Genomic DNA, 41,813 nt, shown 5'->3' with positions numbered 1-41,813 from the left:
CCCACAATAGCATTTGCTTTTAATTTAATGGCGTTTGCTTTCAAATCTTGAAAAGCATCTTCTTTTGCTTTATTAATAAAATCGTTATAAAGTACTTTATTTTTTTCTGTTTTAAAAGAAAACGACGTTTTAACATTAACCGATACACCTGTAACTATACCTAAATAATCTTGTATTTTATGTCCTTCAATTGTATTTGTTGTGGTTAATATCATGGTTTTTGATTTTGTATTATCTAAAGGTTAAATATGATTTATAAATATTACGAGAATTATAATACACGTTTTCACCCACCCCTTAATCCCCTCCAAGGAGGGGAAACCGAGCCGTATTTAAATATGTTAAAAAGACCTGCAAACTGTTTACTGTAAATTGCCGACGAACCCGCGGTTAAGGATTGAGGTATTTATTGAAGCTCTCCCGATTTTTAATCGGGAAGCGACTACCGAAAAGCCCGACCCTAAGGGTAACGCCCAAAAAATAATTATAATATTATTATTGAGGCTTTCCTAGTAAATTAAAGTCTAAGTGCTTTTTAACTAAATCGGTATTTTTAACTTTCACTACAACTTCGTCACCAAGTTGATATACCATTCCATTACTTCTACCAACCATAGCATATAAATCTTGATCAAACGCATAATGGTCATCATTCATGTCACGAACACTTACCATACCTTCACATTTATTTGAAATTATTTCAACATAAATTCCCCAATCGGTAACTCCTGATATTACACCAACAAATTCTTCATCTTTATGATCCTCCATAAAACGAATTTGCATGTATTTAATAGAATCTCGCTCTGCCCGAGTAGCTAAACCTTCCATATTACTAGAATGGTTACATTTATCTTCGTAAACGTCTTCATTAGCAGATTTTCCACCATCTAAATACAATTGTAATAAGCGATGCGCCATCACATCTGGATAGCGACGAATTGGTGATGTAAAATGACTGTAATAAGCAAAGGCTAAACCATAATGTCCTATATTACGTGTGGTATACTCTGCTTTACTCATACTTCGTATAGTTAAAGTATCTACCAAATTTTGCTCTTTTTTCCCAGCAACGTCTTGTAATAAATTATTTAAAGAAGCGGTTGTGCTTTTTCTATCTTTAAAATTAAGTTTATAACCAAAGCGACCAACTACATTTTGTAATGCTGCTAGTTTACTTTCGTCTGGTTCATCATGTACACGATAAACAAACGTCTTTTTTGGTGATTGTTTTCCGATAAATTCAGATACTTTTCTATTGGCTAGCAACATGAATTCTTCTATCAATTTATTAGCATCTTTACTTGTTTTAAAGAATACACCAACAGGATTTGAATGTTCATCTAAATCGAATTTCACTTCAACTTTATCAAAAGAAATAGCACCATCGCGCATACGTTGCCCTCTCATAATTTTAGCTAAATCATCCATTTTTAATATGGCATCTGCTAATTTTTGATCCGTTTGATATGCTTTTCCTGTTAATGATACTTCTGCAGGAATAGTATTGGTTTTTGACTCAATTACAGCTTGAGCTTCTTCATAAGCATAACGCGCATCACTATAAGTTACTGTACGACCAAACCATTGGTTTTTAATCTCTGCTTTATCATTCATTTGAAACACAGCTGAAAAGGTTAATTTCTCTTCATGTGGACGTAATGAACAGGCGTTGTTTGATAATACCTCAGGAAGCATAGGAACAACCCTATCTACTAAATAAACTGAGGTAGCACGCTCGTAAGCCTCGTTATCTAAAACAGTACCTTCTTGTAAATAATGTGATACATCGGCAATATGAATTCCTATTTCGAGTAAACCATTATCTAAAATTTCAAAAGAAAGTGCATCATCAAAATCTTTAGCATCTTTTGGATCTATAGTAAAAGTTAAATCCTTACGCATATCGCGTCTTTTTGCTATTTCTTCTTTTGTGATCGTCGTATCAATTCCGTTTGCAAAATCTTCAACTTCATGCGGAAATTCCATTGGTAAACCATATTCCGCTAAAATCGCGTGAATTTCTGTATTGTGCTCACCTGGTCTCCCAAGTACTTGAATCACTTTTCCATGAGGTGAATCTGCCTTTTCTGGCCAATCTTCAAGTTTTACTAATACTTTATCGCCATCCTTAGCTTTATTAATTTTGTTAATAGGCACAAAAATATCTGTCTGCATTTTATTACTATCTGGAACTACGAAAGCAAAATTCTTTTTGTTATGAATTTGAATAACACCAACATATTCTGATTTTGCACGTTTTATTACATTAGTAATTTCGCCTTCTAACTTACCTCGGTTTCTGCGTTTGTAAGCATAAAATTCTACTTCATCACCATGTAACGCTTTGTTTATATTATTGGATGCTATAAATACATCATCAGCAAAATCTTCACAAATGATGTAACCATTTCCTTTGGCGGCTAAATCTAATCTACCGGTGTGATATTCGGTATTTACAATGGCTTTAAACTTACCACGTTCAACTTCTTCAATCTCTTGTTTTCCTTGTAGATCTTTTAATTTTTTTATGATTTGATTTCGGCTGCTAGCATCATTAACACCGAGTTTAGCAGCTATTTGTTTGTAGTTAAAACTTTGATTTCTTTCTTTTTTTAATATACTTAAGATTGTATTTGTTAAGTTGGAAATCCCTTTATTGGATTTCGATTTTTTCTTTCTTGTCATGTAATTATTGTAATCATATTGAATTTCTAAAGTTAAGTGAAATTCGGTTATTTTTAAGGTAATTGTAAGGAGAAGATGTTTATTACCAGGTGCAAAGCTACAACTTAAATTTTAAATCATGTTTTTATAATGTTAAATCAAAGTTATCCACATTATATATTACATAATTAATTTTTCTTTTAAATTTAAAAAAATAAATGGTGGTTATTATAGCTTGTGAATAGCGGTATAACTTTATTGAACTTTACTTTGATATATATCTTATGGAATGTTGTTGATATGAAGTGAACAGTTTATAAATAGTTAACTCGTTTAATTTGAGCCTTTTTAGAAATACTATTAACAACTGTTAGCAACTTATATTAGCAACAATTTTTAATAAGTATTACATTTTATATAACTCACAACCATACATCCTTGTGCTTATAACTTAACTAAAAATTTACGCTAACTTATTTGCATGTTAACCGTAGGTTTTTGATTGAAAAATTAAATAGATATTCAATGTTTTTCTTATAAAAACTAATGCACACTTATTAACAAGTTACTAATATTTATATCAAGAGTAATAAACATTTTTGCTGTTGGTAAATAAAGTTATTTGGTATTAGAGTAAAAACTCCCAATAGTTTTGATTATGAATAACTTGTGTGGTTTTAGGTAAATATTTATTGGTAAATGATTTTGTGAAAGTCACTTTTTTATTAGGATTGTATTTAATTTCATAAGCATTAATATCTTGGTTCTTAATTTCTAAGTAATCAATTTCTGCTTGTTGGGTGTTTCTCCAAAAATAAGTATCGGAAAAATTGTTATTAAAAGCTAATTTCTTTTTTCGCTCACTAATAATAAAATTTTCCCATAGCGCGCCAACATCATCTCGAAACTCAATAGGTTTAAAATTTTTGATAATGCGGTTGCGTAGACCTAAATCCCAAAAATATACCTTTCTGCCTTTTTTTAGTTCGTTGTCTAGATTTCTACTAAATGCATTAAGACTGAATATGATAAAATTCTTTTCTAAAATATCAATGTATTTTTCAACAGTTAATCTATTGATACCTAAATCATTTCCTAAAGATGAATAGTTGATTTCACTACCAATCCTAAAAGCAAGCATTTGAACCAAGCGCTGAAGGGTTGCTGATTTTTTTATACCTTCAAGATTAAGGATGTCTTTATATAAAAAGGCTTCGACTAAATCGTTTAGAATTTTTTCCTCTTTTCCAGGATTAGAAACTACTTCTGGATAATAACCATAAATTAAACGATGGGGCATTAATCTTGATTCTTCAATAAAATTAGTATGTGTAACCATTTCGGAAAACGTTAAAGGATAAAGTTGTAATTTTTCTTTTCTTCCAACCATGGATTCTTTGGTTTTGTCTACCAATTCAAAAGCACTACTACCGGAAGCAATAACTTGAATTTCTGGAAAATTATCAACCATACGTTTAATAAGTAAGCCAATGTTGTGGATCATTTGCGCTTCATCTATAATTAATATGTTATGTTTACCAATAATGGTTTTTAATCTGTCTGAAGTCATGTTTTCAAGTAAGACTTGGATATCTGGTTCATCTCCATTTAGCCATAAATAAGATTTATCTTTAATAGTCTTTTTAATCAATACCGTTTTCCCTACTTGTCTAGCACCAAAAATAAGAATAGCTTTCCCTTTAAAAAGTAGATTTGTTAGTTCTTGGTGTAGTTGTCTTTTAATCATGATTTTGAAATATTATCTATATAAATATATAATAAAATAATATTATAATATCAAAAAAGTATAATAATATGATATTACAATATTAAAAAAGTATAATAATATATTATTTTAAATAATTTTCTTTAGTACATGACAAAAATATAAAAGTGTCACATTGAGCGCAGTCGAAATGCTTTTGAATACGATATTTCCAATGTCTTCGACTGCGCTCAGATTGACATCCGATATATTATCAATTTTTGTCATGTACTCAGCTAATTTTTATAGAAAAATTTAAAAAAAAATAAAACTGTTTATCAGCTAGTTATAATCCAGTCTTTGTTCCCTGCCTGTCGGTAGGCAGGTTGGTTCTATCAACGAAGTGGTCTTGATTCTTTACTGGACAATAATGATATATTTACTACCTTTATGCTTTTATAATTATACAATAATATTATGACAATTTCTATAGGAAACGATCACGCCGGAACCGACTATAAATTTGCTATAAAAGCATTATTAGAATCAAAAGGAATTACCGTTAATAATTACGGTACAGATGCTAATGATAGTGTTGATTATTCTGATTTTGGGCATCCTGTTGCAGAAGATGTTGAAACTAATAAAGCGGACTTTGGAATTCTAATCTGCGGAAGCGCAAATGGTGTTGCTATGACAGCTAATAAGCACCAAAAAATACGTGCTGGTTTATGTTGGAATAAAGAAATAGTTGAGTTAATAAGAAAACATAATAATGCAAATATATTATGTATTCCTGCACGATATACTGCTATTCCTCAAGCTGTAGAAATGGTTGAAACTTTTTTAAACACAGCATTTGAAGGCGGTCGTCACCAAAAAAGAATAGATAAAATTCCGTTATCTTGCTAATACCATCAATATATATATTAACACATATAAATCGTTTCTTTTTATCTATAATTTTGTTTAGTACATGACAAAAATATAAAAGTGTCACATTGAGCGCAGTCGAAATGCTTTTGAATACGATATTTCCAATGTCTTCGACTGCGCTCAGATTGACATCCGATATATTATCAATTTTTGTCATGTACTCAGATAATTTTTTTAAAAATAGAAACCATAACTAAGGCTATGATTTAGATTTTTGCCTTATTTTAACTAAAAATAATTCAATTTCTTTATGCATTACTATATATTTAAATTGGTATAAATGGGACACCATCATTCTCATAACCACACGCATTCACACAACGACTTAAAAGGTCGTAATCTTTTTATATCTATTTTACTTAATATTCTTATTACTGTATCACAAGTAATAGGAGGGATACTTTCTGGTAGTTTAGCACTTTTAAGTGATGCGCTTCATAATTTTAGCGATGTTATTTCTTTGGTAGTAAGTTATGCTGCAAACAAATTAGCAAAAAAACAAGCATCTTTTCACCGTACCTTTGGTTATAAACGTGCTGAAATATTAGCTGCATTCATTAATGCATCAACCTTAATAATAGTTGCTGTTTTATTAATTATTGAAGCTATTAAAAGATTTCAAAACCCACAAGAAATAGAATCTAATTTAGTTATTTGGTTATCGCTTTTAGGTATTATTGCTAACGGATTAAGTGTTCTTTTATTAAAAAAAGATTCTGAAGCTAATATGAATATGAAAAGCGCCTACCTGCATTTATTAACCGATATGATGGCAAGTGTAGCGGTTTTAATTGGCGGCTTATTAATGAAATATTATCAACTCTATTGGGTGGATAGTGTGCTTACTTTTGCTATTGCATTATATTTAATTTGGATGGGTTTTGATTTATTGAAAGATTCTACAAAAGTACTCATGTTATTCACTCCAGATACCGTTCCTATAAAAAAAATAGTGGATGAAATAAATGCATTTAAAAGTATAAAAAACGTGCATCATGTTCATGTTTGGCAATTAAATGAAGAAGAAATTCATTTAGAAGCACATATTGATTTTAGTGAAGATATTACCTTATCAGAATTTGATATCATTTTACACGAGATAGAAGATTTAGTATTTCACAAATACGATATCAATCATGTAAATATTCAACCAGAATATGGAAAAGACGATGCTAAAGATGTTATTGTACAAGATTAAATTAATAATTTTTTCATTTCCGTGAAGAAGGAAATCTCATTTTTAAAATTTGCCACGAAAGACCTGTCAGGTTTTCAAAACCTGACAGGTCTGAAAACAAAAACAAGATATAAACATTCGTGAATTAGTGGCTGATATTTATTTAATAAATTATGTTAGAAATTAAAGTCAAATCTTTTGAAGCACTCACAAAACATGAGTTGTATTATTTGTTACAATTACGCAGTGAGGTATTTGTGGTAGAACAAGATTGTGTATATCAAGATATTGATGGAAAAGATGAAAAAGCGCTTCATGTTTTAGGTTTTAAAGACGAAAAATTAGTTGCTTATACACGTATTTTTAAATCAGGAGATTATTTTGAAGAAACTAGTATTGGAAGGGTAGTAGTGGCTAAAAATGAAAGGCAATTTAAGTATGGCTACGATATTATGGAAGCATCAATTAAAGCTATAAAAAATCATTTTAACACTTCGGAAATAAAAATTTCAGCGCAATGTTATCTAAAAAAATTCTATACAAATCTAGGGTTTAAAGCAGTAGGCGAGGCCTATCTTGAAGATGATATTCCACATATAGCTATGGTAAAAGAATAATTTAAAATTTTTAGAAGCAAATAGGTTTCAACTGCGCTCAACCTGACATTTACATTAACGTTTTAAAGCAAAATAGCCTCGTAAAACTTCTCGCGAGTTTAAAATAATTTCATACCAATAACTCCCACTACTCAGTAATTCACCATTAAAAGTACCATCCCAACCTGAAGCACTATTTGGTAAAAATTTTAAAAGTTTGCCGTGTCTGTTATAAATACTAATATTGTTTATAAGGTTTAGTCTATCATAAACCTGCCATACATCGTTTACGCCATCATTATTAGGCGTAAAATATTTTGGTATAAAATAATCCTCATTATTAATAATTACAGTAAAACTACTTTCGTTGCTATTACAAGTGGATTTATTAAAAATATAAATGGTTTGCGAAGTGGTTATAACATCCCCAGGGTTTAAAGCTGTTCCCATTCCGTTAGATTCTGTAAAGTAATTACCACTGCTTAGTATTGGTAATGTATAAGCTGTTCCAATCACGTTTTCTAATGAATCAACAGGAACTACAAGATTACAATCATTAATTGTATCTACATAATTTGGAAAAAAAGCAGGCTCCCATAATGAACGATTTCCGTTAAGGTCATCTACAACAACACAATTTAAATCTGGATTTGAATCAAAATCAACTAAAACCATATTGTTGTTGTTTCCGTTTTTTAAATTTAAACTGCATAACTTATTACGCTCACATTCTAAACCTGTTAGACTAGAATTTTGAGAAAGATTAAGCGCTGTTAATTCATTATTAAAACATATTAAAACAGCTAAACGACTATTATCGGTAAGGTTTAAATCTGTTATCTGATTTTGTTCACACGATAAATAAGATAAGTTAGTATTACTACTAACATCTAAACTAGTCAATAAATTATTTCCGCATTGAAATCTATTTAAACCAACACTATTTGAAACATCAATGGTGGTAATTAGATTTTGTTCACAAACTAAAACATTTAAGATTGAATTATTAGTAGTATCTAGGTTTGTTAAAAGATTGTTTTCGCAACGCAAAGAAATTAAACCGGGATTTTGAGATACATTTAAGTTTGATAATTGATTACTAAAACACCATAATCTTACTAAGTTTGAAAGATTGGTAACATCTAAATTTATTAATTGATTTGCGCTACAATACAGTTCTATTAAATTTGTGTTTTGAGAGATGTTTAAAAGGGTTATTTGGTTATCAGAACAGTCTAAATTAGTTAAGCTTATAAAATCTTCAATACCAGTTAAATCTGTAATATTTCTACTTGCAATATCTAAATCTGTAATATTGCTAATGTTTGAAGTCGGTACATTATCATCTAAGGGCGCCGTATCAAAACCGAAATCTATTAAAGCTTGTTCAAAATTATCGTCGGGAACAAATGTATTTTGACACAGGCTGTTAAAAGAAATAAAACAGAAACTAATTATAATAAACTTGGTTTTGAAGCACATTAAAGTTTATTTAGCTTGGTTGCCCACATAAGTAATGAGTATTTCTACGCGTCTATCAAATTGAGGGTCGCCTCCTAGCGGAAATTTTCTACGTAAACCTAAATGACGCATACGTTTTTTATCTATGCCTTTCTTCGCAAAATAATCGTAAACATATTTGGCCCTAGCTTCAGATAAATTTCGTTTTTTAGTTTTTCTATTAACCGCATCTCTAGAGAATTGGGTACAACACACATGCCCTTGAATAGTAAAATAAATATCATCACGCTCTAAAAGTGCTTTCGCAATAGATTCTAAAGTTTTTTTAGAATCTGATGTTACGGTTGGGTATCCTGTTTTAAACAAGATGTTTTTAAATAAAATTTTATCGCCTTTAGCGCTTTCTTTTATGAGGTCTACAACATCCTTGTCTTTAGGTGTTTTTTCCTTTAAAATTTTTACAACTTTGGGTTTAGGCGGCTTGGGTTTTACTATAATCTCAACTTTTCTATTTAATCCTCTTATTTTTAAAAGATTTTCTTCTTCAACTATTTTAAGAAGTATTTCGCCTTTACCATCTACATTGGTTATTAATGTTTCGCTTATTTCATTATTAGCAAAAATGGCTTTAATAGCATCTGCTCGTTGTTGAGATAATATTAAGTTATAAGTATCTGCGCCTCTATCATCACAAAAACCAAATATAGAAATGGATTCAATATCAATATCGTTTAAAGTAGAAATAAATAGTAACAAACGATTTTCTTCCGTGTTTGGAACATCGTATTTATCTGTATCAAAATAAACTTCATGTGTTAGTTCATTTTGAGAAAAAGCAAAAACACTGCTGAAAGTAATTAATATTAATACCAATAATTTATTCATAGTAGGGCATTGAATAGGGGATAAATATACTATTTTTAATCTAAAACCATGCCACAAGCCTATATGTATGGGGTTTCATATAAACCACCAAACTGAATAAAAAGCTGTGTTTTAAGCTAATAGTTTTAAAAATAAACCCCTTTTATTTCAAATAACCTTGATAAGTGGTTGGGTTGCTAAGTATATCTGTTGCCTTTTTGATTTTGGTATCATGCATTTCAAAATACTCATACAAGCCTTCTCTGTACACATAACGTTTCACGATATCCTCCGTTAACAATTCTAATAAATAATCTTTATTTTCATCTATAACATTGGTTTTAGATGTATTTAAATTAGAAATCAGAGTGTTGAAATCATTTTCTATATCATCATTGAGTTCTTCTTTTTTAGCTGTTTCAAACGCTTTTTTTAATGCCTTTTCAGTATCGGTTTCAAAAGAGAAATTATTTATATTTAAATAGTTTTTAAAGGCTGAAAAATCTTTATCAGTAAGCTTTAAATTATTAATATCATCAAATTCGTGATTGTAATAATAATTGGTAGCGTAGTCAAAAATTAAGTCATTGGTTACAATAGCTGTTGTAATTGGTGAGATTTTGTTTGACCCTACAAGAACATCAGGAAACACACCACCGCCATCAAATACTTTTCTACCATTTTTGGTTTTAAAAGCGTTGTAATTCTCTTGTTTTACTTTAACCGCCTCACCTTTTTCATTTCTATTCCAATAATCTAAAGACTGAATACATCTACCTGAAGGTGTGTAATATCTTGAAATAGTAATTTTTACCTGTGTTCCGTAAGTTAATTGTTTTGGGCGCTGCACTAAACCTTTACCAAAACTTCTTGAACCTACAATTACGGCGCGGTCTAAATCTTGTAATGCACCAGAAACAATTTCACTAGCCGATGCGCTACTGCCATCTAAGAGAATAACTAAAGGAATTTCAGCATCAATAGGTTCGTTTTGTGTGATATAAGTTCGGTTATACTTTTTAACTTTTGATTTTGTGGTAACTACCAATTGCCCTTTGGGTACAAAAAGATTTACAATTTTAATAGCCTCATTAACCAATCCGCCAGGGTTTCCGCGTAAATCTAAAATAATACGTTCAGCACCTTGAGCTTTTAAATCGCGTAAGGCGTAATTAGTTTCAGCATGGGCTTTTCTACTAAATCTACTTAAAACAATATAACCTGTTTTATCATTTATCATTGAAAAATGAGGCACTGCTTTAATTTCAACTTCAGCACGTTTTATGGTTGCGGTTTGTGTTTTTCCTTGGCGCTTGTAAGTCACTTCAACCGAAGAATCAGAGACGCCTCTTAATAAATCACCCGCGTGATCATCATAATCTTCAACTAAAATAGTTCCAACTTTTATAATTTCATCACCCGCTTTTAGGCCCGCTTTGTCAGCCGGATAACCCTTGTAAGGCTCCACAACAACTAACTTATCTTTTTGCGTCTTTATTCTTGCGCCAATGCCTGTATAGTCGCCTGTATTGTTTATTCTGGCAGCTTCAACATCTTGCTCGTTCATAAAGTTGGTATATGGATCTAAATCTGCCAACATGCTTTTTATGGCTGTATCCATTAAATCACCAGGATTGGTTTCATCCACATAATTCATGTTTAATTCTTTAAACAACGTGGTAAAAATTTCTATCTGTTTAGCGATTTCAAAAAAATCATTTTTAAATGCTGTAGCTGAAAAGAATACAACAGCTGCTAATATTGGGATTATGATTTTCTTTCTCAGTAAGTTTCTCATGTTAATTTATTTTTCTGAAACTTTGCTTGAAAACTTTTCAAACAGCATTTTCATTATGGTTTCAACTTGGGTAAATGTGGGTTTATCTTTGCCAATGTACAAAATCATAAACGCATGTTGTGTTGTTAAATTGTTAAAAAAATCAGCTTTATTTAGGCGGTAAGCTTCTCTTAACAAACGCTTTATCTTATTTCTGTCTACTGCGGTTTTAAAATTTCGTTTACTTACAGATACGCCTGTTTTTGCAATAACATGATCTTCAAATGGTGTGGATAAATAAACTAATCGTAATGGAAATACTGAAACCGATTGCCCTTCAGTAAACAACTGATCAATTAACTTTTTACTTTTAAGCTTTTCTTTTTTAGAATAAGTAGCAGACATATAAAGATTTATGCATACAAAAATAGGAATAACAATTAACCATTTAGAATTCCACATGATAAAAATCATATTAAAAACGCCTAAATCAGAGTAATTTAATCCACTGAAAACCAATGTAGATTATAGTCATGGGAAATTTAAATGTTACAAAACTCAATACTAAAAAAGATAGAGCTAATTATATTCATCATTTGTTAAACGATATAGAAGCTTTGGATATGATGATTGAAAAGAACATCATTGAAGAAAGCCCTTTACGAATTGGTGCAGAACAAGAATTTTGTTTGGTAAACGATCAATTTTTACCAGAAAGCAAGTCGTTAGAACTGTTAGAAGATATTAATGACGATCATTTTACCACCGAAATCAGTAATTATAATTTAGAACTCAATCTAGATACCTTTAAGCTCGGGGAGGATTGCTTTTCACAACTTCACAAGCAATTAGATAGCTATTTAGATAAGGCAAAAAAGATAGCGGCTAAAAAAAATATTAAAATCATCCTAACCGGTATTTTACCTTCACTATCTGTAAATAATGTAGGTGAAGAAAATATGACTGATGTTGAGCGTTACTCGTTTTTAAATGATGCCTTTAAACAAAGTCGGCGAAAAAGTTTTGACATCCACATAAAGGGTGTTGATGAGCTTAATTTACTGCATGATTCTGTTATGCTAGAGGGTTGCAACACTAGTTTTCAGATGCATTTACAATTAAACCCAAAAGATTTTGTAGATAATTATAATTGGGCGCAAGCTATTGCGGGACCAGTTTTAAGCGCATGTACTAATTCTCCTATACTCTTTGGAAAAGAATTATGGAGCGAAACCAGAATTGCACTATTTACACAAAGTATTGATACTCGAGCTAATTCTTATTTATTAAATGAAAAACAATCTAGAGTTAGTTTTGGTAACGATTGGGAAAGAGGAACTATTACCGATATTTTTAAAAACAACATTTCTAGATTTAGAAGTTTTTTAACTACACATTTTACACGCAATAGTGTAGATATGATTAAAAACGACGAAACGCCAAAGCTTAGAGCGCTGCAGCTGCATAACGGTACGGTGTACCCATGGAATAGAGTGTGCTATGGTGTTATGGATGGCAAACCAAATTTAAGGATTGAAAATAGATACATTCCCTCTGGCCCTACAACCGCAGATGAAATTGCAAATATGATGTTCTGGGTGGGTATCATGATGGGGAAACCCAAGAATTACAAAAATATCCATCAGCAATGGGATTTTAAGGATGTAAAAACAAACTTTTTTAATGCGGCGCGTTATGGTATGGCAACACAGTTTTATTGGAATGGAAAATACATATCAAGTCACGACCTTCTTTTAGACGAACTATTACCTATGGCTTATAAAGGCTTATATCGTGTTGGTGTAACCCCAAAAGATGCTGAATTTTATTTAAAAATTGTAAAAGATAGAATTCGAGGTAATAATGGTTCAGAGTGGTTAGTTAGAAACTATAGAGGCTTATTAAAAACACATAAACGTTATGAGGCTATGCAGATATTAACCGCCAATATGTATGATAAACAAGAAAAAGGCTATCCTGTTTCAGTTTGGGGCATGCTGCATCATACTGATGAAACACGTTTTAAAGCAAAGTATGTTGTAAAGCATATTATGAGTTCCGATATTTTTTCAGTAGATAAAAAAGATAGTATCGACTTAGTGTTACACATTATGAAGTGGAAAAACATTCATCATATGCCTGTTATAAATAGAGCAAGCGAGTTATTAGGTTTAATTAGTTGGGCAGATGTTGAAGGCTATTTATACCAATCTGAAAAGAAACATAATAGCGTGGGAAAATTGATGAAAACAGATATTATTACTGTTGAAGAATATACACCAATTGAAACCGCTAAAAAATTAATGGAAACTCATGCTATTGGCAGTTTACCTGTAGTAAAAAATAATAAGCTAATAGGTTTAGTTACACGAAATGATTTTAATGTATGATTGAGGTATATAACAAAGCATTGGATAGTAGTATAAAAGTAGATAGAATACTTGGCAAGATTGAAGGCGCTAAACCTGGGCCTACAGTTGTTTTTTTTGGAGGTATTCATGGCAATGAAACTTCTGGTGTTTTTGCTTTAAAAGATACTTTGGCTGGCATTAATAGCGCTTATGTAAAAGGTACTATTTATGGTATTTCAGGGAATTTGAAAGCTTTAAAAAAGCATATTCGTTTTGTTAAAGATGATTTGAATAGGTTATGGACCAAGCAGCAAATTCAAAAAATAAAAGACAAAAAAACTTTTAATGCTGATGAAGGTGAATTGCTAGAGCTACATACTGTTTTAGAAGACCTATTAAAAGCGAATCAACCGCCATTTTACTTTGTAGATTTACATACCACATCTAGCAATACGTTGCCATTTATTACCATCAATGACGCTTTAATAAATCGAAAATTTTCAGAACAATTTCCTATACCCATCGTATTAGGTATTGAAGAATATTTAAACGGACCATTACTAAGTTATATTAATCAAATGGGATATGTGTCTTTAGGGTTTGAATCTGGACAACATGATGATTTTTCAGCGATTACTAATAGTATCGCTTTTGTGTATTTAACCTTGGTGTATTCCGGAATTTTAAAAGAAGAAGCGGTAATTAATTTTTCAAAATATCACGAACAATTAAAGCAACAAGCTAATAAAAATAAAACTGTTTATGAAGTAATTTATCTTCATAAAATTAAAAAAGATGAACGTTTTAAAATGCTTAATGGGTTTAAAAGTTTTGAGCATATAAAAAAAGGAACAAAATTAGCCATGAGTAATGCTGTTGAAATTGCCGCACCTTATAATGGTAGTATATTTATGCCATTATATCAACAAAGAGGGGCTGAAGGCTTTTTTATTATAAAACCCATTGAACCATTTTTCTTAAAATTATCTACTGTATTAAGACGCATTAAAACAGATAGCTTGTTAGCAATGTTACCAGGAATTTCTTGGGTAAGTAAAGCCGAAGGTGTTTTACAAGTAAACTTAACTGTGGCTAAGTTTATGGCAAAACCCCTGTTTCATTTATTAGGCTATAGAAACAAACAAATAACTAGCACGCATTTAAGGTTAAATAATAGAGAGCGCGTAGCTAAAACCAAAATTTATAAAAAAGAGCCTTGGTATTAAGGTTGGAGTAATAGAGTTTGAATTATTAATCTAAATTGGGTATTAAGATTTTTAGAAATTTTGTGATTTATTAGTGTTGTATTCCACAAACTTTTGCAATTCTGATGGAATTCGGTTATCTTAAAACTAAAATAATCAACGCTGACTCTTTTTAAAACCGTAGGTGTTTTGTCCTATAAAATCTTTCGGAAATTTATCATCACCTTTAAACCCAATCTCTATGTTGCCACTATCTTCAGGAATGTAATTCGTTTTAAAAATATAATCCCAAAGACTTAAACTAATTCCGTAATTCACACCATATTTGCCTTTTGGTAATACATAGGCATGATGGTATAAATGCATGACTGGATTATTAAAAACATACTTTAATGGGCCCCAAGTAATTTTGATATTGGAATGGTTCAAGTGACCAATAGCAATGGTTATAAAGTGAATGATATAGGCCTGTTCTGGCTCAAAACCACCAATTATCATAACACCAAAAGTTTTAAGTGGTTTATAAAATATATTTTCCATCCAATGGTATCTCATATGCGCAGCAAACCCCATTTCCTTAACACTATGGTGTACTTTATGAAACTTCCACAGGAAAGGATATTTATGCAGTAATACGTGCGTAAACCATTGTACAAAGTCAAGAATGATAAAGAATACTAATAACTGCAACCAAGGTGTCCATTTTGAGATGTCAAAAATCGCTAGGCTTTTTGCTGTAATGTTAATTTCGCCAAAAAGTAATCCTAAAATCTCATAAACACCACTAATTACAATCGAGAATATGAAAAAATTAAAGAGTATATAAAACGCATCTAACCAAAAGTCACGTCTAAAAACAGCTTGTTCTTTTCGCCACGGAAAGGCGATTTCTAAAAGCCAAACAAAAAGTGAGATAGCTATAAGTCCATAAAAATAATTGGTGTACCATGGCACTTCAAATAGTATAGATTTCCAGGTCCAATTTGCTGTGCCTTGAAAGGCATTGATAAATGCGTCTAAATACTTTTCCATTTTAATTTTTAATCTAAATAATTCCCCGACGGTTCTACCTCGGGGTTTCCGAATTTATCTCCCCTTTGGGGAGGTCGGAATTGCCTTTTCGCAATTCCGGGTGGGGCAAAATATAAAATTTCTGTTTTTGGCTCCAAGGCTAAAATGAAGCTGGCGAAATACCCCCTTTGGCTTGCCTCGGGGATGGTCGGCTTCAAGAAATTTTCTATACTATCACTCTTAAAAGATAAATCGTTAAAATAACTCCACTTTGTCCATGAGCCATCATAATTCTTTACATTTTCATACCCCAATAATTGTAAAACACAAAGTTAGTGTGTGCTGATTGCACGACGCTATAACAATACAACAATACAACAATACAAAAATATTAAATCGTTTTTATTTATGTTAAATTTTTTTAAGTACATGACATTATTTTTGAGAAATAAACTACTCTAAATTTCAAGACAACAAAGACCTCACAGGATTTCAAAACCTGTGAGGTCTACGTAACGAAAAAGCTGTAATGTGCTATATTTGTGCGGTTTATAGTTCTGTTATAAATTTTTGTCATGTACTAAAGTTTAATTTACTAAAGATGATTTCTAAATTTTCTAATAGTTTGGTTTTAAACGAATTTAATTCCTCATACAAAATCAAACAAATATTTATAAAACAAAAAAGTCACTTCGTTTTAAACAAGGTGGCTCAAATTTTAAAAGGAATTATATTACTTTTTATTATTCTCTTTATAAATATCAGCCATCAATCCTTTTGGATCAATTTCAACAGATTTCACATCTTTTGAAGTTTGAAAGGTATATGTTGGATATGCCCAAGCCCAATCTTTAATTACCGTTGCTGTGGTTGGTTTTTCACCTCGCATCATTTGTAATGGAATATAAAAATCTTCAGTAGAATCATCAATATAAGTAACAGTTACATCAATTGGCATTGGCATTAAACCCATACGCGCTAAAGTAACCGTATTGTTTTCAATAGACTTTACCGCATAATCTATAGTATTGGTTGTTTGTGCAAAATCCATTAAATACCAATCTAACTCTAAACCAGATACTTTTTCTGCAGTTCTTATGATATCTAATGGTTTTGGATGTTTAAATGAAAAATCATCAAAATATTTTTTGATGGTTTTTTTTAAATTTTCTTCACCAATAACATAACCTAATTGCGCTAAAAACACAGCGCCTTTACTATAAGCTGCATCACCGTAAGCAGCGTTTAAGTTATAACGATCGGCATGCGTGGTTAACGGCTGTTCTATGCCAGAATTTGCTAAACGAATATAACTTCTATAAGAGCCTAAAAACGGATTTTTCCTTTTATTTTCTCTGATAGAATTCATGGCTAGAGCCGAAATATAACTTGTAAAGCCTTCATCCATCCATTCGTGTTTTGCTTCGTTTGAAGCTAATAAAAATTGAAACCAAGTATGTGCCAATTCGTGAGCCGCTGTTCCTAAAAGGCCACCGTAATTTGAACCACCAGTAATTAATGTACACATGGCATATTCCATACCGCCATCACCGCCTTGAATAAAAGAGTATTGTTTATAAGGATATTGACCAACGTTTTCGCTAAAAAACTGCATCATTTTTACCGTTTCAGGTTGAATTTTTTTCCAGTTTTCTATAATATCGTTATCATTTGAGTATAAGAAATGGAGTAATGGACCATTTGGTACCTGAACCGTATCATGAAGATAATCAGGATCGGCAGCCCAAGTAAAATCATGCACATTTAGCGCATTAAAATGCCATGTTAGTTTATCAGAATTAGGTCGTGTAACCGGTCCTGTTTCATAGCCGTAACCTATTTCGTTTGGGTTTTGTAAATAACCTGTTCCTCCAATAATATAATTTTTATCAAGTGTGATTTTAACATCAAAATCACCCCAAACACCATGAAATTCTCTTGCTATATAAGGGTCGGCATGCCAACCTTCAAAATCGTACTCCGCTAATTTAGGGTACCATTGCGTCATAGAAAGCGAGACACCATCTGCATTATTTCTTCCAGAGCGACGAATTTGAACAGGTACTTGGGCATCAAAAACCATATCGAAAGTCACTTTTTCACCTGGTTGAATAGGTTTTGCTAAATCGACTTCTAAAACGGTACCAACCGTTTCATGATTTAAAATAACACCGTTCTGCTTTAAAGAATTCACTTTTATATACCCAATTTCGTTAGGTTTTAGCTTGCTTATTCTATCTCCAACTCTTCGGTCTGGGTCTGCAATAGTTCGAGAACGGACATCCATTTCACTACCTGGTTGAAAGGCATTAAAATACAAATGGTAATACACCCGGTTTAATACATCTGGTGAATTATTGGTATATACTAATGTTTGTTTTCCTTTATATTGATAGGTGTTTACGTCCATATCAATGTCCATTTTATAGTCAACATGTTGCTGCCAATAGGTAGATTTTAATAAAGAAGGCGTTGTTGGTGTTTGTGGTGGTGTTAAAACAGAGGGTTCTGTAACGACACTATTTTTTGAAGCGCTACAAGACCATAAAAAGGAAAAACAAAAAATAAAAATAACAAAACGATTCATAGAACTTGAAATTAAAATAGGTTTTTTAAAAGAGATATACTTAAAAATTAAGTCCGATTTTGAATAGAGATCTGCAAGGTTTTTGAAACCTTACAGGATACTGAAAACTGCGACTATTTTTGTTTTGACAATTGAGCTGCCATAATTAATGCGTTATACGCATTTACCATTTTTGAAGATTTTGTTAAATCTGAAAAAGGTCTGATATCATTAGTGTCTCCGCCAACAATGACTTTAGTTTTTATTGCTAAACCAGAATCCATAATGATTTGTTTTACCTGAGCCGCACTTAAATCTGGGTAATAAGAACGAATTAATGCCGCAACACCGGCGACTGCTGGAGCAGCCATAGAGGTACCGCCTTCTGTTTTATACTCGTTTTCTGGAGTTGTAGAATATATGCCCTCTCCAGGCGCAAAAACATCTACATTTTGCTTTCCGTAGTTAGAGAATGCTGCTACCATATTAGATCCATATTTAGGTGTTAAAGCAGCAACTCTAATATAGGTATCTGAAACTTCTTGACCGTTTATGTTATCATCAGGAAAATTAGGGCTGGCATCTACATCTTTACCATCATTTCCTGCTGCATGTACAAAAACAACATCATTTTCCCCCGCATAAGCAATAGCATCACGAACCCAATCGCTATGTGGGGAGAAGCTTTTACCAAAACTAGCATTGATTACTTTGGCGCCATTATCAACGGCATAACGAATAGCAAGCACCACATCTTTATCATATTCGTCACCACGTGGTGTGCTTCTAATAGGCATAATCTTAACATGGTTTGCGATACCATTGACCCCTTTTTTATTATTGCGTTCGGCAGCTATAATACCCGCAACATGTGTAGCATGACTTTCGCTTTTTTTCCTTGGTTTTATATTGCCATCACCATAAAATTTATCATTCAAATCTTCTGGATTATCACCAGTGACACGACCCTTGTAATCTTTATTTAAGTTATAGTTTAAACGGTCGTTAATTTGAACTAAACCATCATTGATTTCTTTTAATGCATCAGCCAAAGAGTCTTTCCCGTTACTAAAAATATATTGTGCAATTTGTATAGATTGGTTTAAAGCTTGATCTTCTGTTTTAATAGCATTGACCTCTTTTTGGGTGTAATCTTTTTTACCTATGTATTTTGCTAAAGCATCGTCGGCAGTTTTAAATTGCTGGTAAATTTGATCGTATTGGGTTTTATTGTTCAACCAAGTTTGATATTCTGTTTGGTATTCTGCCTGGGCTCTAGCATAATCAGGATTGCTAGTATTTCCACTCGCTAAAATTCTAACATATTCAAACTGTTCGTAATAGCCGTCTCCTAAAAAATTCCATCCATGAATATCGTCAACATAGCCGTTTTTATCATCATCTTTTCCGTTGTTAGGTATTTCACCTTTATTGGTCCAAATCACATCATTTAAATCTTCGTGATTAATATCCATACCAGAATCTAAAACTGCTACAATTACCGTTTTTCCTCTTTTATTTTTAATAATTTCGGAGTAAGCCTTATTAACACTCATGCCTGGAATAGTATCTTTAACCAAATCTAAATGACTCCAATTAAGTTTTTCGTATTCTGTTAATTCAGACACTTTTAATGGAGATGTATCAATATTTTCAACTGGCGTTGATAAAACAGCCGCCGTTCCTCCGCAGCCAAAAAATAAAACTAATAAAAAAGCAGATGCTGCTATTGTTTTAATTCTTCTCATGGTGTTAATAGAATTAGTCATTTATATGTTTAATTGAATATATCTTGAGCTGTGTAAACATTTTTTAATCGGACACCTTTTTCGGTTTTTTGCACCGTGATAATTTCATTATGAGCATCATGTTCTAAAAAGAGATAGTAATTCTGTTCTGCAGCCATATTCAGAAAGACTTCTTTTTCATCTAAAGTTAAAAGTGGCCTAGTGTCGTAACCCATTACAAACGGAAGTGGTAAATGTCCCGCGGTTGGTAACAAATCTGCCATAAAAGCAATAGTTTTGTCTTGATATTTGATAAGCGGAATCATCTGTTTATCAGTGTGTCCATTAGCAAAGAAAATATCGAAACCTAACTCAGAATTTTTAAGTAAATTATCTTCAGGAAGCGATGTGAATTTTAGCTGGCCACTTTCTTCCATAGGCATAATGTTTTCTTTTAAAAACGATGCGCGTTCTCGCCTATTGGGCTGGGTTGCCCATTGCCAATGATCTTTATTACTCCAATAATGGGCGTATTTAAAAGCAGGTTCGTAACCCGTTTTGTCTTTATTCCATTGAATACTACCTCCACAATGATCAAAATGTAAATGCGTCATAAACACATCGGTAATATCATCACGATGAAACCCATTAGTTTTAAGGGATTTGTCTAAGTTAAAATCTCCCCAAGGATAATAGTAGCCATAAAACTTATCAGATTGCTTATTTCCCATACCGTTATCAATTAATATGAGGCGATTACTGTCTTCGATGAGTAAACATCGTGTAGCAATATCAATCATATTATTGGTGTCTGCAGGATTGGTACGTTGCCATATCGATTTTGGCACCACACCAAACATAGCACCACCATCAAGCTTTAGGTTTCCGGCATTTATGGGGAATAAATTCATAGGAATGTAAAATTAAGAAATCTATTATTATTTCTATTAAAAGTTAAGAATATATTAAGAAATGTATCATAAATAATTAATAGTGTCCGATTAAAGAATCAAGACCGCTTCGCTGTTAGAACCAAGAACAAAGACTTGATTGTAACTAATTGATAAACAGTAATTTTTAAATTCATAACTTTCTAAAAAATAAAATTTTTCAGTAATCGCAAAAAGCAAGCCCCTCTTTTTTATAAGCCCTGAAAACTTAGGGTTCGCAAAGGTTTTCTTTAAGCGAACTATTTTTAGTCGGACAATAATGATTTAAAATTTAGCTAGATGAGATAACATCCTTTAAACGCTTACCAAAATCATATAAAGCTTTTATTTCTTTTGTACTGGCTAAACGTTCTTTACCAAAAATCAATAAGGCATTTCCGTTTGATTCCACATGATAATAAGGATTACTTTCAAAAAAATGCGTTACATCATCATTAAAAAACTTAGCTATACCAGGTTCGTTATCTCCAAGTAAATAGAAGCGATTAGAAAAGTCGTCGTGATTTTCTATAGGAATATCTTTAAATCCGGCAAAAGCTGAAACTTTTTCAAGAAATCCTTCTTTATCTAGGGTAAACTCTGGAATAGCAAATTGTAAATTGATGTGAAGCATGCTTTTACGAACCACTTCTTTGGCAATAAATTCACCTTCTGAAAACTCAATATCAAATATGGTTATAGCATTATTTTTGTGAGATAACTTATTATAAATATGGTTAATCTGCTTTGTTCTAAAAAATAGAAAACTATTTAAAAACAATATTTCTTTTTCCTTTTTAGGACTGTATTCCAAACTATTATTTTGGGCTAAAGTTTCCATACTTGTTTGACGTCTGGTAAGACTGTTTTTTATAATTTTAGGAACGGGCAATAAACGCCTTGAAGCAAAAGGATGCTTCGTTTCTGTGTCGTGCATGTCCAAACCTACAACATCAAAATGCCCACCTCGTTTAGCGAATAACTCTTGGTAGCCGTTAATGTTTTCCAGAACCGTATCATCAACAAAATCACATAGTGAAAAATCTACAATAACATCTTGGTTTTCAGGAATCGCATCCAAATGTTTTTTTAATTTGAAATAGTTTATAAAGCTGCAAAAATGCTTGACACTTACGTAGTAATTGTCTTTGTTACCTTGTTCTTTAAACATTAAAACATTTGGTTTCAAAAAATTTCTAATAAATAAGCCATACCCCAAATTTCTATTGATAATTAGATGAATGATTAGCGTGGTTAAAACACCTGCAATGATTCCTGTTATTAAACCAATTTTTAAGGTAACAATTAACGTCACGAAAAAGATAATAAGTTGCTCTTTGCCGATAGAAAACATTTTAGTGATAACTTTTGGCGATGCTAATTTGTAGCCTGTATATACTAAAATAGCCATTAAAGCAGGAAGCGGGATACGCGTGAGCTGCGTGCTAAAAAACACTATAAACAAAACTAAAAACAGGGCGTGGAAAAAGTTTGAAGACCGATTACTTGCGCCTTGATTAACATTAACCGAGCTACGTGCAATTACGGTTACTACATTTAAACCGCCTAACAAACCGCTACCCACAGTTGCTAAACCAAGTGCTTTTAAATCTCTATTAACATTGGAGCGTCGTTTTTCAGGGTCTAATTTATCAACAGCTTTAATACTTAAAAGCGATTCTATACTAGCAATAAGTGTTAGTGCTAATACACTTCCCCAAAAGGAAAAACTCCAAATACCACTAAAATTAGGTATTGGTAAATCGGCAATTATATTTTGAATACTCGGTATTCCAGCAATCATGTATTCTTGTGCTATAGGGTTAGGTTCATGAAGCCCAAATTCAAAGTAATAACTGAATCCTATCGACAAAATAACAATCCACATAGGCGCAGGAATAAGCTGCAAATATTTATTTCTAATTTTAGAATAGAAGAACATAATGGCTAAACTTAAAACACCTGCCAAGGCAGCAAAAATTAGCCCTTTATTGCCGTAGTGAATAGCATCATTTATGGTGTACGGAATCTCTAAAAGATAATCAATAGTGTCTGCTCTATTAATCTTGTGAGCTAACATAATATGGAATTGCTTGCCTAAAATAATTAAACCAATAGCAGCCAACATACCTTGTATGGCAGAAGATGGAAAAAAATCGGCTAGTGCGCCCATTCTAAAAAAACCAAGAAGTAATAGTAAAACCCCCGAACACATAATGGCAACATAGGCAGTTTCTATTCCTAACGTAGAAATAGCCACTAAAAGCACACCTACTAGTCCATTTCCAGGGCCAACAATAGTCACATGACTTCCCCCTAAAATGGAAACCATAACACCACCTACAATAGCCGCAATTATTCCTGAAATAGGAGGCGCATCACTAGCCATAGCAAGTCCTAAGCCTAAAGGCAATGCGATTAGGCTAACCACAAAACCCGAAAAAATATTTTTAGGTAAGGCTTTAAAAAAGTCTTTTATGTTATTTTTTTTTGGACTCATTGTAGGATTAACACATCGGTTGGTAACTCGGTTAAAATATGTTCAATATCATGAGGAAAAAGTCTATCCCAAAATGTCATTTTTGATGGCGCATTCATAATTAATAAATCGGCTCGCGAAATTTGCGCGTAATGCCCAATAGAATAACCGCGCTTACCAAATATAGGCTGTAATTTTATGATTTTATTTTTAGTGTATTCTTTAGGAATATGACTAATAATTTCATTAATCCTAGAATTTTCTCTTAGCTTAATTCGTTCTTTCGCTATAGTCGCTCTTCTAAGCGATTTATCATCATCAACTTTTACTGTAACTTCATCCTGGGCAATTTCTTCTACAATAGTTATTTTTTCAGATTTTAGCTGTTTCGCTACATAAAAAGCTGAGGTTATGGTTTGTTCAGTTTTTGGGTCTTTCAAGCCATTTACCACGATATGCTGACAAGGTACACGCTCAACAGATGGTTTGATCAGTAATAAAATGGAACATTTGGCTTGACGCGTAATTTGTCTAGCAATAGAACCCACATAGTATTTTAGAATGCGTTCTCGTCTAACTGCTCCAAGGATGAGTAAGTCTATTTTTTTTTCTTCGGAAATGGATAAAATAACATCTACAGGCTCTCCGGTTTTAAAAACAACTTCATAATCTAACTTGTCTTTTTCAAAACTTTTGAGAATGATACTCAACATGTTAGTCTTTTCTTCAGAAACTTCACCAACATGAATTAAAAACAGTTTGGCGCCAAAAAAAACAGATAATCTGGCAGCCTCAAAGAGGTTAGCTTTTAAGTTTGGGGAATATGCAACCCCAATTCCAATACTTTTAAAAGGCTTTAAAGACACTGTTTTGCTATTTTTTAGTCAAAGTTGAAAGATAACATTTTTTAAAAATATGATGTCATCTGTTTTACCTAATTTAGTGTTTTAATATAGATTTAAAGGATGGTAGAGTTAGCAGGAATTATTATATTAGGCATATTAGCGCAATGGGTGGCATGGAAATTAAAAATCCCTGCTATTTTGCCTTTAATATTAATAGGATTATTAGTGGGACCAGTAGCGGCAGAATTTTTATCTGAAGATGGTACCAAATGGATACAGCCTATATATAAAGACGGAAAAGGGTTGTTTCCTGATACAAACCTTTTTTATTTTGTGTCATTAGCTATTAGTATTGTTCTTTTTGAAGGCGGATTAACGTTAAGAATGGGAGAAATCAAAAATGTTGGCCCCATAATAACTAAGTTAATAACCATTGGCGTTTTGGTAACATTTTTTGGAGCCGCTTTAGCAGCTCACTTTGTGTTTCACTTAACTTGGGAAATATCATTTTTATTTTCAGCTTTAATTATTGTTACAGGACCTACAGTAATTACACCCATTCTTAGAAACATTCCACTAAAAAAAGATATTTCAGCGGTTCTAAAGTGGGAAGGCATATTAATTGACCCAATTGGTGCTTTGGTAGCTGTACTTGTTTTTGAGTTTATTAGTGTAGGTACTGAAGGAGAATATACTAAAACGATGTTAATTGATTTCGGTAAAATCGTGTTATTCGGTTCTACTTTCGGATTTACTTTTGCCCATGCCCTCAATTTCACAATCAATAGGAAATGGGTGCCTCATTATTTATTAAACGTTTTTGCCTTAGCAGCGGTTCTTGGTGTTTTTGTGTTATCCGATAGTTTTGCACACGAATCTGGTTTATTGGCGGTTGTTGTTATGGGTATGGTTTTGGGTAATTCTAATTCCCCGTATTTAAAAGAGCTGCTTTATTTTAAAGAATCATTAAGTGTATTATTAATATCCATATTATTCATTTTACTAGCTGCAAATATTAATATAGAAGAGTTAATGCTAATCTATAATTGGAATACCGTTATTCTATTTGCCCTCGTTGTTTTTTTAATTCGACCAATTGGCGTGTTTTTAAGCACCTCTGGATCTAAATTAAAATTGAATGAAAAACTTTTTATTAGCTGGGTTGGCCCCAGAGGAATTGTGGCTGCTGGGATTGCGTCTTTATTTGGACTTACACTTGCAGATAAGGGTGTGGAAGATGCTGAATATATAACACCATTGGTATTTATGATTGTTTTAGGAACTGTTTTACTTAATGCAACAACAGCGCGCCTATTTGCTAAGATTGCTGGGGTTTTTCTAACAAAATCTACAGGTATTTTAATTGTCGGGGCGTCTAAGGTTTCAAGGTTATTAGGTCATTATTTAGAAAGTCATGGAAGACACGTGGTTTTAATAGATAGTAATGAAAGCAATATTGAAAAAGCAAAAGAATTGGGTCTAGAAGCAATGAGTACCAATATTTACTCTGATACTTTAATGGATAATATTGAATTAAGCGATGTTGGGTATTTAATGGCATTAACAGGAAATCCTGATATTAATAAATTTGCTATCAATAAATTTAGTAATCAATTTGGAGAAAATGGCTCGTTTAGGCTTGTAACCACTCAAGAAATGCTAGATGATACTAATAACCCAAAAGAAGGCTTGTTTTCGCATAAAGATGATTTTAATAGACTGTCAGAATTAACAAGAAAGCATCCATCCATTCAAGAAATTGATTTAGAAAGCAAAGCGCATTACGAGGAATTGATTAAAATTTCGAATAATGATGAAGATATTATTCCTTTGTTTGTAAAGGATAATGATGGCGAGCTTCATATTATATCGTCCTATAATTTAGAGTTTAAAAACATTGAAGCAGGTTATCAACTTGTTTATTTAGGAAAGCCTTTTGATGTTGAAAATGTACCTACAGTGGAAACAAAAGGGTCTAAAGATGAATAGAAGCTATCGTTTTATTTAAATAATTTTGTCTGAGTACATGACAAAAATTGATAATATATCGGATGTCAATCTGAGCGCAGTCGAAGACATTGGAAATATCGTATTCAAAAGCATTTCGACTGCGCTCAATCTGACACTTTTATATTTTTGTCATGTACTAAATAATTTTGTATATTCTCTAAACAAATATATTTTCCCTCTTTTCGCTCCAGTTATTTCAGTTAATATCTCAAGACTTTCTAATTCATCTATGAGCTTATAAACGGATGGCAAGGAAAGGTTTATAAGTTTCTTTGCTTTTTTGGCATCTATAATTGGTCGTTGAAATAAATGATTTAGAATTAGCTGAGCGTTATTGGTACGACTACCTAATGTTTGGATTTTAGCTTCAACTTCTTTTTGCAACTTTAAAATACTATCAAATGTACTTATGCTATTTTAAGTAAATCGGGAAAAAATGATTTAGTATTATGTGCAAATTTTTCTAAATCTCCCATATATTCATTAATAGTTGAATGAATTGGAGGAATAAAGGTTGCGTCATTTATACTTGCCCCACCTAACCAATTTTGGCTACTTCTAAATGCCTCTGGAAGATTATGTTTTCTTCTAACGCCTTGCAATAATATTTTATGGGTGTCTCTAATCAGACGAGATGAAAATGACAAATTTTCAAGATTTGTTATTGCTGAGTTTAAAGCTTGAATATAATTTTGAACTTCTTCCCAATCATCTCTTTTTTCTTCATTTAGATCTTCTTTGTCTAATAATGCATCTTCTATATTTGTTTTGGTTCCTTCTATTTTACTTGATTGAGTTGCTTCTTTTAAAACGTGCATACTTATAAATAGATCAATATTTGGGATATATTCTGAATACATATCTAATCTCCCAAGTTGCCTATCAGCTTGACTTAAAAGATTCACTAATTCCATATGTTCAATTTTCCATTCTTGATTTATTTTGTTAGGTTGAAAGCTTTTATATGTCCGTTGATTTATTTGATTTCCAGCTTTGAATGTTTTCATTATAATTCATTTATAAACTTTATCAAAGACACTCCTTATTTAATAATTAATCAAAAAACTTAAATAGTGTGATAATTAAATTAATATTTAATCAAAATACTTAATTATCGCGGAGGCTTGTTTAACACCATTCTAAACGCAGTTCGAGGATGTTCCGAAGAAAAACTGGAAGCAAACAAACGAGCAACTAACTTTGGTTAAGCTAAAACTAGCATTTTTTTTTAAGTACATGACAAAAATTAATTTTGAGAAATAAACTACGTGCCATTTTCAGGATAAAAAAGACCTGACAGGTTTTGAAAACCTGTCAGGTCTTTGTAACGAAAAAGCCGTAACATACTATATGTGTGTAGTTTATAGTTCTATTCTAAATTTTTGTCATGTACTAAACAATTTTTTATATACGTCTTTGTTGTAGTACGTTTTTCATATTTATTCTTTTCATTGAAAACGTTTCTGATTTTTGATTTAAGAAGTCAATTATTGTAATTGCTTTTTGTGCAATTTTACGTTTTTCATAGTTTTCTCCGAAATCAAGTGATTCTGTTTTCATAACAATTTCATACAATAATTCCACTATTTTTTCAGCATGAGATTCGTGTAATTCCGAAATGTGTTTTATTAATTCCGAATTTTCCATTTGAGTTATTTTATCTAATGATAAGTCAAATTTGTTTTTCAGATCCTTATTTATTTCCCCAATTCCACTTTTAGCGTTGTTTGAATTTATTCCGCTAATTTTATCAATTAAACTATTTAGCAGTAAATTTAATTTTTGAATTTCTCGTTTTATTAAGTCTTTTTCTACTTCCATTTATGATTGTTCAGAGTCAGTTCTTCAATGAACTTTATCGATTGTTAAACGAAACTAGGTGATTTTTCTGATAAAACCAACAGTTTTAATAAAGATTTTGACCTATAAAAAAGCCTCTCTTAATTTAAAAAGAGAGGCTTTAATGTTTAATTATATTATTGACTTTTTTAAGCCATAATATGAAGTTCTGAAAACTCTTTAGTAAGCACTAAAGTATTATCGCCATTAAGTTTAAGGTCTTTAAACGGTATAACAACATTATCAATTTCAACTTTAGAAATTTTAAATGGTAAACCATGTAAATTTATCTTAAAAGTTTTATAAGTGGTTACAAACTTACCAGATTTGTGTTGTTGAATAATCAACTCCTTTTTCTTTCCTGATAGTTTAAAAGTTCTTAAACTATATCTACCTTTTATGTAGTCATAACCATCTGTGGCATCTTCGTAAACTTCAGAGGTTTCTTTACCTTGTTTATAGTAAACGTCAAGTAATAACTCATCAATAGTTTTTTCACCAACATATTGTTGAATAGGGTATTTAGGGATAATAGCACCTTCTTTAATAAAAATTGGCATGCTATCTAAATCGGCATCAACCCATTGTTCAGTACCACCTTCAACAACCTCATCGCTCCATAGGTTATACCATTTACCAAGCGGGATGTACATACGTCTTCCTTTTTGGTTTGGTCCTGTTATTGGGCAAGCCAGTATTTTTTCACCAAAAACAAACTCATCGTTTCTATAGTGCGTTTGCGGGTCATGTTGATCATAAAGCACTAACGATTTTAAGATTGGAATACCTTCTTCAGCATATCTCCAAAACGCGGTATATAAATAAGGCAGTAATTGATATCTTATTTCGATAAACTTTCTTACTACATCGGTGATAGCTGTTCCAAATGCCCAGGGTTCTTGATCGCCATGGTCTCCAGAAGAGTGTGTTCTGCAGAACGGGTGGAAAATACCTAACTGAATCCAACGCGCGTATAATTCGCCATTTGGTTGTTCAGCAAATCCTCCAATATCAGATCCAATAAACGAGAATCCAGACATGCACATACGTTGTGCTTGTAAATTTGCAATGGTTAAGTGGTCCCAAGTCGCAATATTGTCTCCTGTCCAACTTGATGTGTAACGTTGTGTACCTGAATAAGCTGCTCTTGTAATTACAAAAGGTCTTTTTGGGTACGAGAATTTTTTCAACCCTTGATACGTAGCACGTGCCATTTGCATCCCGTAAACGTTATGCGCTTTTCTGTGGCTACAGTGGTTTCCGTCATAATCGTGTCTTACATCATTAGGGAAGGTTTTTCCAGGAACGTCCATTACTGCTGGCTCGTTCATATCATTCCAAACTCCTTTAACACCTATGTCTTCAACCAGTTCTTGGAATAAATTAGCCCACCATTCTCTTACTTCCGGGTTTGTGAAATCTGGAAAATAACATTCACCTGGCCATACTTTACCTTTCATATATGGGCCATCGGCACGTTTACAGAAGTAATCTTTTTCAAGTCCTTCTCTAAACACAGAATAATCCATATCTATTTTAATTCCTGGGTCAATAATAACAATGGTTTTAAAGCCATCATCAGCTAATTCCTTAACCATCCTTTTGGGGTTTGGGAAATATTCTTCGCTCCAAGTAAAGCATCTAAAGCCTTCCATATAATCTATATCTAAATAGATGGCATCACATGGTATTTTTAAGTCTCGGAATTTTTTAGTGACCTCTTTTACGTTGGATTCTGGGTAATAACTCCATTTACATTGATGGTAACCTAAGGTCCAAAGCGCAGGCATTTCATGAGGTTTCCCAGTTAAATCTGTATAATTTACAACAACATCCGACATTTCTGGACCATAGATAAAATAATAATTCATTTCACCGCCTTGCGCCCAAAAACTTGTAATATTTCTGCGCTCATTACAAAAGTCAAAGAATGACCTAAATGTATTGTCAAAAAAGATCCCGTAAGATTTTTTGTTATGTAAGGCTGTATAAAAAGGAATTGTTTTATAAATAGGGTCTGTATCTCTACCATAGGCATAAGAATCTGTTACCCAATTCTCAAAACGTTTGCCTTTTAAGTTATTGTCAACGGGCTTATCACCTAAACCGTAATAACTTTCTCCGGGTTGAGCGGTTTTAGACATTTTTACAACATTACCACCATGTTCGTAGCTTTCTTCCCAATGGAATCCAAGTTCATCTTCACAAATTAAAGACTTGTCTATAGCGTCGTAAATAGATGTTCTTAAATCTAATTTTGAAATGTGGCAAATTAGTTTTGCTGTTGTAATGATGTAGTTTTTATCATTTTCAGTAACCTCAAGAAGATTATATCCTCTACTTGCGTATTTAGTAATGGCATAAGAAAAATCATTTTCAAAAATACCAGTAGTTGTAAATCTAAAACGAAGTATACTATCTCTTCTAACGGTTACCTGTAAAATAGCACCGTTATCAGTAGTGAAAGACAGTACGTTAAGGTTTTTTTCGTATGAAATTACTTTTGAAGGAAATAAGTTTCCCTTATATTCTAATTCAGTGTTTAAAATCATAAAATAATGTATGAATAATAATTGACGAAAATACTAAATTTAATATACCCTGTATGTTTCTTTTTATTAAAAAACAGTGGCATATATTGTTTTAAAATCAATTAATTATTAGATTAATTGCGGAAACCATAAGCAGAAGGTAAAAAACTGATTTTTTGCACTTTAAACGATTTTAAAAATATTTACAAAAAGAAATTAAGTGAGCTAGTTTTCAAGATATTGTATAATAAAGGTCTTTCAACTTTTAGTACATGACAAAAATATAAAAGTGTCACATTGAGCGCAGTCGAAATGCTTTTGAATACGATATTTCCAATGTCTTTGACTGCGCTCAGATTGACATCCGATATATTATCAATTTTTGACATGTACTCAGCTTTCAACTAGTTATTTTTAGCTGAAAGACTTTCTGAAAATTATATTGATTATTTAAACTGAAAAACAGTAACTCCTAGAGGAGGTAAAGTTACCACTGCCGAATAATCTTTACCATTCCAGGGGTCTTTTTTAATCGTTATTTGTCTGGTGTTTAAAACGCCGCTGCCTCCAAATGCTGCAGCATCGCTATTGAAAATTTCTTTAAGCTTACCATTAACCGGAACACCTATTTTATAATTTTCTCTAATGGTTGGCGTTAAATTACAAATTACAACAACATTCTCATCTTCATTGTAACCTTTTCTCATATAAGAAATGACGCAGTTTTCGTGGTCATCGTAACTAATCCACTCAAAACCTTCTCCGCTAAACCCTTTTTCATATAGTGCTGGAGTAGTTTTGTATAATTTATTTAGCTCTTTATAATAATTTTGAGCGTCTTTATGGGGTTTGAATTCTAGTAAGTTCCAATCTAAACTCTCTTGGAAATTCCATTCGTTATATTGACCAAATTCACTACCCATAAATAAAAGTTTTGTGCCCGGATGTGTAAACATGTAACCGTATAATAATCTTAAATTCGCAAACCGTTGCCATTCATCACCTGGCATTCTTCCTAAAATGGAGTTTTTACCATATACCACCTCGTCATGCGATAGTGGAAGCATAAAGTTTTCCGTAAAAGCATAAGCTAAACTGAAGGTGATTTCATTTTGATGATGTTTTCTATACACTGGATCTTTAGCGAAATACTCTAAAGTATCGTGCATCCAACCCATCATCCATTTCATACCAAATCCTAAACCACCAACAAATGTTGGTTTAGAAACCATTGGGAACGCTGTTGATTCTTCAGCAATAGTTTGCACATCTGGAAATGATGCGTATATCTCTTCGTTTAGTTCTTTTAAAAAGCTTATAACCGCTAGGTTTTCTCTTCCGCCGTAAATATTTGGTTCCCATTCGCCATCTTCTCTGGAGTAATCTAAAAATAACATAGAGGCAACCGCATCAACACGCAAACCATCAGCATGGTATTGATCCATCCAAAATACAGCATTACTTATTAAAAATGACCTTACTTCATTACGTTCATAATTGAAAATTAAACTTTTCCAATCTTGGTGGTATCCTTTTCTTTTATCTGGGTGTTCGTATAAGTTTGAACCATCAAAGAACCCTAGACCGTGAGCGTCTTCTGGGAAGTGCGAAGGCACCCAATCTAAAATAATTCCAACTCCGGCTTGATGCAATTTATCAACTAAATATTTAAATTCTTCAGGATACCCAAAACGCGATGTTGGTGCAAAATAACCTGTTACTTGATAACCCCAAGAAGGATCGTAAGGGAATTCCATAATAGGCATTAATTCTACGTGCGTGAAATTCATGTCACTTACATATTTTACTAAATCGTCAGCCAACTCAAAATAAGACATAAAGCGGTCTTCTTCAGCGTGTCTTTTCCAAGAACCCAAATGCACTTCGTAAACAGAATATGGTGCATCAATAGCATTATGCTTTTTACGGGTTTTCATCCAGTCTTTATCTTTCCACTTGTAATTGTCATCCCAAACTATCGATGCTGTATTTGGATTATGCTCGCAACGTCTTGCATAAGGATCTGATTTTTCGGTTTTTATATCGTTATTATTACTTTGAATTTTATATTTATAAGTTGCGCCTTTTTCAATAAGCGGAATAAATCCTTCCCAAATGCCACTAGAATCCCAACGAACATTTAATTGGTGCTCGCCTTCCATCCAATAATTAAAATCGCCAATAACAGATACTTGTTTTGCTGTTGGTGCCCAAACTGCAAAATAAACACCATCAATACCATCAACGGTAACAAGGTGTGAACCCATTTTTTCGTAAAGCCTAAAGTGTTTCCCAGCTTTAAAAAGATTAATATCAAATTCTGTAAATAAACTGTGAACTTTTACTTGTGCCATAAATTAATGATTTATAATATTAGATATTCCTTTTAAAGGAATGACAGCCCATTTTGGACGAGAATTGAGTTCGTAACCCAACTCGTAAACTGCTTTTTCTAGTAAGCAGTATTTTAATATAAATATACGCTCTTGATTGTACCCTAAATTTAAATTTTCGTTTTGTGTTTCGGTAACATAAGTACCCAAAAATAATCCTGTAATATAACGGTATAATATTTCGCCTGCTTTAAACAGGTTTTCTTGATTTGAAGGATAGCTTTCTTGATTGTTAAAGATAGTGGCGTAAATAGCATAATGAAATGACCTAAACAGACCAGCAACATCTTTTAAAGGCGGTTGTTTTACTTTTCTATCTCGAATTGTGCTTTCGGGTTCGCCTTCAAAATCTATAATGTAGAAATCGTTGTCTTTTACTAAAATTTGACCTAAATGATAATCGCCATGCACTCTTATTCTTTCGCCTTTAAGTTTGGTCCAATCAAAATTTACAAAACGTTTTCTTATACTGTTTTTTTTATCGAGAAACTCTTGTGCAAGGGTTGATGCTAACCCGTCTAATTTATCAAGGCTATTTTCAATAATATTCAGTCTGTTTTGAAATTGATATAGCATTTTGTTTTTTAACCATACCGTATAATCACCATTGTAATGCGCTGGAGTAAAAGCAGTTTCCTCAAATTCTGAGCCTAAAGCAATGTGCATTTCAGCAGTACGAATTGCTAAGGTTTTAACCTGTTTAAACAAATTTAAACCTGCCCAATCTATAATTTGAGGAGGAATATCTTCAATGGTTAAACGTTGATATAACTCAGTATTTGGGAGTGTATCAATATTTATTTTCTTGTATTCTAAATTTGAAAATACTATGTGCAATTCTTTTAGTATATAATCCCAAGCGTCACCTTCATTAGGAATCATTTCCTGCATTAAACCAATGGTAATATTGTTGTTCTCAGAGTCCACTAAATTGATGCTTCCTAAATAGGCAGGGGTGTTTTTAAATTCTTTTTTCTCTGACAAAAAACGACTCATTTCGTAGTCAGGATTCTTATTGACAAAAATGCGTCTAAAAAACTTTAATACATATTTTTCGTTATAAACTAAAGAGGTGTTACTTTGTTCTAAGCCCATAAATCGAGACGATTTATAGGTTTTATTTTCAAACAAATGACTTTTATGATATTGAACTTTCGTAGTGTCTTTAGGTTCTGCAGTTGCAATTCGTTCAAAAACTAATTTTCTGAAAGACTCTAAGTTAATAGCATCTATAATATAGCCTTCTTGATTTTTAATACTTATTGGAAGAATTCTATCGTTTTGAGCAAAATTTTTATCGGTTACAAAAGCAATAGGCAAAAAATAATGCTGATAAAAGGCTTCAACAAAATTTACTTCTAAAATAAGTCCAAAATAAACCTCACCATGTTGTTGAATTTTAAAATATTCGGAAAGTTCAATATATTTTAACCGACTTGACTTACCACCATACCAACGTTGTTTAACAATGTAAGCTTCTAATACATCTGACAAGAAGGTTTTTACAAACGCTTCATTGTCTAGCAATACTTCCCAAGAGTCATCAGACTCAAAAAGTGGTTTAACTGATGATATAGAGGCTTTATTAGTCATAACCTATTTGTTAATCTTGAAGATATGAAATGGCATGGTTGGGTGTAATTCTACAAAACACCATTCGCTATTCCAATTGTAGCGACTATCTGTAATTAAATCGTGCATTTCAAGGTTATGCCCATGATGTACTCCAATATCGTGCAGCGGCACTTGTACCGTACCTTGTTGCGAGTTGTGAGCATCTAAACTGATGATAACAAATATTTGATTGGTTCTATCGTCATTCCATTTATAAAAGGCCATTAAATTGTCGTTTTCAATATGGCAGAATTTAATGTTATTGGTTTGTTGAAGTGCAGGATTGTTGTGTCTTATGTAATTTATTTTTGCAATAATAGTTATAAGTTTACTTTTAATATCCCAATCATAATGTGTGATTTGAAATTTTTCTGAATTTAAATACTCCTCTTTTCCAAGGAGTGAACTGGAAAGCATGTATTCAAAAACAGGGCCGTAAATTCCAATACTAGAACTTAAGGTTGCTGCAAGCGCATATCTTTGAATGTGTTTAGATTCATTGGCGCCTTGTAAATGGTACGGATTAATATCTGGAGTATTAGGCCAGAAGTTTGGCTGCATATATTCCTTTAATTCTGATGTTGTTAACTCTTCAATATACGCTATAAGTTCATGTTTACTTTCACGCCATGTAAAATAGGTATAAGATTGTGTGTAGCCATTTTTTGCTAACTGTTGCATAACCTTTGGCGCTGTAAATGCTTCAGCTAGAAAGATAACATCAGGATGTTTCGCTTTGACTTCTGTAATAATCCAATTCCAGAAATAAAATGGTTTGGTATGTGGATTATCTACTCTAAAAATATTTATACCACAATTAATCCAATACATCATGACATCTAAACATTCATTCCAAAGATTTTTATAATCTTCACTTTCCCAATAAATAGGAAGGATATCTTGATATTTTTTTGGTGGATTTTCAGCATATTGTACGGTACCATCTGGCCTCCATTTAAACCATTTTGGATGATCTTTTACCCAAGGATGATCTGGAGCAGCTTGTAACGCATAATCCATAGCAATTTCAAGTCCATTATCTTTTGCTTTTTTAATTAAAGATTTAAAATCATCAAGTGTTCCTAATTGTGGGTGAATGTCTTTATGCCCGCCATATTGAGAACCAACACCCCAAGTTGAGCCAACATCGCCGTCTTTTGCTTTAGTAGTATTATTTTTTCCTTTTCGGTGTACTTCACCTATAGGATGAATAGGAGGCAAATATACTACATCAAACCCCATATTTTTAACCCGAGGAAGTAGACGCTCGCAGTCTTTGAATGTACCATGAACTCCTTCTTTTTCTGAGGCTGAACGTGGAAAAAATTCGTACCAAGTACTGAATCTAGCCTTGTTTCTATCTACATAAACCTGGTAGTCTTTTGAAGAGTTATCAAACTGTTTTACGGGGTTTTTAAAGAATATTTGGTATAACCTTTCAGTAGTCGCTTCGGTAATAGCCTCCCCATAATCATCTTCATTCTTAAATAGTTTATGAAGGCGTAGTAAATAGGCTTTATCGTCTGCTGTTACTTTATTTAGAATAGCTTCAATATATTCAGCGCCTTCAAGTAATTCTGAAAACACGTGTTGATTGTCATTAATTTTTCTAATTAAACCGTATCGCCAATTCAAAGCATAATCAACCCAAGCTTGTACTTTATAAGTGTAAAATCCTTGTTTTTCAACCGTAAATGAGGCTTGCCATTCATCGTTTGAAAGCAAAGCCATTCTAGTTTCTTTCCAAGTTTTATCTTTTTCGTGTTTATACAGAACAGATGCGCCTAAAACATCATGCCCATCGGCCATTAAGTGGGCGTCTATATTAACAATTTCATTTACTACACGTTTTATGTAAAACTCACCACAATTAACACTAGGCGAGACATAATCAATTATAACTCTTTTTTGGTCTTGCATATTAGTTCGTTATATATTACCAATTTAACCATATCGTATTGTCCAGCTACATTGGTATAAGAAAAATAAAAGTTTTAGTTTGTCTTCCGTCCCGATAGCTATCAGGATTGCCAGATTCTTTTTTTAAATAACGTATCCTTTAGGAATTGTCGCTCCTTTCTTGATAACTACAATGCCATCTTTTATAAAATAAGTGTCGGTTTCTTTATCCTCTAAGTGTTTTCCGCCATTAATTCTAACATCATCTCCTATGCGGCAGTTTTTATCAATGATTGCATTTTTTATAAAACAGCGTTGACCTATACCCATAAGGGTTTCTATTTTTTTACTCTCTATTTGCTCTAAAGTTTCATATCTATCACAACCCATCATATACGTATTTATAACGGTAGTTTCGTCTCCAATTCTTGAACGAATACCAATAACTGATTGCTCAATTTTAGCAGCACTAATAATGCAACCTTCAGCAATGACCGCTTTTTCTAACATGGTTCCCGCAAATTTTGTAGTAGGTAGCATGCGTGCATGTGTATAGATACGTTTTTTCTTATCGTATAAATCGAATTTAGGGATATCTGCTGTTAGTCCAATATTAGCTTCAAAGAATGAATCTATATTTCCTATATCTGTCCAATAGCCTTCATATTGGTAACTTAAAGTTTTATGTTCGTCTATAGCTTGAGGAATGATTTCTTTTCCAAAATCATTAGTGTCTGCGTTTTCCATTAACTTGGTTAACAAGTCTCTGTTAAAAATATAAATACCCATTGATGCTAGGTAATTTCTACCTTGACCTTTCATATCGTCACTGACCTCTGATGTCCAATCTGGTAATAAACTGGCATCTGGTTTTTCAATAAATGAGGTTATCACATTAGAATTGTCTGATTTTAAGATCCCAAATTCTGTTGCATCTTTAGCGTTAACAGGTATAGTAGCTATAGATATTTTAGCCTTAGCATTAACATGGGCTGCAATCATCTTATCATAGTCCATTTGATACAATTGATCTCCCGAAAGTATTAAGAAATAATCAAATTCATGCTTTAAAAAATGGTGCATACTTTGGCGCACCGCATCAGCAGTACCTTGAAACCAAGTTTTATTATGTGGTGTTTGTTCAGCGGCTAATACATCAACAAAAGCACTACTAAAAAAACTAAAATGATAGGTGTTTTTTATATGTTTATTTAATGATGCTGAGTTAAATTGAGTTAATACAAACATGCGTTTAATGTCTGAATTAATACAGTTTGAGATAGGAATGTCCACCAATCTATATTTACCCGCAATAGGAACTGCTGGTTTAGATCTTGATTCAGTTAATGGGTATAATCTTGAACCTTGGCCACCGCCTAATATTATGGCTAATACTTTGTTATTTATCATTTGTAGTTAGTTTAATATGTTATAGAATATCGTTTTATATGAGAAGACTCGTGCTTCTGTAATTTACAATTTTTAAATCAAAGATTTATATAATTCTTCAACTTGTTTGGCAATGGCAATCCAATCAAAATAGTCCTCAACGCGTTTTCTGCCGTTTTTTGCCATGGTTTCTCTTAGTGTTTTATCTCCTATTACTTTATTCACTCCGTTGGCTAAATCTCTTGAAAATTTATCTGGATTAATAGGTTCAAAAGGTGCTTCTGTTTGTTGTTCTAACGGAATTAAAATACCGGTTTCTCCATGAACAACAACTTCTTTTATGCCGCCGACAGCACTAGCTACAACAGCTGTATCACAAGCCATGGCTTCAATATTTATGATGCCGAATGGTTCGTAAATTGAAGGACAGCAAAACACATCAGCATGCGAGTATAATTGAATAATTTCTTCTTTAGTTACCATTTTATCAATCCAAATGACGTTATCGCGAGTTTTTTGAACTTCATTAACAGCATCTTCCATTTCTTTGCCAATTTCTTTAGTATCTGGCGCACCTGCACAAAGTACAATTTGCGTATCTGGATCTATATATTTTATGGCATTAACTAAGTGAATGATTCCCTTTTGACGTGTAATTCTACCAACAAAAAGGACATAAGGTTTGGTTTTATCCACACCATATTCATCTAAAGTTGAGGTTTCAGGTGTGGTAATATATTGTTGAAGATTGATCCCGTTATAAATAACATGGACTTTATTTTCATCTACATTAAAATGCTTAATTACATCTTCTTTAGTTTCTTCTGAAACAGCAATAAGCGCATCGGCCATTTCAATAGCCGTTTTTTCTACCCAAGACGATGCATCATAACCTCTGCCTAATTGCTCGCGTTTCCATGGTCTTAACGGCTCAAGTGAATGTGTGGTAATCACTAAAGGAATTCCATAGCATAATTTCGCAACAATACCTGCAAAATGCGCATACCATGTATGGCAATGAACCACATCGGCATCAATGGGGTCTGCATTCATGTGAAGACACGTGCTTAGCGTTTTAAAAACAGATTTTAATTTGTCATCCGCACCTTCAAAAACACCATCATCAAAAGGAAAACCTTTAACAGTTAAGTTATCTGATTTATCATCCTGATCACCAAAGCACCTGACGTCGATTTCCATTAATTTTGCTAATTCTCCGGCTAAATATTCAACATGAACTCCGGCCCCGCCATAAACATAAGGTGGAAATTCTCTAGTGTAAAAAAGTGCTTTCATATAAAATTATTATCAAATAAACATTCAAAATTCACGTAAAAAAAAGAATTTAATAAAGTAAATTACTTTTTTTGAAGATTATTTTAAATAATTGTCAATACAACGACTTACTTTGTTTTTCGTTATAAAAATGACAAAATTAGGTTTAGAAATTGCAAAATTGTTAATAACACTTATCACTTTATAAGTGTGGTTTATCTAAAACTAAATTACGCCTAACATCCCTTTTTTAGGGGTTTATAGAAAGTTTAGGCAATTTAGTTAGTTACTATGTTATAAACATACAAAATAATTATTAACAATTTTGATGTTGTATTATTTTTACGGAAAATAAGGCAGAAACACCTTTAAAGGAAATTATCAATAAAAAAAACAAGTAAAAGCATAAGTTTGGTTTTAATCATTCAACCAAAATAGCTATTACTTCTAGTTGTCTCTATTTGTTTTTTGAATAAAAGAAGTATGCAACCCTATGTTTAATTTTAATTAGTTGGTTAGAAGACTAATCATTCAACTTTAAAACCGCCATAAACGCTTGCTGAGGTATTTCTACATTACCCACTTGACGCATACGTTTTTTACCTTTTTTCTGCTTTTCAAGAAGTTTACGCTTTCGCGAAATATCACCACCATAACATTTTGCAGTGACATCTTTACGAAGTGCTTTAATGGTTTCGCGAGAAATAATTTTGGCTCCAATAGCTGCTTGAATTGGAATATCAAATTGTTGACGTGGAATCAATTCTTTTAACTTTTCACACATTTTTTTACCAATATTTTGGGCATTATCAGCGTGAATTAAAGCAGATAAAGCATCAACCGTTAGGGCGTTCAACAAGATGTCTAAACGCACTAATTTTGAAGTTTTCATACCAATTGGATGGTAATCAAACGACGCATAGCCTTTTGATACTGTTTTTAATCGATCGTAAAAATCGAATACAATTTCTGCTAATGGCATTTCAAAAGTCATCTCCACACGCTCTGTGGTTAAATAGGTTTGATTTAAAACAATACCTCTTTTTTCAATACAAAGCGACATCACATTACCAACAAAATCAGATTTTGTAATTATAGTTGCTTTTATATAAGGTTCTTCAACGCGATTAACGGTGGATGGATCCGGTAAATCGGAAGGATTATTTACTACAAAAGCTTCATCAGGGTTTTTATTCGTGTAAGCGTGATACGATACGTTTGGTACAGTTGTAATAACGGTCATATCAAACTCGCGCTCTAAACGTTCTTGAATAATTTCCATGTGAAGCATCCCTAAGAAACCGCAACGGAAACCGAAACCAAGTGCAGCAGAACTTTCTGGAGCAAATACTAATGATGCATCGTTTAGTTGTAGTTTTTCCATAGAATTACGAAGCTCTTCATAATCTTCAGTATCTACAGGGTATATACCTGCAAACACCATAGGTTTTACATCTTCAAAACCTTCAACGATATTGGTTGTAGGGTTTGCAAAATCGGTGATTGTATCACCCACTTTAACTTCTTTTGCGGTTTTAATACCTGTTATTAAATAACCAACGTCGCCAGTTTTTACACTTTGTTTTGCAACTTGAGTCAGTTTTAAAGTCCCAACTTCATCAGCATAATAATCTTTATCTGTTGCAACAAATTTTATATGTTGTCCTTTTTTAATTTCGCCATTAAACACTCTAAAATAGGTTTCAATACCTCTAAAGGTGTTGTAAACCGAATCAAAAATTAAAGCTTGCAATGGTGCATTGGGGTCGCCTTTTGGAGCGGGAACACGTTTTATAATGGCAGATAAAATATTATCGACACCAAAACCTGTTTTTCCACTAGCGTGAATCACTTCTTCTGGGTCGCAACCTAATAAATCTACAATGTCATCGGTTACTTCTTCAGGATTGGCACTTGGTAAATCAACTTTATTTAAAATAGGAATAATTTCCAAGTCGTTTTCTAAAGCTAAATATAAATTAGAAATAGTTTGCGCTTGTATACTTTGTGCTGCATCTACAATAAGTAATGCACCTTCACAAGCAGCAATTGAGCGAGAAACTTCATAAGAGAAATCAACGTGACCAGGCGTATCAATAAGGTTTAGAATATATTTTTCACCTTCATATTCATAATCCATTTGGATAGCGTGAGACTTTATAGTAATACCACGCTCACGTTCCAAATCCATACTGTCTAGTAATTGGGCTTGTTGTTCTCTAGCGGTTACTGTACCTGTATAATCCAATAATCGGTCCGCAAGCGTGCTCTTACCGTGATCTATATGTGCAATGATGCAAAAATTTCTGATGTTCTTCATAGTCAACAATCTTCATAAAAAAGATTTGGCAAATATAGATTAATTTTATTTAGACCTCACAGGTTTTTAAAACCTGTGAGGTCTTTAAAATACAATAAATTTTATGTTAATCCTGGCATTCCTCTATAAACAAATTGGTGTCTCGATTTATGTATTTCAGAATGTGCGTCCTTTTAGTCCTTCCATTCTGCAATAAACAAATTGGTGTCTCGATTTATGTATTTCAGAATGTGCGTCCTTTTAGTCC

The 41,813-nt window shown here is 32.5% G+C and carries 29 protein-coding genes; 6 read left to right on the top strand and 23 right to left on the bottom strand.

Going from position 1 to position 41,813, the window contains the following annotated elements; all coding sequences use genetic code 11:
* From AAC024_RS09710 to AAC024_RS09700, 3 genes are all read right to left on the bottom strand, one after another.
* A partial coding sequence (locus tag AAC024_RS09710; protein WP_339895186.1) for a heavy metal-binding domain-containing protein occupies window positions 1-215 on the bottom strand: 215 nt, incomplete at its 3' end.
* A 280-nt stretch (window positions 216-495) separates the two neighbouring features.
* Window positions 496-2,688 (bottom strand): ribonuclease R, encoded by a 2,193-nt coding sequence (rnr, locus tag AAC024_RS09705; protein ID WP_339895185.1) that lies wholly within the window; start codon window positions 2,686-2,688, stop codon window positions 496-498.
* Window positions 2,689-3,295: 607 nt separating this feature from the next.
* Window positions 3,296-4,414 (bottom strand): ATP-binding protein, encoded by a 1,119-nt coding sequence (locus AAC024_RS09700; RefSeq protein ID WP_339895184.1) that lies wholly within the window; start codon window positions 4,412-4,414, stop codon window positions 3,296-3,298.
* Window positions 4,415-4,849: 435 nt separating this feature from the next.
* Between AAC024_RS09700 and AAC024_RS09695 the strand changes: the two genes are divergently transcribed.
* The 3 genes from AAC024_RS09695 (at window position 4,850) to AAC024_RS09685 (ending at window position 7,102) form a co-directional block, all read left to right on the top strand.
* Window positions 4,850-5,284, top strand: coding sequence for an RpiB/LacA/LacB family sugar-phosphate isomerase (locus AAC024_RS09695; RefSeq protein ID WP_339895183.1), 435 nt, complete (start codon window positions 4,850-4,852; stop codon window positions 5,282-5,284).
* 304 nt (window positions 5,285-5,588) lie between these two features.
* On the top strand, window positions 5,589-6,506 hold the full coding sequence (locus tag AAC024_RS09690) for a cation diffusion facilitator family transporter (RefSeq protein WP_339895182.1): 918 nt from the start codon (window positions 5,589-5,591) through the stop codon (window positions 6,504-6,506).
* Between the two features lie 152 nt (window positions 6,507-6,658).
* Window positions 6,659-7,102: a GNAT family N-acetyltransferase gene (locus tag AAC024_RS09685; RefSeq protein ID WP_339895181.1), complete on the top strand. Its 444-nt coding sequence runs from the start codon at window positions 6,659-6,661 to the stop codon at window positions 7,100-7,102.
* A gap of 54 nt (window positions 7,103-7,156) precedes the next feature.
* Here the strand turns inward: AAC024_RS09685 and AAC024_RS09680 are convergent, their stop codons facing one another.
* The 4 genes from AAC024_RS09680 to rnpA form a co-directional block, all read right to left on the bottom strand.
* Entirely contained in the window at window positions 7,157-8,563 is a 1,407-nt protein-coding gene (locus tag AAC024_RS09680; protein ID WP_339895180.1) for a T9SS type B sorting domain-containing protein, read from the bottom strand.
* Window positions 8,564-8,569: 6 nt separating this feature from the next.
* Complete coding sequence (locus AAC024_RS09675) at window positions 8,570-9,427, bottom strand: OmpA family protein (protein ID WP_339895179.1); 858 nt, start codon at window positions 9,425-9,427, stop codon at window positions 8,570-8,572.
* A gap of 142 nt (window positions 9,428-9,569) precedes the next feature.
* Entirely contained in the window at window positions 9,570-11,204 is a 1,635-nt protein-coding gene (locus AAC024_RS09670; protein ID WP_339895178.1) for a S41 family peptidase, read from the bottom strand.
* Window positions 11,205-11,210: 6 nt separating this feature from the next.
* Entirely contained in the window at window positions 11,211-11,588 is a 378-nt protein-coding gene (gene rnpA, locus AAC024_RS09665) for a ribonuclease P protein component (protein ID WP_339895188.1), read from the bottom strand.
* Between the two features lie 128 nt (window positions 11,589-11,716).
* Between rnpA and AAC024_RS09660 the strand changes: the two genes are divergently transcribed.
* Both AAC024_RS09660 and AAC024_RS09655 read left to right on the top strand, forming a co-directional pair.
* The gene (locus AAC024_RS09660; protein ID WP_339895177.1) at window positions 11,717-13,573 is read left to right on the top strand and encodes a CBS domain-containing protein; all 1,857 of its coding nucleotides are present in this window, start codon (window positions 11,717-11,719) and stop codon (window positions 13,571-13,573) included.
* Window positions 13,570-14,760, top strand: a complete 1,191-nt coding sequence (locus tag AAC024_RS09655; RefSeq protein WP_339895176.1) for a succinylglutamate desuccinylase/aspartoacylase family protein — start codon at window positions 13,570-13,572, stop codon at window positions 14,758-14,760. Before AAC024_RS09660 ends, AAC024_RS09655 begins: the two co-directional genes overlap by 4 nt.
* Window positions 14,761-14,895: 135 nt before the next feature.
* On the opposite strand, the gene AAC024_RS09650 is transcribed toward AAC024_RS09655, so the two are convergent.
* The 6 genes from AAC024_RS09650 to AAC024_RS09625 form a co-directional block, all read right to left on the bottom strand.
* Window positions 14,896-15,771, bottom strand: coding sequence for a sterol desaturase family protein (locus AAC024_RS09650; RefSeq protein ID WP_339895175.1), 876 nt, complete (start codon window positions 15,769-15,771; stop codon window positions 14,896-14,898).
* Window positions 15,772-16,483: 712 nt separating this feature from the next.
* Complete coding sequence (locus tag AAC024_RS09645; RefSeq protein ID WP_339895174.1) at window positions 16,484-18,337, bottom strand: M1 family metallopeptidase; 1,854 nt, start codon at window positions 18,335-18,337, stop codon at window positions 16,484-16,486.
* A 113-nt stretch (window positions 18,338-18,450) separates the two neighbouring features.
* Complete coding sequence (locus tag AAC024_RS09640; protein ID WP_339895187.1) at window positions 18,451-20,064, bottom strand: S8 family serine peptidase; 1,614 nt, start codon at window positions 20,062-20,064, stop codon at window positions 18,451-18,453.
* 29 nt (window positions 20,065-20,093) lie between these two features.
* Window positions 20,094-20,954, bottom strand: a complete 861-nt coding sequence (locus tag AAC024_RS09635; protein WP_339895173.1) for an MBL fold metallo-hydrolase — start codon at window positions 20,952-20,954, stop codon at window positions 20,094-20,096.
* 310 nt (window positions 20,955-21,264) lie between these two features.
* Window positions 21,265-23,472: a SulP family inorganic anion transporter gene (locus AAC024_RS09630; RefSeq protein ID WP_339895172.1), complete on the bottom strand. Its 2,208-nt coding sequence runs from the start codon at window positions 23,470-23,472 to the stop codon at window positions 21,265-21,267.
* Window positions 23,469-24,317, bottom strand: a complete 849-nt coding sequence (locus AAC024_RS09625; protein ID WP_339895171.1) for a universal stress protein — start codon at window positions 24,315-24,317, stop codon at window positions 23,469-23,471. Before AAC024_RS09625 ends, AAC024_RS09630 begins: the two co-directional genes overlap by 4 nt.
* A 99-nt stretch (window positions 24,318-24,416) precedes the next feature.
* Here AAC024_RS09625 and AAC024_RS09620 point away from each other — a divergent pair, with 99 nt between their 5' ends.
* A complete protein-coding gene (locus AAC024_RS09620; protein WP_339895170.1) occupies window positions 24,417-26,285 on the top strand; it encodes a sodium:proton antiporter in 1,869 nt (622 codons plus the stop codon).
* A gap of 150 nt (window positions 26,286-26,435) precedes the next feature.
* Here the strand turns inward: AAC024_RS09620 and AAC024_RS09615 are convergent, their stop codons facing one another.
* The 10 genes from AAC024_RS09615 to lepA all read right to left on the bottom strand — a co-directional run bounded on the left by AAC024_RS09615 (window position 26,436) and on the right by lepA (window position 41,566).
* The gene (locus AAC024_RS09615) at window positions 26,436-26,690 is read right to left on the bottom strand and encodes a hypothetical protein (RefSeq protein WP_339895169.1); all 255 of its coding nucleotides are present in this window, start codon (window positions 26,688-26,690) and stop codon (window positions 26,436-26,438) included.
* Window positions 26,691-26,713: 23 nt separating this feature from the next.
* Window positions 26,714-27,313 (bottom strand): Fic/DOC family N-terminal domain-containing protein, encoded by a 600-nt coding sequence (locus AAC024_RS09610; RefSeq protein ID WP_339895168.1) that lies wholly within the window; start codon window positions 27,311-27,313, stop codon window positions 26,714-26,716.
* 397 nt (window positions 27,314-27,710) lie between these two features.
* A complete protein-coding gene (locus AAC024_RS09605) occupies window positions 27,711-28,127 on the bottom strand; it encodes a hypothetical protein (protein WP_339895167.1) in 417 nt (138 codons plus the stop codon).
* Between the two features lie 167 nt (window positions 28,128-28,294).
* Complete coding sequence (locus AAC024_RS09600) at window positions 28,295-30,697, bottom strand: glycoside hydrolase family 31 protein (protein ID WP_339895166.1); 2,403 nt, start codon at window positions 30,695-30,697, stop codon at window positions 28,295-28,297.
* 425 nt (window positions 30,698-31,122) lie between these two features.
* Complete coding sequence (gene glgB, locus AAC024_RS09595; RefSeq protein WP_339895165.1) at window positions 31,123-33,030, bottom strand: 1,4-alpha-glucan branching protein GlgB; 1,908 nt, start codon at window positions 33,028-33,030, stop codon at window positions 31,123-31,125.
* Between the two features lie 3 nt (window positions 33,031-33,033).
* On the bottom strand, window positions 33,034-34,662 hold the full coding sequence (locus AAC024_RS09590; protein WP_339895164.1) for a trehalose synthase: 1,629 nt from the start codon (window positions 34,660-34,662) through the stop codon (window positions 33,034-33,036).
* Between the two features lie 3 nt (window positions 34,663-34,665).
* Entirely contained in the window at window positions 34,666-36,603 is a 1,938-nt protein-coding gene (locus AAC024_RS09585; protein ID WP_339895163.1) for an alpha-1,4-glucan--maltose-1-phosphate maltosyltransferase, read from the bottom strand.
* A 123-nt stretch (window positions 36,604-36,726) separates the two neighbouring features.
* Window positions 36,727-37,992, bottom strand: coding sequence for a glucose-1-phosphate adenylyltransferase (locus AAC024_RS09580; RefSeq protein ID WP_339895162.1), 1,266 nt, complete (start codon window positions 37,990-37,992; stop codon window positions 36,727-36,729).
* A 72-nt stretch (window positions 37,993-38,064) separates the two neighbouring features.
* Entirely contained in the window at window positions 38,065-39,267 is a 1,203-nt protein-coding gene (gene glgA, locus AAC024_RS09575; protein ID WP_339895161.1) for a glycogen synthase, read from the bottom strand.
* Between the two features lie 502 nt (window positions 39,268-39,769).
* Window positions 39,770-41,566, bottom strand: coding sequence for a translation elongation factor 4 (gene lepA / locus AAC024_RS09570; RefSeq protein ID WP_339895160.1), 1,797 nt, complete (start codon window positions 41,564-41,566; stop codon window positions 39,770-39,772).
* Between the last annotated feature and the right edge of the window lie 247 nt (window positions 41,567-41,813).

The sequence above is a fragment of the uncultured Algibacter sp. genome, from assembly GCF_963976535.1.
Lineage (GTDB): Bacteria > Bacteroidota > Bacteroidia > Flavobacteriales > Flavobacteriaceae > Algibacter_B.
Note: the sequence above shows the minus strand (reverse complement) of the source record. Positions and strands in the feature narration are given on the sequence as shown.

Bases quoted from the DNA above. Each gene is read 5' to 3' on its own strand.
- AAC024_RS09660 (WP_339895177.1), top strand. From the start codon at position 11,717: ATGGGAAATTTAAATGTTACAAAACTCAATACTAAAAAAGATAGAGCT.
- glgA (WP_339895161.1), bottom strand. From the start codon at position 39,267: ATGAAAGCACTTTTTTACACTAGAGAATTTCCACCTTATGTTTATGGC.
- AAC024_RS09685 (WP_339895181.1), top strand. From the start codon at position 6,659: ATGTTAGAAATTAAAGTCAAATCTTTTGAAGCACTCACAAAACATGAG.
- lepA (WP_339895160.1), bottom strand. From the start codon at position 41,566: ATGAAGAACATCAGAAATTTTTGCATCATTGCACATATAGATCACGGT.
- AAC024_RS09585 (WP_339895163.1), bottom strand. From the start codon at position 36,603: ATGCAAGACCAAAAAAGAGTTATAATTGATTATGTCTCGCCTAGTGTT.
- AAC024_RS09675 (WP_339895179.1), bottom strand. From the start codon at position 9,427: ATGAATAAATTATTGGTATTAATATTAATTACTTTCAGCAGTGTTTTT.
- AAC024_RS09690 (WP_339895182.1), top strand. From the start codon at position 5,589: ATGGGACACCATCATTCTCATAACCACACGCATTCACACAACGACTTA.
- rnpA (WP_339895188.1), bottom strand. From the start codon at position 11,588: ATGTCTGCTACTTATTCTAAAAAAGAAAAGCTTAAAAGTAAAAAGTTA.
- AAC024_RS09670 (WP_339895178.1), bottom strand. From the start codon at position 11,204: ATGAGAAACTTACTGAGAAAGAAAATCATAATCCCAATATTAGCAGCT.
- rnr (WP_339895185.1), bottom strand. From the start codon at position 2,688: ATGACAAGAAAGAAAAAATCGAAATCCAATAAAGGGATTTCCAACTTA.
- AAC024_RS09650 (WP_339895175.1), bottom strand. From the start codon at position 15,771: ATGGAAAAGTATTTAGACGCATTTATCAATGCCTTTCAAGGCACAGCA.
- AAC024_RS09695 (WP_339895183.1), top strand. From the start codon at position 4,850: ATGACAATTTCTATAGGAAACGATCACGCCGGAACCGACTATAAATTT.
- AAC024_RS09645 (WP_339895174.1), bottom strand. From the start codon at position 18,337: ATGAATCGTTTTGTTATTTTTATTTTTTGTTTTTCCTTTTTATGGTCT.
- AAC024_RS09680 (WP_339895180.1), bottom strand. From the start codon at position 8,563: ATGTGCTTCAAAACCAAGTTTATTATAATTAGTTTCTGTTTTATTTCT.
- AAC024_RS09580 (WP_339895162.1), bottom strand. From the start codon at position 37,992: ATGATAAATAACAAAGTATTAGCCATAATATTAGGCGGTGGCCAAGGT.
- AAC024_RS09700 (WP_339895184.1), bottom strand. From the start codon at position 4,414: ATGATTAAAAGACAACTACACCAAGAACTAACAAATCTACTTTTTAAA.
- AAC024_RS09630 (WP_339895172.1), bottom strand. From the start codon at position 23,472: ATGAGTCCAAAAAAAAATAACATAAAAGACTTTTTTAAAGCCTTACCT.
- AAC024_RS09640 (WP_339895187.1), bottom strand. From the start codon at position 20,064: ATGAGAAGAATTAAAACAATAGCAGCATCTGCTTTTTTATTAGTTTTA.
- AAC024_RS09605 (WP_339895167.1), bottom strand. From the start codon at position 28,127: ATGGAAGTAGAAAAAGACTTAATAAAACGAGAAATTCAAAAATTAAAT.
- glgB (WP_339895165.1), bottom strand. From the start codon at position 33,030: ATGGCACAAGTAAAAGTTCACAGTTTATTTACAGAATTTGATATTAAT.
- AAC024_RS09620 (WP_339895170.1), top strand. From the start codon at position 24,417: ATGGTAGAGTTAGCAGGAATTATTATATTAGGCATATTAGCGCAATGG.
- AAC024_RS09610 (WP_339895168.1), bottom strand. From the start codon at position 27,313: ATGAAAACATTCAAAGCTGGAAATCAAATAAATCAACGGACATATAAA.
- AAC024_RS09655 (WP_339895176.1), top strand. From the start codon at position 13,570: ATGATTGAGGTATATAACAAAGCATTGGATAGTAGTATAAAAGTAGAT.
- AAC024_RS09600 (WP_339895166.1), bottom strand. From the start codon at position 30,697: ATGATTTTAAACACTGAATTAGAATATAAGGGAAACTTATTTCCTTCA.
- AAC024_RS09635 (WP_339895173.1), bottom strand. From the start codon at position 20,954: ATGAATTTATTCCCCATAAATGCCGGAAACCTAAAGCTTGATGGTGGT.
- AAC024_RS09590 (WP_339895164.1), bottom strand. From the start codon at position 34,662: ATGACTAATAAAGCCTCTATATCATCAGTTAAACCACTTTTTGAGTCT.